We start from the raw sequence: 57,424 nt of genomic DNA, 5'->3' as shown, positions 1-57,424 counted from the left end.
CACGGACATCGGTCAGCGTCAGGGTCTGCGGCGCGCCGGAAAACGCCAGCAGTTGGTGTGCGGCAAGCTCCGCCGGGCTGGCCGGCATGCCGTGCGCGTCGATATAGGCCGGCGATGCCACCAGTACCATGTCCGATGCGGCGAGCACCCTGGCCATCAGGCTGCTGTCGGCCAATGGCGCCGCGCTGATGCGCAAGGCCACATCGAAACCGGCGCCCACCAGGTCGAAAAACTGGTCGTTGCACGACAGGTCGAGCCGGATATCGGGATACAGGGCGCGGAATGCGGGCAGCCAGTCCTGCAGTTCAAGTGTGCCGATGGCCAGCGGCACGGTCACGCGCAACGGGCCGGCAAGATGCTGGCCGTCGCCCGTCATCGCCTCGTTCATGGCATCGATGCGGGACAGGATATCGACACAGTACCCGTGGTACCGCTCGCCCGCGTCCGTCAGCGCCAGCCGCCGCGTGTTGCGATGAAGCAGCTGCACACCCATTTCGGACTCCAGTTGCTTCAACTGCCGCGATACCGTGGAGTGGGACACGCCGAGCCGCTCCGCCGCCGCCGAAAACCCGCCGGCGTCGACGATGGCGCGGAACACGCGCATGGCAAGCAACTGATCCATGAATCTCATCCATGAAAGCTCATCCAACAAGTACCGGTCCGCGAAAAGCAGAAACGCCCCAGCGGGGCGTTTCGACAATCTCAGCGTAGCGGCAGGCCCGTGATGGCGGTGGTCGTCATCACATCGCCGAAGGTATCCTCGATCTCCGCAAGCGCGGCTTCGTGCAGCGCGTCCTTGCCGATCGTGCGGCCATCGGCGCGCGTGATATCGCGCGTGGCCGAGGCGTCGGATGCTATCACAATGTGATAACCAAGCGGCACCGCGTCGCGCGCGGCACCGGCCACGCACGCGTGGGTCATCAGCCCCGCCACCACGATGGTCTTCACCCCCAGCGCCTTCAGCTGCTGGTCGAGGTCCGTACTGGCAAACACGCTGACGGTGTCCTTGCGCAGTACCACGTCGTGCGTGCGTGGAAGCATGCCCGGCTGGAACGCCACGGTGTCGCCATCGACGGCAAACACCGCCGCGCCGGCCGGTGCGACGTGCTGGATCTGGAAGACGGGCATGCGGTTGCTATCGGCAAATGCCAGCAACCGTTGTGCATTGGCCAGCGCGCGCTGGCCGTCGGGAATCGGCATCCGTCCGGAGAAATACTCCTTCTGGAAATCGACAATGATCAGCGCCGTGGTGCGCGGGTCGAGCTGATCGACAGGCTTGGCGCCGAGCATCGCGCGGATGCTGGGATGTGGATTCGCTTCCGCCGCGTGGGCGGCGCCGCTGGCCGATGCCGCAAGCGTGACGCTCATGGTGGCCAGACGGAAGTAGCGCAACAGGGACATGACAGGCTCCTCGATAAGTGAGGCGCCAGTCTAGGTTTGGCGATACCGCTGGTTCAACGCCATGCGCCGCACATCATCTGTGCGGCGCATGCACAGCCACGCTCAGGCGCCGTCGAGGAAACGGTTGCGCTGGCCCAGGCGGGAACCCAATGCATCGGGCGGCAGGCTCATGAAGGCGGGGTCGACCATGGCATTCGGGGGCGGCGGCGGAGCCATGCCCGGCGGCGGCGGCGCGTTCACGGCGCCCGGCGCGGGCGGTACGCCGCGCTGCACGGTGTCCATCGAACCCTGTGCATAGGGATTAGCGGCGGGTGCGGGTGCCGCGTATCCACCGGTCGCACCCGGCGCCACAGGGGCTGGCTGCACGGCGGCAGGCTGGGGGGCGGGCATCGGCTGGGCCTGCTGAACGGGGGCCATCTGCTGCGCGAGCAGCGGATACGACGCCACCAGGGCGCCAGCCATCAACAGGGATTTCGCCAGATGTTGCTTCATTCGTGTCCTCCTGAAAAAGCCTACAGACTTGGGAACGGTCACTGTAGCGTCGGGCCACCTGACAAAGTGTTCCGTTTTGCAACTGTCATTTACGAGGCTTGCGGCCCACATCCATGCACGGTATTTACGCGCGCGTGCGCCCTGGCACACACGACGGACCCGGGACCATGGCCCCGTTGCGCCTGGCGGGCCACGGTCTACGATGATGCTGACGACCCGGCGCCCGTGCCGGGCACGCGGAGACAGCCATGACCAGGACCGATGCAAGAGGACTCGCGGTGACCACGCCGCACGCGTGCTCGATCGAACTCTACGAGGCCGCACTGCACCTGTTGAACGGGTACTACGGCGATCCACTGGCCGCCATCGATGCCGCGCTCGACAGCGACCCCGGCTTTGCGATGGGCCACGCGCTCCGCGCCGCGCTGATGGTGACGTCCGGCGACGGCACGGCCGAGCCGCTGCTGCGCCAGAGCGTGGAAGCCGGTGAAGCGCTGCATGCGCAGTCCAACGACCGCGAGCGCCGCCATATCGCCGCCGCACGCGCGTGGCTGGACGGCCAGTTCGACCGCTCGGTGCGCATGTATGGCGACATCGTGATCGAATATCCGCGCGACCTGCTGGCGGTGCAAGTGGCCCATCTAGGCGACTTCCTGCTCGGGCAATCGTCGATGCTGCGCGACCGCCTGGCCCATGCCCTGCCCCACTGGGACGAGGGCATGGCCGGCTACGGCTACATGCTGGGCATGCAGGCGTTTGGGCTGGAGGAAACGCACATGTACGCGCGCGCCGAGGACACGGGCCGCCGCGCGGTGGCGCGCAATCCGCGCGATCCGTGGGCCGTGCACGCGGTGGCGCACGTCATGGAAATGCAGGGCCGCGTGTCAGACGGCATCGCGTGGCTGGACAGCCATCGTACCGACTGGGCCGAGGACAACATGCTCGCCGTCCACAACTGGTGGCACCTGGCGCTGTTTCATCTCGAAGCGGACCACGTGGATGATGTGCTCGCGCTCTACGATGGCCACGTGGCCCGCCCCGCGCCAGCCATCGCGCTCGATCTCGTGGATGCGTCCGCGCTGCTGTGGCGCCTGCACCTGCGCGGCACCGATATGGGCACGCGCTGGCAGCCAGTGGCCGACGACTGGCTCGGTCGCGGCGCGGCCGGCTACTACGCGTTCAACGACGTGCACGCGATCATGGCCTGCCTGGGCGCAGACCGCCCAGCCGCCGCGCAGGCCATGCGCGACGCGCTGCACCGTGCGGCACAGGGCAGCAACACCAACGCCATGATGTCCCGCGACGTCGGCCTGCCGGTGGCCGATGCGCTGATCGCGTTCGCGCAAGGCGACTACGCCACCGTGATCGATTTGCTGCTACCGGTGCGCCTGATCGCCCATCGCTTCGGCGGTAGCCACGCGCAACGCGACGTCATCGGCCTGACGCTGATCGAGGCCGCCTTGCGCGCGGGCCGCGCAAGCCTGGCCCAGGCGCTGACGAACGAGCGGGCCAGCCTGAAACCTGCCGAGACCAAGATGAACGCGGGCCTGCAGACGCTGGTGCGGCGTGCCCAGGCATGCCGCACCACGCACTAACCCGCCGTTCAAGGCATGGCTCAGGGCCGCAGCACGGTCACGCGCAGGAACGTGGCCGGTATCGACGTGCTGTCGCCCGTGCCGCTCTGGTTCTGCGCCGCGAACAGCGCTTCCAGCTCGCGCTGTAGATCGGCCTGCTTGCCGTTGGCCTCGGCAGCCGCGAACGCGTTCATAGTCGGGCCGTAGAAGTCGCGGAAGATCGCCAGGAAGTCCGACGGCTTGCCCGCAAACCGGAATACATAGGTTTCGCGCTTGAAATCGATGTTCTCGGGCGGCACGCCGGCCGCGTCGAAGCGCTCGGTCACTGCGGCCTCGTTGCCCCACAGCATGGGGCTGATAAAGCCTTCCGGCGGCGGTGGCGAATACGACATGCTGATCTTCAGCACCTGTGCCACCAGCGTCGGATCGTTCGGAATCCAGTTGCCCATCACGATGCGGCCGCCCGGCTTTGTCACGCGGACCATTTCCTTGGCCACGTCGCCGGGCTTGGGCGCGAACATGGCGCCAAACATGCTGATAACAAGGTCAAAGGACTTGTCGGGCAAGCCGGTCAAGGCGCACGCATCGCCTTCCTGGAAGCGCAGGTTCGACAGTTTTGCTTCCTGTGCGCGCCGGTTGCCGGCCGCCACGAGATTGCTGGCGATATCGACGCCCAGGACGTCAGCCCCACGTTTTGCCTCGGGCAATGCGGTGGTGCCGTCACCACAGCCCAGGTCCAGCACCTTCATCCCCGGGGTAATGCCCAGGCTTTCCACCAGCTGGTCGCCACTTTCGCGCATGGTCGCCGCCAGCCGCGTGAAGTCACCTTTTTCCCATAACGCCTTGTTCGGATTCGGATTCATGTGCAGTCCCCTGTTGTCTCGTCGTCGTTGTTGTCGATCTGAATACGCCCCCTCGGGTTCTCGATTTGTAGTGCATGGAGATACCGCGATCAATGGGACCGAAGCCCCGCGCGCCACCGTCATGCCGCCCCTAGCGCACTTGCAGGCCGGCGCGCTCGTAGATATCCACTAAGGCAGCCCTGCCCGCCCGATACGTTTGCAGCACCCAATCCGCATAGAGGGCGCTGGCGACACTCGCGCGTTCCGACCAGCGCAGCGCGGCGGCTGCCAGTCCGCCCGCGCGCGCGCCCGATTCCAGCGCGAATCGCAGCCCGTCTCCGGTGGCCGGATCGAGATAGCCAGCCGCGTCGCCGCACACGAAATACCCCGCCCCTGACGCGCACCGCAAATGGCGCCAATGCCGCTTTTCCAGCCAGATTCGCCCCGTTGGCTGCATGCCGGACGGCCAGTTCACCGCGCCGCCGCGCATGCTGGACAGCGCGGTCCAGATGCAGCCACTGGCCGTGGCACGCCGCCAGAGCCACCCATGTGAGGCGATGTTGAATGACGGATCGCCTTGCTCGGCGATGCGCGTACCGAAACCGCGCTGCAACCACCATGGCCGCGAATCGATGACCTCTTCCAGCCTGAGGTGGCGGCGCAGCCAGCCGTTCACGCCGCTGGCATCGATCACCCATCGGTCTTCCACGTCGAGCCCGCCGCCAGTCATGCCAACCACGCGGCCCGACACCATCGCTGGCCGCAGCCCGGCCGCTGCCATATGCCGATAGTCGACGCCGGCCCGCACCGCCGCCGCGCGCAGGCCGCCATCGAGCTGACCGCGATCGACGGCGCGCCCGGCCTGCGTCGGCGCGTCGAGCCAGATTTGCGGCTCGGTGGCCAATTCGGGCGCCAGCCAGTCGAGCAGCCCCAGCGCCGCCAATGAAGCGCACTCGGGCACCGGGCGCGCGCGGCCGCTGCCGACCATCGTCACCTCGCAACCGGCCCGCGCCGCCGCGATGGCCGCCGCACAGCCCGCCGGGCCATCGCCCACGACAAGCACGCCCCGCGTACGCATGGCAATGATCAGTACAGCGCCAGCGCGTCCGGCCCTGCCGCGCGGCGCTCGATCTCGCCGACAACGCCCGCTGGCGTGACATCGCAACGCACCGCTTCGCGATAGGCCACGCGCAGCCGCCCCGGCGCGTGCTGCCTTGGCACTGCCGCTGGATCGGGCACGACGAACAGGAAGCGATAGGCCACGTCGGCGTTGCCATGGGCCGCGTCGATCTGGCGCGCCGAAACCAGCCAGAGCTTGGTATGCGACGGCACCTCGCCCCCATCGCAGGCGGCCACGGCGTGGCGCAGCGCCGCGATGCGCCGGATCAGTTCGGCCGAGTCGACGTGCTCGAACGCGCCGTACAGCATCTGCCCTCGCAGGGCATTGGCCACGTAGTCGGAGCGGTGGATATCGGCATGGTCGACGTCGCCGGCCTCCGTCAGGAACGGGCCATACTCGCCATCCCAGCCGGGCCGCGTCGTGTTCGCGCCAGCCAGTGGGTGCGACGGGTGATAGCCAAGCTCATCGTCGAGCATTGGCAGCGCGGTGGGCGCGCTGGCGCGGTTGAACGTGCGCGACGCATCCGGGCTCAACGCCGGCCAGAAGCTGTTCGACGCCGCGCAGAGCTTGATGTCCTCCACGAACGGGCTACCCAGGCCGTGCGTCGCCAGGTAGATGCCGCCGATGCCGCCCGCATAGGTCACGTCCCAACCCGGCGCGAACACGCTCGACGAGGCATCGGACAGGAACGACACCATGCGCGGCACGTGGCCGCCATCGGTATCGACGGCTTCGCCGCGCGGCGCCAGGCTGAAGGACGCCGGCAGCGTGGTGTCGCCCGGCGCAAACGCGCGCGTTGCCGTGAACGGGTCCACATGCGCGGGATTGGCCGGCAGGCGTTCCGCGCTGAGCGACAGCGGCGAGCCACTGCGGAACTGCGACTTTGGATCGATCCGGTGTTCGCGGAACCAGCGCTGCAGCTCCGCCTGGTCGGCATAGGGGTAGAAATCCGGCGCGGCCACCACCGAATATGCCGCCAGCACGCGCTTGTCAGGCCATTGCGCGATGCGCACGCTGACCGCGCCTTCCGCGCAATGGTCCAGGAACAGTTGCGCGTGATAGCCGCCCTGCTTCACGTCAGCAAGGAACGCGTCGCGGTCCTCGGGCTCCGTGCACATGTCCCGATACGCGGCCGCGGCCTCGTGCCATCGGTGCCGGATATTGATGTACTCGGGCGCATTGCGCGGCTCCGGATAGCGCAGGAACGCCGGCATGAAATGCGGCACGTAGCGCTCGCGCAGCGCGTTGATGCCTTCGAGAAACAGCTTGAACAGGTCCGAGAAGATGCGCTGCGTGGTGTAGCGCCGGTTGACCACCGGCAGCACGCGCCATTGCGCCGATACCCGGAAGCCGCGCACCTTGAAGTTGTCGGTCGTCAGCGGTTCGATCAGCGGCAGCGCGCCCGGCATCAGCAGCACCGATGCCCCCGTCTCCACCAGCGCGATGGGCGGCGCGGTGGACGCCGGCACCGCTGGCGCCCCTGGGGCTGCCGGGGCTGCTGCCGGTGCTGCCGGTTCCGCCTCCGGGAAAAACCACGACTGCGAGTACGGTGGGTCGCCCACCACCGCCTTGGGCTCCGGTTTCACGCCCCAGCGCGCTTCCACGGCGCGCCGCAGCTTGTCGCCCACATGGCGATGGCCGAACCGGATCGTCAAGTCCGGCCCCGGCACGCAGCCGCTCGCGAACAGCTTGCGCACCGGCACCAGGAACTCGCGCGTGTCGTCGCCCTCGCGCCGGCCTTCGATCAGGCTCAGCACATGGGGACCGTACACCCGGCGCACCAGGAATGCGCCGTACCGCGCGGGCAGCACGCGCACATGCTCGACATGCCCATCCACCGTCGGCACATGGCTGCGTGAACGCGCGTCGTAGCTGGCTTCGGTATCGCCATTGCGCGCGATGCCGAGCCTGGAGAACACGATATCCGCATGCTTCTGGTGCCCGGTACGGCGGGCCGGCCGGTACTGGTAGGCCAGCACGGCCACATCGAGCGCCTGCCAGTCGGCGGGCAGCGGGGCACGCGCGTAGATGTAGTTTTCCAGCGCATCGAGGTCGGCCAGCGCCACGCCTGTATCTGTCGCCGGACATTCAGCCAGCGCCAGCATGTGGTACAGCAGGCTGCGCGCCGGGTCGCCCGGCTCCACCGCGCGCATGGTGGCACGGCTCAGTTCGGCCACGCGCGGATCGGTCCAGTCGATGGGTAGCGGGCTTTCCAGGATGGCCGCGGTTTTCGCCGGCGACCGCGCTGTGGAAAGGTCCAGGCCATGGCGCAGCAGCGCCTGTTTCCATGGGTCCGACAACCGCAGCACCCAGTCATGCATGGCTTCGACAGGCATGGCGTACCTCCCCCGGACAACTGGCGGCGCTGGCGCAAATGGCGGCAGCGCGCCCTATTCAACGGATTTCCATCCGTATTCAACGGCGTTTATTTCCGTGCGGCACGCGGGGCCTGCGCGGCCCCGCCCACCAATGCCGTTCTCGCGATAGCGGACGGCATTGACTAATATAGGTGATCGCTTGCGTACCGTTGCGTCCGGGGGCCATGTCATGCTGACTCGCAGAACCTTCCTGCTGGGCGGTGCCGCTGCGGGTGCGCTGGTGGTGGGATGGACATTGTTGCGCCCCGAGGACCGAATCGACGCCGACCTGCCGCCGCCGGCCACCACGGGCGACGCGCGGCTCAACGGCTGGGTCGTGATCGGCACCGACAACCACGTGTCCATCGTCATGAGCAAGGCCGAGATGGGCCAGGGCATCCATACGGGCGCCGCGATGCTGCTGGCCGAGGAGCTAGACGCGGACTGGTCGCAGGTGCGCGTGATCCCGTCGGGCATCGACCCGCTCTACATCAACCACGAGAACCTGCCGCGCAGCCTGGCGTTTCGTCCCGACGACGACGGCTTGCGCGCCCACATCAGCGAATACCTGGCCCGGCGCAGCGCCCGTTTTCTGGGGTCGATGGTGACCGGCGGCTCCACCAGCATCGTGGACCTGTGGCAACCGATGCGCGAGGCCGGCGCGGCGGCACGGGCCATGCTGTGCGGCGCGGCCGCCCGGCTCTGGGAGGTATCGGCCGGGCAATGCGTGGCCCGCTCCGGGCGCGTGTTCCACGAGTCGTCGGGCCGCTCGGCCAGCTTTGGCGAACTGGCCACACTGGCGCGCGACGAGCCACACCCCGCCCATCCCAAGCTCAAGGACCCGAAGGCATTCACGCTGATCGGCAAGCGCCTGGGCCGCATCGAGGCGCAGTCGAAGCTCGACGGGTCGGCGCGCTTCGGCATCGACGTGCTGCCTGATCGCCTGCTCTACGCCAGCATCGCGATGTGCCCCACGCTGGGCGGTACCGTGAAGAGCTTCGACGCCAACAAGGTACGCCACAAGATCGGCATCAAGGGCTTTCATGCCATCGACGGCTACCACGGCGGCACCGGCGGCGTGGCGGCCATCGCCGACAATCCGTTCATTGCCATGCGCGCGCTGTGCGAGCTGCCTGTGGTGTGGGATCACGGCCCAGCCGCCGGCCTGAGCAGCGACGGCGTGCACGCGGCGTTGGCCAAGGCACTGGATGGCGACGATGAAGGCCACGCCTTTTATCACGTTGGGGATGCCGCTGCGGCACTGAAACGCGCCAAGGCCGAGGGCAAGCTGCTGGAGATGCGTTACGAGGTGCCATACCTGGCGCACTCGGCGCTGGAACCGATCAACTGCACCGTACAGGTCGATGGCAAGACGGCGCAGGTCTGGGCATCCACGCAGGTGCCGATGGCCGCGCGCAAGGCCGTGGCCGACCTGCTCAACCTGCGCGATGACGATGTGGTCATCCACGAGCAGTTGCTGGGCGGGGCCTTTGGTCGCCGGCTCGAAATCGACTTCATCGTGCAGGCGGCCGCCATTGCTCGCCAAGCCTCGCCCAACCCCGTGCAAACGATCTGGACGCGGCCGCAGGACATGATGCACGACTTCTATCGCCCCGCCTGCCTGGCGGTGTGCCGGGGCGCGCTGGACGCGTCGGGCAAGCTGGTGACGTGGGAAAGCGTGTCGGCCAGCCAATCGATCGCGGAGCAGGCGCTGCCGCGCACGTTCGGCAAGCCGCGCTTCCTGACACGGCTGCTATCCGATGCCACGATGGCCGAAGGCGCGTTCGACCAGCCTTACCTGTGCGACAACCTGCTGGTGCGCCATCATCGCGTGGAACTGCCCGTGCCCGTGGGCTACTGGCGCGCGGTGGGCCATTCGCACCAGGCGTTCTTCGTCGAGTGCTTTCTCGACGAGATGGCCACCGCCGCCGGCAAGGACCCGTTCGCGTTCCGGCTCGCAATGCTCAGGCAACCCATGCACCGCCGCCATATCCGCGTACTGGAGACGCTGCGCGATCGCGCCGGCTGGCAGGAACCGCGCAAATGGAAGGACCGCGCCGGCACCGAGTTCGCACGCGGCATGGCATTGCACGAATCGTTTGGCAGCGTGGTGGGCCAGGTGGCCGAGGTAGCCCGAGCCGGCGACAGCTTCCGTGTGACGCGCGTGGTCTGCGTGATCGATTGCGGGCGCGCGATCAATCCGAACATGGTGGAGCAGCAGATGGAGGGCGGCATCGTGTTCGGGCTGTCGGCCGCCTTGCAGCAGGCCATCACGCTGCGCGACGGCCAGGTGCAGCAGCACTACCTGAACGATTTTCCGCTGGTGGACATGCGCACCTGCCCGGCCATCGAGACCTATGTGCTGGACAGCGACGACCCGCCGGAGGGCGTCGGAGAAACCGCCACGCCGCCGATTGCGCCGGCCGTGGCCAACGCCTTGTTCGCGCTGACCGGCCAGCGCCATCGCAAGCTGCCGCTGCAGGCGCCGCCTGCCATACCGGAGGGCAATGATCCATGGTGTCAGTCCGTCTCAACGGCAAGACCGTAGACCTGAAGTCCGCACCCGACACGCCGCTGCTCTGGGTACTGCGTTGCGAGCAGCGCCTGACCGGCACCAAATTCGGTTGCGGCATCGGCGTATGCGGCGCGTGCACGGTGCTGCTGGACAACCGCGCCGCGCAATCGTGCCAGCTGGTCCTCAAGGATCTGCGCGATGCCCGCATTACCACGATCGAGGGGCTGCAGGGCGCCACGGCACAGGCATTGCGCGCGGCCTGGATCGAATTCGACGTGGTGCAGTGCGGCTACTGCCAGAGCGCGCAACTGATTGCCGCCGCCGCGCTGCTGGCACGATGTCCGGCGCCCACGGATGCACAGATCGATGCGGCGATGGGCGACATCGCCTGCCGCTGCGGCACGTTCCCGCGCATCCGCAAGGCCATCCGCAAGGCCGCCAGCGTGGTGTGCCGGCGTGGCCCTTCCTGATGTCATGACGCGGCGGGTGGCGGCTGGGCAGCCCAGGCCGTCGCCAGCCGGTCGCCATCGCCTTCGATCCGCAGCCGGGGCAGGAATTGCGGATACTCGCGCTGCATGAAGTCGATCAGCGCCTCGCGCACCGCGCAGCGCAGGTCCCAGGCCAGGCCAGACGACGCGGCGGTACACAGCACGCGTAGCTGCATGGTCTTGTCGGTGGTATCGCTGACCACGAGGTTGAAGAACCGGCCATCCCATTCGGGCCGCTCCTTGACGATACGCGTCAGCGCTTCGCGCAGTGGTGCCAGCGGCATGCCGTAGTCCACGTGGAAGAAGACCGACCCCATGATCTGGGCGCTGTTGCGCGTCCAGTTCTGGAACGGCTTCTCGATGAAGTACTGCAGCGGAATGATCAACCGCCGCTCGTCCCAGATCTGCAGCACCACATAGGTGCTGTTGATTTCCTCCACGCGCCCCCACTCCCCTTCCACGATCAGCACGTCGTCCAGGCGCAGCGGCTGGGTCAGCGCCAGTTGCAGGCCCGCGATCATGTTGCTGAACACGGGCTTGGCGGCAAAGCCGGCGATCAGGCCGACCACCCCGGCCGACGCCAGCAGGCTGGCGCCCACCTGCCGCGCCCCCGGAAACGTCATCAGCAGCATGGCCGAGCCGATCACCACGACCAGCGTCATCGCAATGCGCGAGATCACGCGCGTCTGCGTGTGGATGCGCCGCGCACCGATGTTGTCCGCGACATTGACCGGATGCTGGTCGAGCACACCCTGCGCGAAGCCCGCGATGATGCGCACCAGCAGCCACGTCATCGCCACGATCATCAGCAGGCCGTTGAGATGCCGCATGCTGTTGATCCACGCCAGGTCGTCGGGCGCCGCCTGGAACGTGGTCTGCAACAGCAGCAGCGGCACCACGGCCTTGGCCGCGCCACGCGCCTTGACGACGATGGCATGCAGCACCGGCGCGGGCCGTGTCATCCGCAACAGGAGCAGGCCGCCCACCCGGTGGATGAGCAGGCCCAGCAGGACGGCGGCAACGGCGCCCATTGCCGTGCCGAACCAGGGGTGCCCCACTACGGGAGCGAGATTTGCCATGTCCATCAGTCCATTACCTTGCGAAGGGTGATCAAGAGAATATGGACATAGCGACGCCCGCGCGCCACAAAAGTTTCGCGGCGGGCGGGGCGATTCGTGGCAATCAGTGCTTCGTAGTACGCAGCAGCGTGGTGTCGTAGCCCAGCGAGGCTACCCGCCGCACCAGCCAATCGACGAGGTCCGCCGACGGATGCGCATCGCGCGTCAGTATCCACAGGAAGCGGCCCGACGGCTCGCCGACGATCGACCACGTGTAGTTGTCGCCGTGGTCCAGCACCCAGTAATCGCCAAAGAAGAACGGGCCGAAGAACGAGACTTCGAGCTTGGCGCCGCCGCTGCCCGGCACGATGCGGGCGCGACCTTCCGACGTCCGCGCCTCGCCGTCGGGGCAATCCTCGTGGCAGGTATTGCGCACGGAAACCAGCCCGTCGTCACGCATCGCATATTCGGCGGTCACCCCTTCGCAACCGCGCTCGAAGCCGTTCTCGTAACGCGCGTACTCATACCACTTGCCGAGGTAACGGTCGAGATCGACCGACTTGAACGGCTCCGGCACCGCCACATTGCCGCGCCTGCCCCCGGAAAACTTGCCATAGACCCTGGCCGCCAGCACGGCGCCCACCACGGCCACGCCGGCTGCCGCCAGCGGTGCGATCGAACGTTTCATCGGGCATCTCCATTCGTCCATTCGTGTACCCGATCGATTGTGAGCGGCGCCCTGCCCGCCGGGAATCGGACGGACGCCGACACGGACGTGGTCTCAGCCCGCCTTTAGGGCGTCCGGTAATCGCACATCTCGCTGTTGCAGGGCAGCAAATCGCCTTGTAGCCGATTCTTTAAAGATGTATCTTGAATGCATGTTTAGAAGAGATGAACCGGCCACGCGGCTCTACTGAACGGCAAACCTGAAACGTGAAACCGAACCCCTGAAACGCTCATCTTCGGAGCCCATCATGCAAGCCCCCACCCCCACCCCGGCAGACCTCGACGTCCATCACAACGTCTCCGGATTCTCTGACCGCATCGCGCTGGCCATCACGATGACGCTACGCTTCTTCGCCGACACGTTCTTCGCCAAGCGCTATGGCAATCGCGCCATCGTGCTGGAGACGGTGGCGGCAGTGCCGGGCATGGTCGGCGGCATGCTGGTGCATCTGCGCTGCCTGCGCTGGATGGTGGCCGACGAAGGATGGATCCGCACGCTGCTGGACGAAGCCGAGAACGAACGCATGCACCTGATGACGTTCATCGAAATCGCCCGGCCAAGCTGGTTCGAGCGCGTGGTGATCCTGGCAGTGCAGGCCGTCTTCTTCGTGGCGTACTTCGTGCTGTACCTGGTGTCGGCCCGCACCGCGCACCGCCTGGTCGGCTACTTCGAGGAACAGGCCGTGATCAGCTACACGCTCTACCTGGCCGAAATCGACGCCGGCCGCGTGGAAAACACTGCCGCCCCGGCCATCGCGATCGAATACTGGAATTTGCCCGCCGACGCACGGCTCCGTGACGTGGTGATCGCCGTGCGCGCCGACGAAGTGGGCCATCGCGACGTCAACCACCACTACGCCAACGCGCTGACGGGTGGGGAAACTGTGAGGCAGGTTGTTTGAACGCCATCAACTTGCGCGTCACCCCCCAGAACACCAGCGCCAGCAAACTGACAACCGCCCCGAGCCCACACACCGCCAGCCACCCCGGGCGTAGGCGACGGTGCCGCCCAACCCGCCCAAACCACTCCCCACCGCATAGAACAGCATGTAGAGGCCGATCAGCCGGCCCGGGGCGTCGGGGCGAGTCTTGACGATCATGCCCTGGCTGGTCACGTGCAGCGCCTGGGCGGCGGCGTCGAGCAGCACGATGCCGATGGCCAGCGCCCACAACGATTGATCGAGCCGCGACAGTGGCCACCATGCCGCCAGTAGAACCACGAGCGCGATCAGCGTCGTGCGCTGGCCTTGTCCGCGGTCCACTGCCGTGCCGGCCCGCGCAGCCACCAGCGCGCCGGCCACGCCCACCAGTCCGAAGGCGCCAATCGCCGCATGCGGCAACGATAACGGGGGCGCGCTCAGCGGCAGCACCAGCGCGCTCCAGAAGATGTTCAGCGCAGCAAACATCAGCAACGCGATCAGACCCCTGACCTGCAGCGTCCGTTCGCCGCGTAGCATCGCGAACATCGACCGCAGCAGTTGCGGATAGCCGATGCGCATCCGGGCGGGCGGCAGCGCCGGCAGCCGCCTCCAGAGCGCCAGCCCCACTGCGAGCATCAGCACGGCCGCCACGGCATAGACGCCGCGCCATCCCGCCAGGTCGCTGACTGCGCCGGCAAACACCCGGGCCGCCAACAGACCAACGAACACGCCGCTTTGCGCGGCGCCGACGATCCGGCCCTGCTCGTGCGCCGCGGCCGCACTGGCCGCATAGGCCAGCAGGCCCTGGGTCATCGCCGTGCCGAACAGCCCCACCGCGAGCATGCCCGCGAACAGCAGCGGCACGGCGTGCGCCGAGGCAACCATCGCCAGCGCGCCGACCAGCGCCGCCACCTGCAGGCGCATCAGCGCACGCCGGTCCAGCAAATCGCCAAGCGGCACCACGAACAGCAGCGCCAGCGCCGAGCCCACCTGCGTCATCGTCACCACGGCGCCCACGGACGCTTGCGCGATGCCGAACTCTCGGGCCAGTGCGTCGAGCAGCGGCTGCGCGTAGTACACGTTGGCCACGCTGAAACCGGCGGCGGCCGCAAATAGCAGCACCAGCCCCCGGGTCATGCCGGTGCCGGGCGGCGACGCCGGCGCATCTGCGGGTACGGATACGGATTGTGGCGGCTGTGGCGATTGACTCATCGGAGGTGCCTCCATGCACTCTAAACCGGTTGCAAAATAAAACCGGTTGAATGCTAGGCCAACCGGTTTTAAAATGCAACCACGTCCTCGATCACTCCCGCCTGCCCACCCATGACGCGCAACGCTCCACAAGCTGCTGAACCCTGTCCCGTCGCACGGTCGCTCGACGTCATCGGCGATCGCTGGTCGCTGCTGGTCATCCGGGATGCATTCGACGGGGTGCGCCGATTTGGCGATTTCCAGCGCGGGCTCGGCGTGGCACGGAACATCCTGGCGGATCGGCTGCACAAGCTGGTGGAGGCGGGCATTTTGGCAACGCAGCCGGCCTCGGATGGGTCGGCGTACCAGGAATATGTGCTGACGGCCGCCGGGGAACGGCTGTTCCCGCTGGTCATCGCGTTGCGCCAGTGGGGTGAACGCCATCTGTTCGCGGCAGGCGAGCGCCACTCCACGCTGGTCGACACGCGCACTGGCAAACCCATCCCCCCGATGCAGCCGACGGCAAAGGACGGTAGCGCCATCCACCCCGCTGACACGGAAGTCCGCAAGCTGGCATAGGACGATTGGCCCCTGGGCGTTTTTGATCGGCGTATGATCAACCGCGTGTCACCCCTGCCCGCCGGATTGCCCGTGATGACCCACCGCCCCCACCTGTCTCCCAAGCTCCACCTGACCGAGACGCACGGATTTGCGCTGCATGACAGCCGGCAGCCGTCATTCCGGCGCGAATGGCATACGCACGACTGCGGCATGCTGCTGTGGCCGCGCATGGGCCGGCTCAAGGCGGAGTGGGACGAAACGTCAGGCGACCCCGATGCACGCCATGCGGTGACGCTGGTGCGTGGCACGGCGGTGCTGCTGCCGGCATCCACGTCCCATCTGACGGCCTCTGAACACGCGCGGCAGCACCACGGCGAGCTTTACCTGCCGCCGGACCGCATGCCCGGCATCCACCGGATGGGTGCGATGCGCCTGGACGCGCCGACCATTGCGATGCTCGAAGCGCTGCTGGCGCCGACGGTCACGCCGTCGAGCGCGGCGTGGCTGGTGCGCGCCATCGTCGAGCAGATCGTGACGAGCCGGCCGCTGGCGACGCCTGAGGAACCGGCTTCCCTGGCGCATCGCATGATGCGGCGGTTCACGCAGGCGCTGGAGCGCGACCTGCCGCTGCCGTCGATCGATGCCGTGGCCGCCGAACTCGGCGCCTCGATCCGTCAACTTCAGCGCGCCTGCCAGATCGAATGCGGCGCCAGCCCCGTGGCCCTGCGGCGCCGCGTGCTGGCCGCGCACGCCCGCGCGCTGATGGCTGCTGGCCGGTCGGCGGCCAGCGTCAGCGTGCAGCTTGGCTTTGCATCGAGCGGCCACCTGCACCGGCTGCTGCGCGACACCACGGATCAGTCTTAGCCGCGCCTCCGCAGCGTTTCAGGCACGCGCCACGAGCGCGTCGATCTCGATTTCCGTCCACGCGCAATCGGGCAGGCTGGCCACGCCCAGCGCGCTGCGCGCCGGCAACGGCTGGTCCGGAAACGCCACGCGCAGCAGCGCCGACGCCGCGTCCAGCACCGCCGGATGCCGCGTGAACGTGGACGCCGCGCGGATGAAGCCACGCAGCCGCACCACCTGGATCACGCGCGACAGGTCGCCGTCGCACGCCAGCCGCAGCGCGGCCAGCGCATTGAGCATCGAGACTTCGGCGGCCTGGCGGGCCAGCGGCAGGTCGTCGTCGGTCCGGCATTCGCCCGCCATGGCCACGCCGTCGAGACGGCAGACCTGGCCCGAGATCGACACCCATTGGGCTTCGCCGGCCGGTATCGCACAGAAAGGCGCGTAATTGCCCCTCGGCGCCGAAACAGGCGGCAGTGCCAGGCCAACCGCCGCCAGCCGCGATTCCGGGGATTCCGTTAAAGCCACCGCCTGCCCGGTCATCGGGCGTCCCACACCGACGCACCGCTGAGCCAGCATCCCACCATGCCGCCCTGCGCATCGAGGCGCGGCGCCACCAGGATTTCCGAAGGGCTGCCCATCGCATCGCCCTGCCACACCGCGATGGGTGCGGCGGTGCCCTTGCCCAGCAGGCCCTCGCCGGCCAGGTAGCCCCAGAGCGCGGCGGCGGCGATGCCGGTGGCCGCGTCTTCGGGGTATCCCGACGATTTCGGGAACTGCCGCGCATGCACCACGCGCAGGCCGTCCTGTTGCGTGCCATTCCACGCATAGGGATAGAGGCCGGTGGAATCGATCGATGCGCACAGCGCTTCCATGGTCGCGAAATCGGGCCGCAGGGCATCGAGCTCGGCAACCGACGGCATCTCCATCAGGGTCTTCACACGGCTGGTGGCCGCGTTGGTGGCGGTCCAGGCGCCGGCGGGCAAGCCCATCTGCGCTGCCACGCGGTCGGCTTGCGGCTGTTCGAGCGACTGCGTGCGCACCGCCGGCTGCGAGATCCAGGCGCGCTGCACCGCGCAGTCCCAGTACGCCTCGACGATCCCGCTCAGCGTTTCGATACGCGCGGTGGGCGTGGTCCACAGCCCCCACTGGCGCAGCGCCCACAGCGTACCGACGGTGGCGTGGCCGCACATTTCCATTTCGTGCTGCGGCACGAAGAATCGAAAGCGCCAGTCGCAGCCTTCCGTACTAGGCAGCACGAAGGCCGACTCGTGGCCGTACTCGGCCGCCACGGCCTGCATGTCTTCCGCACTCATGCCTTGGGCATCGGCCACCAGCGGCACCGGGTTGCCGCCTTGTCCGTCCCGTACGAAGACCCGGACCATATCCACCTTGCTCACCTTACTCACCCGTCGCCCCCACCGATTTGGCAATCGCGCCCCAATAGGGGATGTCCTTCTGTACCGCCGCCTGCAGCGCCGCCGGCGTGCCGGGGCGTGCCGTCACGCCCTTGCCTGCCAGGTCGTCGGCCACGGCCTTGTCGCTTAGCACCTTGTTGAGCGCGGCGTTGAAGCGGTCGACGATGGGCGCCGGCGTGCCTTTCGGGAACGCGATGCCGTACCAGAGCTGCTGCTCGAAGCCGGGCACGCCCTGGCTGGCGAACGTCGGCACATCGGCCAGCAGCGGCGTGGGCGCCGTGGTGGCAATCGCCGTGATCTTGTGCGCCTTGATATACGGCGCCAGGCCCACCGGGTTGTCGAACATGATCTGCACCTGGCCGCCGATCAGGTCCGTGTAGGCCGGTGCGGCGCCGCGATACGGCACGTGCACCAGCGGTACGCCGGCCAGCTTCTGGAACTGCTCGCCCATCAGGTGCGATACCGTGCCCACGCCCACCGAGCCGAAGCTGTGCTGCGAGCGGTCAGCCTTGAGCCGGGCAATCAGCGCCTTGGTGTCGGGTACCTGCAGTGCGTTGTTGACGGCCAGCACATACGGCGACGTGCCAATGAAGCCGGCATAGCTGAAGTCCTTGGCCGGCTGGTAGGTCAGCTTCGGATAGAGGGCCACGCTGACCGCGTGCGTGCTGGTGGTCACCACGCCCGCCGTGTAGCCGTCGGCCGTGGCGCGTGCCACAAAGCCCGAGCCCAGCGTGCCGCCCGCCCCGCTGCGGTTGTCGATCACCACCGGCTGGCCAAGTTCGCGCTGCAGTTGCGGCTGGATCGAGCGCACCACCAGGTCGGTACCGCCGCCTGCCGGAAACGGCACGACGATGACGACGGGCCGGGTGGGCCAGGTTTCGGCGTGCGCACCGCCGATGCTCGCGCCAAGACTGGCGCCGAGGGTCAGGGCCAGCGCGGCATGGCGCACGGCTTTCGCCGGAAAGGACAGGATTGACACGGGCTTGCTCCTTGTAGATGTGCAAGGAGTCTAGGCACGCGCCGGCCGGCTTTCGAACCGGAATGCGACGCCGCGCGATCCGGAATGCGACATGGCCGGTCTGACCAGCCTGGCCCGGCTACGGCACCCACCAGTAGCGCGTCACATGGAAGAACACCGGCGCGGCAAACACCACCGAATCCAGCCGGTCGAGCATGCCGCCGTGCCCTTCGATCATATGGCCCCAGTCCTTGATGCCCCGGTCGCGCTTGATGGCGGACATCACGAGCCCGCCCAGGAATCCCATCAGCGCGATGACCAGCGCCACGGCGCCAGCCTTGATCGGCGAGCCGTAAGGCGTGATCCACCAGAGCGACGCGCCCAGCGCGGTGGCGCTGAGCACACCACCGGCAAACCCCTCCACGGTCTTCGACGGCGACAGCAGCGGCGCGATCTTGCGCTTGCCGATCAGCTTGCCCCACACGTACTGCAGCACGTCGCTGCCCTGCACGACGATGACCAGGAAAGCGATCAGCAGCAGGTTGCGCTCGTCGAAGCCGGGAATGTCCAGCGTCAGCAGCGCCGGCACGTGCGAGATGCAGAACACGCAGATCATCACGGCCCATTGCACGCCGGCGCAGCGTTCCAGAAAGCGCATGGTCTCCGACGACATCGCGGACAGGATCGGCAGAAACAGGAAGGCGTAGACCGGAATAAAGATCGAGAACAACCCGTACCAGCCGACGTAGACCAGGATGTACTGGCACGGCAGGAAGAAGAAAAACGCAGCCACGATGGCCCGATGGTCACCACGCCGCGTGGTGGTGATGGTCACGAACTCGCGCAGCGCGTAGAACGACAGCAGCGCGAACAGGATCACGATGGCGCCACGCCCCATCGCAAACACCACGCCAAGGATGCCGATCATCCACCACCACGCGTTGATACGCGAGGCCAGGTTGTCGATCACGCTGTGCGGCTGGCCGCGCGCCACACGCCAGCGCAGCAGTGCGGCAATGGTCGATGCCAGCAGCAGCACGCCGAACGCGCCGGCAAACAGCAGTTGGGTTTCGTGAATCATGTGCAGGTCAAGCATGCTGTCCTTCCGTTCAATCCAGTTGCGGGGCAATCGACAGCAAGCCGGCACGTGCGCGCGCCAGGAACGCTTCCTTGGGCTCTTCCGCCTCAAGCCTGAGCGGCGTGCCGAACGTCACGGTGCACAGCAGCGGCACGGGCACGATCTCGCCCTTGGGCATCACCCGGTTCAGGTTGTCGATCCACACCGGCACGAACTCCAGCTCGGCCTCGGCCGGACAACTGCGCGCCAGGTGATAGATGCCGCTCTTGAACGGCAGCAGCCGCTCGTCGGTGGTATTGCGCGTGCCTTCCGGAAAGATTATCAGCGACGAACCCGCCGCCAAGGCCGCCACCATCTGCGCCACCGGGTCGGGCGCGGTGCCGTCGCGGCCGCCAGTACGGTCGATCAGCAGCGCGTTGAACACGTCGCGGCCGATAAAGCGCCGTACGCCGGACTTGAGCCAGTAGTCCGCCCCCGCCACCGGGCGCGTGGCCGGACGCAGGTCCGGCGGCAGGCTGCCCCAGATCAGCACGAAATCGCCGTGGCTGCTGTGGTTGGCAAAGTACACGCGCTGCGTGGCCATTGGCATGCAGCCGTTCCAGCGCGCCTGCATGCCGGTGAGCAAACGCGCGAAGCCAATGATCGCGCGGGCGACGATTCTTGCCATCCAGTGCATGGGATTCGGTTACCTCAGGAAAAGGATCATCACGGCGACCAGCCACTGCAGCGCCATCAGCGCGCCAGCTATCGCCAGGAAACGGCCAGCGCCACGGGCGCGGTCCACCATCGCCCGCCCGGTGCGCGCCTGCGGCACCCAGCCCAGCGCCACCAGCGCGGCATCGAGCCCGGCCAGGTCACGCGCCGTACAGGCGCCGGACAATGCATCGAACAGCTTGCGGTCGATTTCCACACGCACCAGCAGCCATAGCTGCACCGCGCCGGCCAGCGCCGCACCAGCACCGGCCAACAGCCACGCACTGCCGTTGCGCGCCATGATGCCGGCCAGGCACGCGTTGACAAGCGCCAGCACCAGACCGGCCATGTTCAACCGTGCGGCGGCACGCAGCGATGCCGCCGTGGCGTGGGCCAGCCAGCCGTCGTCATGCGTGAGGTCGGCGTCGTTCATGCCTGGTCTCCTGCCATAAAGCGTTCAAGGGCGGCAACGCTGGCGGGCCCCAGCACCACCGGCCGCGCGGCGCGCAACTGCGCTAGCACCATCCCGGCATCGCGCTCGCCGCGATGCGTGGCCAGCCAGCAGGCCGCCACCAGCGCACTGCGCGAATAGCCCAGCGCGCAACACACCAGCACCGTCTTGCCGTTGGCGTGCCATGCCGAGATCTGCCCGACCGCCGCCCGCAATTGCGCCTGGCTGGGCACGGTCAGGTCGAGCACGGGAATGCAGCGGTAGTCCGCCACGCCGGGCCGAACCGGAAACTCCGCCGTGAGGTCCAGCAGCGCATCGGCGCCGGCCTGCTGCAATTCAGCGCGCCCCGGCAGCCGGCCGATCCACACGCCGTCGGCCACATGGCTCACCGCGTCATGGCGACGCGTCCACCAACGCGTGTTCAGGAAGGCCCCGCCAAGATATGGCGCCAGCATCCACCATGCCGCCATCGGCATCCGGCCGTCATCGGCCTTGCCAAACCGTTCGGGACGCCCCGAGCGATACACCAGCGCCACGCACAGCAGCGCCAGCGCCACCCACGTGATCAGCAGCCATGCGGTGACCGACCACGGCAGCACCGCAAGCGACAGCAGCCACGCCAGCCCGGCACCGGCGCCGTAGCGGCGGGCCAGCGTGCGCGTGCGCGGATCCGGCGAGGCTGCCGCCACGCCGACCGCAAGCTGCGCGTGCTCCGGCGCCGCCAGTGCAGCCGGCAGCGGAAACGCGAACACGCAAAGCCAGCCAACGAGCCAGCCCGTGGGAATATCGATCAGGTGATGCTGGTAGGTGGTCAGCACCGAGATGCCGATCAACGCGAACCACGCATGCAGCCCCCAGCGCCAGCGCCGCGACAGGTGCATGGCGTAGGCCACCCAGAGGATAACCAGCAGGCTGATGTGCAGCGACGGCGCCTGGTTGAACGGCTTGTCGAAGCCGCCCAGCAGCGTGAACAGGTGCCCCGGCCAGCCATCCGTGGCGGGGCGCTCGAACGCAAACCGCAGCGGAAACGCGATGAAGCAGGCCACCGATATCAGTTGCGCCGCCAGCAGGCGCTTGACGTGCGCAAGCAACCCCTCGCGCGTGCGCCACAGGAAGAACGAGATCGCGTACAGCAGGTCGATCGACCAGTACGGAATGATGGTCCACGGTATGAATGGAATCTGGCGCTCCCATTCGTAGTGGAAGAAAGGCACGTCGCTGCGCAGGCTGGCCAGCCAGTTGGCCAGCCCGTACGACCCGAAGAACAGCGCGCCCATGCCCGCCAGCAGCAGGCAGGCCAGCCCCCACGGCCGCGGCGCGGGCGCCATGCCGGTGCCGCCGGCGTTCATCGCGGGCACGGGTTCGGCTGGCATCATGCGGCGTCGGGCGCCCGACGCGCCAGGCTGACCGTGAAAATGCCCCACGGGTCGATGCGCTGCGCAATCTTCTCGAATCCGGCTTCGCGCACCAGTTGGTCCATCTCCGCCTGCGAACGGCGGCGCATCACCCAGGCGGAGCCCGCACGATGACTGGTCAGCGCCCGCGCGATGAATTCGAGCTGCGGATGCCACGGTTGGCCCGTGTAGACCAGATAGCCGCCCGGCGGCACCGCGCGCGCCAGGCCGCCCAGCGAGCGCGCGATCATCTCGTTGTCACCAAACAGCTCGTAGAGCCCCGAGACGATGGCCAGCGTCGGCGGTGGCGCCAGCGCGGCCAGGTCGTCGCCATCGAACGCATCGCCCTTCTCGAACCGCGCGATGCCGGACAGCCCCTTGGCCTCGATCAGCACGCGACCCTGTTCCACGTTGATGTCGCTGTAGTCGCGCAGCAGGATCGACGCCACCGCCGCGCCGTTCAGGCGCCCCTTCTGCGACGCCAGCGCCTCCAGCACATAGCGGCCGTGCCCGGCGGCGATATCGACAATGCGCACCGGTTCGCCAGCGGCATGCAGCCGGGCGATGGCCTCCCCGATCAGTTCCTCGGCATGCACCTTGCGCTGGCGGATGCCGCGCCAGCCAATCGCATCTAGGTAGTTGCGGTCCATCATGCCGCCGATGCCGAAACGACCCGTGGCCTCGTTCCGGTACACGTAGTCGAGCGTCGACCCCGAGTCGAACCCGGTGGCATGCCCCAGCCGCACGCCCTCCGACAGCTTGCCGCCGAAGCGCAGTCCGGCGCGGGTCAGCGCCCAGTACATCGCGGCGGGGCTGCCCGCAGGCAGCGGCCGCGCCAGGCGATCGGACTCATCCTTGAACGGGCCGGAACGGTCGGCATGGCGCAGCGAAACCGGTTCCGACGGTGTGTCGAACTCGCGCACGATGAAGCGGCGTGCCGCCGTCACGGCGCGGGCACGGTCCAGTTCGCCGAGCGTGTCGTGGTAGAAGCCGTCGAGCACGACTTTTTCCTTGACGCGTGCGCCCAGGCGTTCGAAGAACGTGTCCTGCGGCTGCCGATGGACGACCCAGTCGGCGCCCGAGATCAGCAGTTGCGTGGGCACCGTGATCGCCGCGGCATCGGCCACGATGCGGTCGGCGGTCTCGTAGAGGTCCAGCAGCACGTTGACCGCGATGGGCCGCGTGATCAGCGGATCGGTGTCATAGCTGGCGATCCGCTCGGGATCGTGCGTCAGGAACTTGGCCTTGACGTAGCTGTTGACGAAGAACTTGCCGCGCAGCCGGTGCATCAGCTTCAGGCCCGGCCGCGCGAACGGCACGTACAGCTTGACCTTGAACGCCGGTGACGCCGCGATCAGGCAGCGGATCGGCGGCGCGTAGTCATGGACCCAGGTGGTAGCCAGCACCGCCCCAACGCTCTGCGCCACTACGGCCATGTCCCGCACCGCAATGCCATGCGTGGCCGCGATATGGTCGACAAAGGTCTGGATGTCGCGCACCGACGTGGCCAGGCCGGGGCTGTAGCCGCGTTCGCCCGGCGACCGGCCGTGGCCGCGCGCATCCCAGGCAAAGAAGGCATGCCCGGGCAGGTCGAATTCGTCGACCAGATGCGCCACGCGCCCCGAATGCTCGTGCCCGCGATGAAACAGCAGCACGGCGCCACGCAGTGAGGAATCCGTGGATGTGGAAGCGGAAGTGGAAGTGGAAACGGCCGGCCAGTACCGGTAGAACAGCGTCTGGCCATCGTGCGTCTCGAACTGCGATTCAGAAGGAATACGTGCCACGTGGCGTCACTCCGTAGTTGGCTTCCGTTGGCCGCGCGCTGCTTGCCCGGCGGCATTGGCTTCCTGCACTCCGCGCCGCACGCGCTGCACGATCGTCGCGATCGACAGCAGGCACAGCACGCCCCAGATCCACCCGCCATACTGCCCCGGGCCGAAGCCCAGACCCAGCCACAGCCCCAGCGCGCCCAGCACCAGCGCGCGGTCGCTCTTGCCCAGCGGACCGTCGTAGCGGCGGCTGGCGCCGGCCAGCGGGCCGATCAGGCCCGCGCACTCGACCACCACGGCCAGCACCGCAAACGGCACCACGACCGTGCCGAACGGCAGTACGAAGGGAATCACCAGGGCGAGATCCGACACGATGTCGCCCAGTTCGTTGAGATAGGCGCCCAGCGCGCTCTGCTGGCCGTGCTCGCGCGCCAGCATTCCGTCGATGGCGTTCAGCGCCATCCGCACGAACAGCCAGAGCGGCATCAGCAGGAAGATGCCGGGCAGCCAGACCAGCGCGCCCACCAGGCCGCCCACCACGATCGACCCCAGCGCCGCCACCGTGGTCACCTGGTTGGCGGTCACGCCGCGCTCGGCCAGCCGTTGCACGAACGGCCGCAGCCACGCCTGGAATCTCGGTTTTATCTGATAGAGGGTCATCGATATGCGGGCAAACGGCCGGGCAAACGGCGCGCCTGATCGCGGCGGCACCGGGTGGAACTGCGGGATGACAACGACGGGATGACTACAGCGGGACAACAGGTGAATCTTAGGTCGCTTTCGGCGATGCGCAACGCTATCACGAAAGAATCGCCGCCGATATCGGGCACCCACCTGAAACGCGCGCGTCAACCCGTTGCCGTCAAACCCCAGCCATCACTCCCCAACCGCCTATTTGAAGCTCTTCCTTCATCAGCGCCGCGATGCTGCGCCGGCGGTCCTCCTCCATGCGCGACCGGATGGCCCCCACGCTCAGCGCCGCGTAGGTGCCCGGCGTGACCTGGAAGGCCATGCCGACGCCGCTAACGCCGGTGGCCACGAGGTTGTCGGTACAGGCATAGCCTTGCTGGCGGATCTGCGCGCTCTGCCGGCGCAGATGGGCCAGCGTGCTGCGCTCGGGCGGCAGTTCGCCGGCATGGCGGGCGTGGAAGGCTTCCAGCTCGGCGTCGCTCAGCGTCGACATCAACGCGGTGCCTGCCGATCCCACGCCCAGCAACCGCAGGCCGCCCACCTGCAGCACCAGCGCCTTGATCGGGAACGCGCCCTGCTCGTAGTGCACGCAGTGCGCATAGTCGCCGTTGCGCACCACCAGGTAGACGGTGTCCTCGGTGCGCCGGGCAATCCGGATCATCGTCGGGCGGCACCGCTCCATGATCGGAATGCGGCTCATGGTGGCCAGCCCCAGTTGCATCGACTCCAGGCCAAGCCGGTAGAGCTTGCCCTCGTCGCGCGCCACCATGCCGCTCTGCACCAGTGATCCCAGCAGCCGGTAGGCCGTGGCGCGGTCCAGCCCGGTGGCCGCCACCAGCGACGCCAGCGAGATGCCGCGCTCGTGGTTCAGGCCCACCAGCTTGAGCAGGTCGATGGCCCGCCCCACGGCCTGCGCGCCGCGTACGGCTGCCGGCCGGTCGCCCACCACGTCGCCACTATTCACAATGTGAACTCCATTAAAACCCCAGTTTGCGGTCTTCTTGTCGCGGTGCCGCGCCCTTGCATGATCGCGACGTTCACATTGTGAACGAATCGGCAATCGATGTTTTACCACGGCGCCGCTGGCTGGGGATACTGTGCCTGACACAGATAGCAGCACAAAACTACAGACATTCGTGGAGACAAGATGAAACGCGCACATTGCATCGTCGCCGCCTGCCTGGCGCTGCTGGCGCCGGCCAGCGGGTTCGCCCAGCCGGACGCCTATCCCTCCCGCCCGGTCAAGCTGCTGGTGGGCTACCCGCCCGGCGGCGCCTCCGACACCATCAGCCGCATCGTCGGGGCCGAACTGTCCAAGCTGAACGGCCAGTCGTTCGTGATCGAGAACCGGCCGGGCGTTGGCGGCATGCTGGCCATGGGCATGGTCGCCAAGGCGCCCGCCGACGGCTACACGCTGGGCCTCGCGGTCAGTGGCACGCTGACCACCGGCCCGCATCTGCAGAGCGCCAAGCTGTACGACCCGCTGAACGACTTCGAATCCGTCGGCATGGTGGCCAAGGCGCCGATGGTGCTGCTGGCCGGCCCCGCCGCCGGTTACGACAACGTCGACGCCGTGGTGCGCGATGCCAGGAAGCGCCCGGGGCAGCTGATGTTCGCGTCGGGCGCGCAGGCGTTCGAGCTGGCGCTGCAACTGTTCAAGACCAAGGCCGGCGTGGACATCACCACGGTGTCCTACCAGGGCGGCGCGCCCGCCTCCATCGACGTGATGTCGGGCCGCGCCCAGCTCATGGTCGACACCATCGGCGCGCAGCAGGAGAACATCAAGGCCGGCAAGCTCAAGGCGCTGGCCGTGCTGGACAGCACGCGCTCGCCCATCGCCCCCGATGTGCCGACCATGGCCGAGGCCGGCGTCAAGGGCTACGAGGCGCTGGGCTGGACCGCGCTGGTGGCGCCCAAGGGCACGCCGCCGGCCGTCGTCCAGAAGCTCAACACGCAGTTGCAGGAAGTGCTGAAGATGCCGCAGGTCAAGCAGAAGCTCGATGCGCTGGCGTTCGAACCGTGGCCCAGCACGCCGCAGTTCATGCAGAAGACCGTGGCCGCCGAGTACGCCAAATGGGGCGAGGTGGTGCGCGTGTCAGGCATGAAGGCCAAGTAAGTTCACAAGTAAGCCCCCTTTCCGCTTCCGATCCAGACAAACCTCCGGCGGCCGTACAGCGGCCAGCCGTGGGCCCCCTTTTGCCCGCAAAACCGACCAAGACCATGACTTCCACGCCCGACCTCGACTGGACCCGCCAACTTGACGCCGCGCTGCCCACCGCCAACGTGCCCACGCTGCTGATGGTGCTGCTGCATCTGACCGGCGACCGGCGCTGGCTGACGGATCGCTACCAGTGCACGCACATTCGCGGCATCGACGACCACGACTCGGGCGGGCTCACCGCCGAGGTCCAGCAGGAAGTGCGCGACGCCGCGCGCGACGCGCTGTTGGCCTGGAAGGCCGGGCAACCCGCTGCGCTGCCGGCGCCGGAGCTGGACGCACTGATCGAGATGATGCGGCGCAGCGTGGGCGAAGACGTGCCCGACTCCTATGGCCCGATGGTGGGTGCCTGGCTGGGGCTCGATCGCGAATTCCGCATCGACCAGCGCGGCGAATACCTCGTGCCGGGAAATTTCCACGTGGTGGTGATCGGCGCCGGCGTGGCGGGCCTGTGCGCGTCGATCCGGCTGGCCGGCGCCGGCATTCCGCATACGGTCATCGAGAAAAACGCCGAAGTCGGCGGCACGTGGTACGAGAACCGCTATCCCGGCGCGGGCGTCGACACACCGAACCACATCTATTCCTACTCGTTCGCCAAGACCGACTGGACGCGTTACTTCGCGCTGCGCGAAGAGATCCAGGCGTACTTCGTCGAGGTATCGCACCGCTTTGGCGTGCGGCCGCATATCCGCTTCGAGACCAAGGTCGATTCGGCGGTCTACAACGAGAAAGGGATGGACTGGACGGTCCGGGTGTCCGATGCCGACGGCAACCCCGACGTGCTGCGCGCCAACGTGGTGATCAGCGCGGTGGGGCTGCTGAACGTGCCCAAGATGCCCGACATCGCCGGGCTCGACACCTTCGAAGGGCCCTGCTTCCACAGCGCGCGCTGGCCCAAGGGCCTCGACGTGCGCGGCAAGCGCGTGGCCGTGATCGGCAATGGCGCCAGCGCCATGCAGATCGTGCCGGCCATCGCGCCGCAGGTGGCGCAGGTCACCGTGTTCCAGCGCTCCAAGCAATGGGCGGCGCCGTTCGAGCGCTTCCAGAAACCCGTGCCCGAGGCCGCGCGATTCCTGCTACGCGAGGTGCCGTACTACCAGCCGTGGTATCGCCAGCGCCTGGCGTGGATCTTCAACGACCGTATCCATGCGTCGCTGCAGATCGATCCGGAATGGCCGCACCCCGAGCGCTCGATCAACCGCCGCAACGACAAGCATCGCGAGTTCTTTGTCGACTACGTCAAGCAGGAGCTGGGCAACCGCCAGGAACTGCTGGCCGATGTGCTGCCCGACTATCCGCCGTTCGGCAAGCGCATGCTGATGGATAACGGCTGGTTCCGCACCGCCACGCGCGACAACGTGCGCATCGTCAACGACGGCATCGCCCGAGTCGACGGCAACGCTGTGGTCACCGCCGACGGCCAGCGCCACGAGGCCGACATCCTGGTGGTCTGCACCGGCTTCGACGCGGTGAACCTGCTCTCCTCGTTCCGCTTGCTGGGCCGTGGCGGCCGCAACGTGCGCGAGCACTGGGACGCCCAGGGCGCGCAAGCCTACCTGGGCGTGGCCACGCCGGGCTTTCCGAACTTCTTCATGCTGGCCGGCCCCAATACCGCGCTGGGCCACGGCGGCAGCGTGGTGGCGCTGCTGGAAACCCAGGTGCAGTACGTGATGTCGCTGCTCAAGGCGGCGATGAACACGCACCGCGACGGCTTCGAGATGGAAGTCCGCCAGGACGTGCACGACCGCTACAACGTCCGCGTGCAGGACGCCCACGCGCGCATGATCTGGACCCACAAGGGCATGTCCAACTGGTATCGCAACGGCAAGGGCCGCGTGGTGGCGCCCACGCCGTTCCGCAACGACGACTACTGGCACATGACCCGCAAGTCCGGGTTGGCCGACTACGTGGTGCGCAGCCCCGACACACAGGGAACGCAGGCCGCGCCGCGAGAACGCGTGGAAGGAGCCGCATGATGACCCCCGACGGCATCCAGCCGGGCCCGCATATGCTCAGCGGCCTGCGCATCCTGGACCTCGGCACGATGGTGGCCGGCCCCGTGGCGGCCACGCTGTTCGCGGACTTTGGCGCCGAAGTGATCAAGGTCGAGGTACCTCGGCGCGGCGACACCGTGCGCGACCTCGGGCCCTTTGTCGACGGCCAGTGCCTGTACTGGAGCGTGGAAAACCGCAACAAGAAGTCGGTCACACTGGACCTGCGCCGGCCCGAAGGTCGCGACCTGCTGCTGCAGCTTGTGGAGCATGCCGACGCGCTGGTCGAGAACTTCCGCCCCGGCACACTCGAAAAATGGCGCCTGGGCTGGGACACACTGAAGGCGCGCAACCCGAAGCTGATCATGCTGCGCATCTCGGGCTTTGGCCAGAGCGGCCCCTATCGCGAGCGCGCCGGCTACGACCGCATCGCGCTGGCCTTTGGCGGCCTGATGGGCATCACGGGCTTTCCGGATCGGCCGCCCGTGCGCATTGGCACGTCGATTGCCGACTACCAGTCGGCAATCCTGGGCGCGTTCTCGCTGATGATGGCCATCTACCACCGCGACATGCACGGCGGCGAAGGGCAGCAGATCGACCTGGCCATGTACGAATCGATCATCCGCTTCACCGAGGTGCTGGTGCCTGCTTACGACCGCCTGGGCACCGTGCGCGAACGCCGGGGCAACAAGCACTTCGCGGCGGCGCCGGGCGAGCACTTCCGCACGTCCGACGGGCGCTACATGATCCTGACCGTGTCCGCCGATGCCGGCTTCCAGCGCCTGGCGCAGGTGATGGGCCGTGCCGACTGGCTGGCCGATCCGCGCTTTGCCACGCACGAGCAGCGCTGGCAGCACGTGGACGAACTGAACGCGGCACTGGCCGCGTGGATCGAAGCCCAGCCCGTGGAACAGCTCTGCGCCAGCCTGGACGAAGCGCGTCTGGCCTATTCGTTCATCTACAGCATCGAGGACATCATGAACGATCCGCACTACCAGGCGCGCGGCACCATCGCGTCGGTGCCCGATCCGCATATCGGCCCGGTGAAGATGGCGGGCGTGATCCCGAAATTCCCCGACCGCGCCGAGAAGCCGATCGAACCCGCGCCCGACCTGGGCCAGCACAACGCCGCCATCTATGGCGACCTGCTGGGCATGTCCGAGCAGGACCTGGCCACGCTGGCCGAGGCGGGGGTCATATGAGCCGCGCCGTGGTGCTGGGCGGCGGCGGCGTGGCGGGCATCGCGTGGGCCACGGGCGTGGCCGCGGGCATGGCTCGCCAGGGGGTGGACATCGCGCAGGCCGATGCCATCGTCGGCACATCGGCCGGGTCCGTGGTGGGCGCGCAGATCGCGTCCGGCATCGGCCTGGAAATCCTGCAGGCCGGACAACTGGTGCCCGCTTCGCAGTCGCGCGAACTGGTGCGGCGCTACTCGCAGGCCGAGGCCGACGCACGCAACCGCGAGCTGATGCAGAAGGTGTTTGGCGATGTGGGTGCGGCCCGGCGGCGTATCGGCGCCTACGCATTGCGTAGCGAGACGGTGCCGCTGGAAACACGCCGCGAGATCATCGCGGCCCGCCTGCCACGCGCCGCCTGGCCCGATCGCGCGCTGCGCGTGGTGGCCGTCGACACCCAGACCGGCGAGCACGCGGTGTTTCACCAGCACAGCGGCGTGGAGCTTGTGGATGCGGTGGCCGCCAGTTGCGCCGTGCCCGGAAGCTGGCCAGCGGTGCCGCTCAACGGGCGTACGTACATGGACGGCGGCATCCGGTCGCTGACCAATGCCGATCTGGCGCCGCCGGCAAAAAGCGTGATCGTGATCGCGCCGCTTGGCTATGCGGACGGCAATCCGGTCAGCGGCCATCTGCGGGCCGAGATATCGACGCTGGAGTCGCGCGGCGCCAGGGTGGTCGTGATCGTCCCCGATGCGGAGTCGCTGGAAGCGATGACCGACAACGTGCTCGACCCTTCGCGCTGCGTGCCGAGCGCCAACGCCGGGCTGGCGCAGGGCTTGCGCATCGCCGGCACGGTCGCGCCGGTCTGGAACCGCTGACGAACGCTTCAGCGCTGCAGGTAGGCCGCCGCGCCCGCGCCGGCCACCCGGCCACTGGCAAAGCACGCGGTCAGCAGGTAACCGCCCGTGGGCGCTTCCCAGTCGAGCATTTCCCCGGCGCAGAACACGCCTGGCAGCGCATCGAGCATCAAATGGCCGTCCATCGCCTCGAAGCGCACGCCGCCGGCCGAGCTGATGACTTCGTCGATGGGCCGCGCGCGCACCAGCCGCAATGGCAGCGCCTTGATCGCCGCCGCCAGCGCCACGGGGTCGTGCATCGCGTCCTTCGACAGCGCCTCGCGCAGCAGCCGTGCCTTGACGCCGGTAATGCCGAGCCGGCTCTGCAGGTGGCTGGACACCGAGCGCGAGCCGCGCGGGCGACCCACCTCGGCGGCCACATCCTCGGCTGAGCGTCCCGGCGCCAGGTCCAGCGTGATCGTCGCAAACCCGTTGGCGTCGATCAGGTCGCGAATCGGCGCGGACAGCGCATAGACCAGGCTGCCTTCGATGCCCGTTTCGCTGATCACGAACTCGCCCTGGCGGTGCAGCGTCGTGCCATCGAGGGTGGTCACGCCGATGGCCACCGGCTTCACGGGGTCTCCCGCATGCTGGGACTGGAACAGCGCGCTCCATTCGATATCGAAGCCGCAGTTGGCGGGCCGCAGCGGCGCCACGTCGACGTCGCGCGCCGCCAGCACCGGCACCCACGCGCCATCAGAACCCAGGCGCGCCCAGCTACCGCCGCCCAGCGCCAGCACCACGGCGCGCGCCGCCACTTCCACCTCGCCGTCGCGGGTGGCGAAACGCAGGCCATGCCAGCCATCGGCCGATCCGGTAAAGCCAAGCCAGCGGTGCCGCACGTTGACGCGCACGCCCGACTCCCGCAGCCGGTGCAACCACGCACGCAGCAGCGGCGCGGCCTTCATGTCGGTGGGGAACACGCGCCCCGAACTGCCGACGAACGTGTCGATGCCCAGCGCATGCACCCAGGCGCGCAGCGTGCCGGCGTCGAACGTGTCGAGCAGCGGGCCGATCCGGTCAGCGCGCGCGCCATAGCGGCCCAGGAACGCGTCGGCCGCCTCGGCATGGGTGATATTCATGCCGCCCTTGCCGGCCATCAGGAACTTGCGTCCCACCGACGGCATGGCGTCGTAGACGTCGACCGGCACGCCCTGCGCGGCCAGCATCTCGGCCGCCATCAGGCCGGCCGGTCCCCCGCCAATCACGATGGCGCCGGGGTGGCGGATGGGGTCGACGGCAGGAACAGCAGGCATGGCGTGGTGGGGCTGGCAGATGGCCGGCGAATTATAAGGGGAGAGCCTTTGGAAAACGGCAGGCACCCCGGCCGACGCTTTTTCCTTTTCGCATAATTGTCTTTTGATAATTTGTGAATAATTAATCACACGATCCGTGTCGTTAATCCGTGCATCTCTTCCCCCTCTCTCACGGATGGATCAACGATGAGTTCTGTCTCCTCCCTCGGTACTGCCGCCGGTTTCGACCTGAACCAGATTCTTGCCTCCAAGGAACGCAGCGTCGCGGCCCGGCTCAACTTCTACGACCAGCAGGCCACGTCGTACAACGCCCGGCTGTCGGGCTATGCCAAGGTGCGTGGCAGCCTGGACAAGCTGGCCGACGCCGCCAGCGCCATCACCAAGCTCGGTAATTTCGACGCCCCCAAGAGCGGCGAACAGTCGTCCGCGGTCTCGGCGGTCAAGCAACTGGTGGATGCGTTCAACGCGGTACGCAGCGAGATCGGCGCCCAGGGCGCGGTCGGCACCGACAACACGGTGCGCGGCGCGCTGGTCGGCGACGCGTCGCTGCGCGCGATTTCCACGGCCCTGCAGGGTTCGCTCGACGGCGCGGACATGGCCAAGCTCGGCCTGTCCTTCGACAAGAACGGCAACCTGGCACTGGACAGCGCCAAGTTGGAAAAGGCCCTGAAAGACGACCCCGAGGCGGTTAAGACCCTGCTCCAGGGCAAAGACCGCGATGGCGGGATCGGCAAGGCGATCTCCGATGTGGTGGCGGCCGTGACCAAGCCCGGTGGCTACCTCGACAAGGCTGCAAGCCAGGTCAAGGGCGACCTGCGCAACCTCGCGGGCCGCCAGGCCGATGAGGCGACCCGTGCCGTGGCCTTGATGGAAACCTACCGCATCCAGTACACGCGGCTCGACATGCTGATCAACAACAGCAACTCGGCCAACGCGTTCTTTTCCGGCCAGGTGGCATTGCTGCGCGGACGCTGAGGCGGGCGCGTAGCGCTAGCGGCGCGCGATTGTTGCCATTCACTCGACACACTGGGCCAGGCAGGCGGCTTGTGTGCTGCGGCGCGGCAAAACTAACATCGCGCGTCGCCAATGTCGCAAGGGGTTGCTTCGGATGGACAAGTTCCGAGCCATGTCAGTCTTCAAAAGAATCGTCGAGGCCGGCAGTTTCAGCCGCGCCGCCGATTCGCTGGGCATGGCGCGGGGCTCCGCCACCCGGCTGATACAGGAACTGGAAGCCGCGCTGGACGTGCGGCTGATCCATCGGTCCACCCGCAGCCTGCGCCTGACGCCAAAGGGCGCGGTCTACTATGGCCACTGCGTCACCATCCTGGCCGCCGTCGACCAGGCCGAGGCGGGCTTTCGCAACGCCGAGCGCGGGCCGCAAGGCCGGCTGCGCATCGCCCTGCCGGACTCGCTCGGGCGACGCGTCATCATGCCGTCCCTGCCGTCGTTTCATGCGCAGCATCCCGATATCGAACTCTCGATGCACTTTGGCGAGCACCGGCCCGACATGGTGCAGGATGGCATCGACTGCGCGATCCGCATCGGCGAACTCGAAGACTCGTCGCTGACCGCACGCCGCATCGGACGCTATCCGTACGTGACGGCGGCCAACCCCGCCTACCTGGCGCGCTTCGGCACCCCATCGCACCCCGACAGCCTGCAGGCACATCACGCCGTGAACTATGCCGTTCCCGGCGCGTCCCCAGGGCTGACGTTCCTGGCGAACGGCAGGCCGAGGGTGGTGCGCGTGCCGTCACGGCTTTCCACGGACGACAGCGAGGCGCACCTGCAAAGCGGACTGCTCGGGCTCGGCCTGATTCAGGTGCCGCTGCTGCTGGCGATGCCGCATCTGGAGCGCGGCGAGCTTGCCGAAGTCCTGCCCGATTTCCGGCCGCCTGCGCCAGCGTTGTCGGCCATCTTCTCCCGCCCGAACCTGTCGCCGGCACTGCGCGTGTTCATCGACTGGGTGGACGACGTCTGCAAGGGGAACGGCGTCGTGGCCGATGCCGCCGAGCCATCGAATGGATGATGCGCTCCGGCTTCACACTCAGGTTTCCACCGTCGGCACGTCGAGCGCCTCCAGCAGCGCGCGCACCTTGGCCGGGACGAGCCTGCGCGCCGGCGTCAGCGCGTACACCTTGAGCGGCGACGACAACTGCTGGGGAAACAGCCGGACCAGGCTGCCACGCCGGAGTTGTTCCTCGACGTAGGCCGGCAGCAATCGCACCACCCCCAGGCCATCGGTGGCGGCCCGCACCCGGATCTCCACGTTGTAGGTGCGAATGGTCGGCGTCAACGCGATTCGCTCCACCTCCTGGCCGTCTTCGAGCAGATCCCAATAGTCGTCGTCCATGTCGACGATGGTCGGCCACGACGCGATGTCCTGGAGCTTGCGGGGCAGGCCGCGCCGGCTGATCATCTCCGGCGCCGCGAAGAACGCCCGCTCCATGGCCACCACGCGCTTGCTGACCAGCGAGCTGTCCGGCAGGCGTGCGTCGGTCTTCACGAATGCAACGTCGTAGCGCTGCTCCAGCAGGTTGGGAATCTTGCGCGTATCGTCGATCTCGACCTTCAGTTCCGGATGCGCCTTGAGCAGCTTGCCCAGCGCCGGGGCCAGGTGAAGCCATCCGGTTTCATAAGGCGCCGCCAGCCGCAGCGTTCCGGAGACTTTCTGCCGGTTCGACCTGGCATCGTTGTCCGCTTCCCGCAACTCGTTGAGCAGCGGCTGGATGCGGGCGTAGAGTGTCTCGCCAAAATCCGTCACGCGGATCTTGCGGGTCGTCCGGTCGAGCAACCGGTTGCCCAGCCGCGCTTCGAGCCGCGACAGCGAAAGACTGATCGATGATTTGGGAATTCCCGTCAGGTCGCTGGCACCGGTGAAACTCCCGGCCTCCACCACCCGGCAGAAGTTGTCCCAGTCGTTCCAGTAGGCGGGTTCATCGGATCTCTTGTGGAGCATGTTTCCATACGGCATCCCGGGCCGCCTCGTTCGTTGACATCGCCGAACTTCCTGCGAGCCGGCACCTGATCCATGGTACGAACGCATGGCCGCCTTCGCCCGAACATCCATCGCCCTGCCTGGCCAGTCTGTTCACGATTTGCGCCATCGCGCCGGATGCGCGGCAGGCAGCGGGGCGGCGGCGGACGCAATGGCCCGATGTATGTCGCTTTTGGCCAGATATCGTCTTTTTTTCCTGGCACTTACCACCTTCGTTTCACTACCATCTTCGTCATGGGAGCAACGTTCCGCCACACGCTCCCGCAAACAAGAAATCCGGTCCCACCCGTAGCAGGAGGAGTTTCAAGAATGAAAAAAGTCATTGCGGTGATTGCCACATCCGTCGCCGCCAATGCGGTCTGTGCGCAGACGAGCGTCACGCTGTACGGCATCGTCGACGCTGGCGTCGAGTACATCAACAACACAGGCGTGAACGGCAATAGTCTCGCCAGGGTCACTTCCGGCAACCAGTCCGGCTCGCGATGGGGGTTGCGCGGCGCCGAGGACCTGGGTAGCGGCATGCGGGCGATGTTCCAGCTGGAGAGCGGCTTCGATATCGACACCGGCAGTTCCGGGCAGAGCGGCCGGCTGTTTGGCCGCGATGCCTACGTTGGACTGGAAAGCCGGTTCGGCACGCTGCGCCTCGGGCGGCAGCAAACGTCGATTCGCGAGTTCGGCAGCACCTATGACCCGACCGTGATCGCCGACCGCTACGGCATGCTGGCCCAGGCGCCGGAGTTTGGCTCGCGCGCCGACAACACCATCAAGTACCTGGCCACGTTTGGCGGATTGAGCGCCCAGGCGTTCTACTCGTTCCAGTCCAATGGCGCGGAAGTCCCGGGCGCCAATGTGTTTGGCCGGGAGTTCGGCACCTTCATCAACTATGCGGCCGGCCCGTATGCGGTTGGCGTGGCCTACGACGACATCCATGTGGGAACGCCCGCCAACCAGGCGCCGGTCATCCGGCGCGTGTCGGTCGGGGGTACCTATTCGATTGGCGTCGCCAAGGTGTTTGCCGGCTACCGGCTGGCCAAGGCGTACGACGGCGCCAAGCTGACCGGTGCCCAGGCGCCGGACGCCGGGTCCAACTTCTACTGGCTCGGCATGACCTACAAGCTGACGCCGGCGCTGTCGCTGATGGGCGTTGCCTACTACCAGGACTTCCGCAAGACCGGGTCTGACCCGTGGCAGTTTGTCGTGACCGGCGACTACGCGCTGTCCAAGCGTACCGACGTCTACGTCTCGGCTTCCTACGCGCTGAACAAGGATAACTCCCAACTGGGGGTCAACGGCTTCAACAGCGGCACCGGCACCAGCGCGGTCTATAACGTGCAGCCGGGCAAGGACCAATTCGGCGCGGTCATGGGCGTCCGTCACCGGTTCTGACGGCATCTGTTTTATTTCGGTGGTCTGACACTTTCCTCCGATTGGCGTGGTGGCTCGTTTGGCACCACGCTTTTTTCTTTTGTTGGTCTGCTCCCCTCTCCCGCGATGGATTGCTCCCCTCTCCCGGAGGGTCCCGGAGGGAGAGGGGAGCAAAACCGAGGGGAGAGATAATCGACACGCTTGCATGCCAATAGATATTTCCAGAGAATCCGAAGCATTCCTTTCACCTGCAGAGAGAATCCGATGAACCTGTTCGAGTCGATGTCGCTCCTGGTGGCCGTGGTCGACGCGGGCAGTTTTTCGTCGGCGGCGCGCCGCCTGGCCATGCCGCTGCCAACCGTCAGCCGCAAGGTGGCGGATCTGGAAGCGCACCTCAAGACAAGATTGCTGCACCGCACGACGCGCAAGCTGTCGCTGACGGAGGCCGGGGTCGCGTACGTCGAGGCCAGCCGCCGCATTCTTGAACAGGTGGGCGAGGCCGAGCGCACCGCTGTCGGAGAGCACGTGTCGCCGCGTGGCGAGCTGGTGATAACCGCCCCGGTGAACTTCGGCAGATTGCATGTGGTGCCGGTTATCGCGGAATTCCTGGCCGAGTATCCCGAGATCAACATCAACCTGGCGCTCACGGATCGCGTGGTCCACCTCATGGACGAACATGCCGACGTCGCCATCCGGATCGGGGAGCTGCCCGACAGTACCTTGTTCGCCACCCGCGTGGGCAGTGTGCGCCGGGTGGTGTGCGGCAGCCCCGCCTATCTGGAAGCTCGTGGCGTACCCGCCACCCCGGACGACCTCGCCGCGCATCAATGCGTGACATTCGAGGTCATGGCATCGATGCGCGCCTGGGTGTTCGGCACCGGACGACGCGAAATCTCGGTGCCCGTACGGTCAAGGTTTTCTGTGAATACGGCGGAAGCCGCCATTGCGGCGGCAAAGCTTGGGGTGGGATTGATCCGGGTGCTGTCATACCAGGTCAACGACGCCGTGCGCGATGGCAGCCTGAATGTCGTGCTCGAATCCTTCGAGTCGGCGCCGCTGCCGGTCAACCTGGTGCACAAGGGCAAGGCACCGCTACCGCTCAAGCTGCGGGCCTTCCTCGATTTCGTGACGCCGCGCCTGCGGGAGCGTACCGCCACGGCGCTGGCCGCCACCGCGGGCCATGGCCCCGCGGCGGCTGTCGGCTAGAACATGTCCGCTGCGGCCTGCTTAGGCGCCCCGTCGTCGGTCGACGCCATATCCTCGCGCGATGGAATGTACGGTCCCGTGATCATGCCGCCGTAGCTCTGGCCCGGCCCCACCATCGGAAACACGTCGGCATCCTCGTCGATCATCACCTCCAGGAAGGCCGGCCCCTTGAATTCGACAAAAGCCCGCAGCGCGTCTTCCAGCATGGCGTTGTCTTCCACCCGGCGCGCGAACTCGAAGCCGTCGGCCTGTGCCGCCTGGACGAAGTCCTTGCGGTGCAACGCCTTGTCGCTGACCATCATGCGCCCGTCGAAGAACAGCCGCTGCCATTGCCGGATCATGCCGTCGCCGCGATTGTTCATCAGCAGCACCTTGACCGGCACCCCGTACGTCGTCGCGGTTTCCATCTCGCCAAGGTTCATGCGGATGCTGCCATCGCCATCGATATCGATGACCAGCGCATCGGGCCGCGCGATCTGCGCGCCGATTGCCGCAGGCAGGCCAAAGCCCATCGTGCCCATGCTGCCCGACGTCAGGAAGCTGCGTGCCTCGTTAAACGGAAAGTACTGCGCCGCCCACATCTGGTGCTGACCCACGCCGGTACTGATGATTGCCCGCCCGCCGGTGATCTCGCCAAGCAGTTCCACCACGAAATGGGGCTGGATCCGGGGATTGGCGCGGTCATAGTTCATGCGATACCGGTGCTTCAGCTCCCCGATGTGCTGCAACCACGGCCGGTGCACCGGCTCCGCCGGCTCGTGGTCGAGCAACGACACCAGCGCGCGCCGCGCATCGCCCACATGACTCCAGTGCGACCGCTTGACCTTGTTGATCTCCGCCGCGTCGATGTCGATATGCGCCACGTAACGTGCGTTGGGGGCGAATGCATGGGGCCGGCCGCCCGCCACGCGATCGTCGAAGCGCGCGCCCACGGCGATCAGGAAGTCGCAGTCCTCCACGGCATAGTTCGCACTCGCCGCACCGTGCATGCCCAGCATGCCCAGGTAAAGCGGGTGCTTCGGCGGCATCACGCCGAGCCCCATCAGCGTGGAGACCACCGGAATCTGGAAGCGCTCGCAGAACTGGCGCAGCTCGGCGGTTGCGCTGGCGGTGATGATGCCACCGCCGACGTACAGCAACGGACGCCGGCTTTGCCGCAGCAACTCGAAGAACTTGTCGCGCTTCTTCCCTTCGAGCCGGTCGCCATGCGCCACGCGCCGCAGTCGCTCGGAGTACCCACGAAACTGCAACGAGCCATGCCCGAGGTACGGGCCGATCCAGTTCTGCACATCCTTCGGCACATCCACGACCACCGGCCCCGGGCGCCCCGTACGTGCCACTTCAAAGGCCGTGCGCAGCGTCTGTTCGAGCTTGAGCGGATCGGTCACCAGGAACACCTGCTTCGCGCACGCCGACATGATGTTGAAGACCGGCGCCTCCTGGAACGCATCGCTGCCGATGGCAGCACGCGGCACCTGGCCGCATATCAGCACCACCGGCACCGAGTCGCCATTGCAGTCGGCAATCGGCGTCACCGCATTGGTGGCGCCGGGTCCGGACGTCACCATGAATACGCCCACCTTGCCGCTGGCGCGCGCATAGCCGGCGGCCATGAATCCGGCCGCCTGCTCGTTGGCGGGCACGACCAGGTTGATCTGGCGCTCCGGCGTGGCCGCGTGCATGGCGTTGAAGCGGAACACCGCGTCGTACGTCGGCAGGATTGCCCCGCCGCTGTAGCCGAATACGGTATCGACACCTTGCTCGCTGAGAACGCGCAGGATGATATCGGCGCCCGACATCATTTCGGGCGGTGTCGCCGGTTTGGCGGCAACGGGGGACAGGGCTTGTGCGGGCTGGCTCACGGGTGACAGGCAAGAAGAAAACGGTACGGGCCATTGTGGCAACGAACCCTCCCTTGCGCCGATCCGGCAGTGCGTCTTGCAGGCCAAAAACGAGCGATTTCTGGCCAACGGTATTGCACGCCACCCAAGGTTCAGGTCGATTGTTGAGAGCGCGGAACAACAGCCATTCGCCATGCTATGGCCATCAAGGACCGCGCGCATCGCTTGGCAAAATTCGCGCATAACTTGGCCCGATACCGACGTGTGCGGGCCGCAAGAAATACTTTCAATCTCGTACATTGAACGCACCAACGTAGCGCGGTGCGAAAGCCGGGATTTCCTCCTTCGATCGCCTCGCGCAGCCGACGTACAAGATCCAGGGAACCCCCGATGACCATCGCCCCAACTCCAGCACCGGCAGCCGATACGCCGCCGGTCGGGCCACCGCCCTCCCACCCTGCGGCGCCGGCGCAGCCACCTGCCGCGCAGCCCGGCTCGGCAACGCTTTCGCTGCGCGTCGCCATCGGCCTTGTCGGCGTACTGCTGGCATCGCTGCTGGCCATTCTCAACGAGCAGGTCACGGCGCTGGCACTGGCCGACGTGCAGGGCGTGTTCTCGGTCGGGCGTGACGACGGCACCTGGATCACCGCGCTCTTCGAGGCGGCCAACGTGGCAACGATGGTTTTCGCCCCGTGGTTCGGCATCACCTTCACGCTCAAGCGCTTCACCATCGGCGCGATCCTGGCGACGATGCTGCTGGGCGTGCTCTGCCCGCTCGCGCCCAGCCTCGATGCGCTGTATACGCTGCGCATTCTCCAGGGCATCGCCGGTGGCTGCCTGCCACCGATGCTGATCATCGTGGCGCTGCGCTACCTGCCGCCCAAGGTCAAGCTGTACGGGCTGGCCGGCTATGCCATGACCGCGACGTTCGGCCCCGCGCTCGGCACGCCGCTGGCCGCGCTGTGGACCGAGTATGTCGGCTGGCAGATGGTCTTCTGGCAAATCGTGCCGTTGGGCGTGGTGAGCTGCCTCGCGGTGCGCTGGGGCCTGCCTGACGACCCGCTCAAGCTGGAAAGGCTTGCCGCATTCAACTGGACGGGCTTCCTTACCGGCTTTCCCGCCGTGGCCATGCTCGTCATCGGACTGATGCAGGGCGACCGGCTGGACTGGCTGCACTCGCATCTGATCCGCGTGATGCTCGGTGGCGGCACGCTGCTGATGGTGGTCTTCCTCTTCAACGAGTGGTTCCACCCGCTGCCGTTCTTCAAGCTGCAACTGCTCGCACGCCGCAACTTCGCGCATGGGCTCTTGACGCTTGCGGGCGCCGTGATCCTGCTGGTCGGCGTGGCCGCCATCCCCGGGCAGCATCTGGCCCGGCTGCACGCCTACCGTCCGTTGCAGACCGCGCCGCTGTCGCTGCTGGTGGCCCTGCCGTTGCTGCTGACGCTGCCATTGACGGCCGCATTCCTCAATATCCGCCGGGTTGACCACCGATGGGTCATGGCGGTGGGCCTGTCGCTGATGGCTACCACCTGCCTGCTGGGTAGCTACGTCACGTCCGAATGGATTCGCGACAACTTCTTCTGGCTGCAATCGCTGCAGATCGTGGCGCAGCCGATGCTGATCTTGGCCATTCTGATGGGCGTCACCACGGGCCTGCCCCCCACCGAAGGGCCGTTCGCGTCGGCCATGTTCAACTCGCTCAAGACGTTTTCGGCGGCCGTGGCCACGGCGCTGATCGAAGGCATCGGTACCGGGCGTGAACGCTTTCATTCGAACGTGCTGGTCGACCAGATCGGCAACAGCGCCGGCACGGCCGGCCGCAGTGTCGACACGGCGCAGCACCTCGGACAACTTGCGCATCGCATACACGAGCAGGCGCTGGTGCTGACATCGGCGGACCTGTACCGCCTGATGGGCTGCCTCGCCATTGCGCTGCTCTGCGTCATCCCGCTGCTGCCGGTGCGCATCTACCCGCCCTGGTTCACCAAACCGTCTTCCACAAACTGAGCAAAGGTCAATCATGTCTTCCGAAACCAAACGCCCTCCTCTCAAGCACGTCCGCCTTGCCGCTGCCATCGTTGCTGTTGGCGTCGCGGTCTGGGCCTGCACGGGCCTGATGTTCCGTTCCAGCAACGAATCCACCAACGACGCCTATGTCATGGCGGACTTCACACTGGTTGCCGCCCGCGTCGCGGGACAGATCTCCGAGGTACTCGTCGACGACAACCAGTCGGTCAAGGCCGGTCAGCTTCTGGTGCGCCTTGATGATCGCGATTTCCGCGCCGCGCTGCAGAGCGCCCAGGCCGACGTCGTGGCCGCCAAGGCACTGGTGGCCAACTTCGATGCGGAGATCGCGCGGCATCCGTCGCTGGTGCTGCAGGCCAAGGCCAAGCTCCAGTCCGACGATGCATCGATCGCGTTCGCACGCGCCAACGCGTCGCGCTACCAGAATCTGTCGGAAGCCGGCGCCGGCACCGCGCAGGAACAGCAGCGCTCGTCCAGTGCGCTGGCCGAGCAGCTTGCCCAACAAGCCCATGATCGTGCGGGCCTGAGCGCCGCCGAGCAGAACCTCGATGTGCTGCGTACCCAGCGCGACAAGGCGCTTGGTGCCCAGGCACGCGCCGAGGCGGCACTGGAGCAGGCCAAGCTGAACCTCTCCTATACCGAGATCCACGCCCCGGTGGACGGCAAGATCGGCCGGCGCTCCGCACGGGTGGGCGCCTACGTGACCACCGCCGCGCCGGTCCTGGCCATCGTGCCCATCGCCGACGCATACGTGGTGGCGAACTTCCAGGAAAACCAGATCACCCACATGCGCCCGGGACAAAGCGCCCGTATCCGCGTGGACAGCCTGCCTGGCGTCGAGATCCGGGGCCATATCGACAGCCTCGCGCCGGCCACCGGCGTCAGCTTCGCGGCCATCGCCCCGGACAACGCCACCGGCAACTTCACCAAGATCGTGCAGCGCGTGCCGGTCAAGATCACCATCGACCATGGACAGAAGGTTGCAGCCGAACTCGGCGTGGGCCTCTCGGTGGTCGCGGATGTCGATGTCAGCCAGGGCAGCGATGCGCCGGCCCATGGAGGTAACCCGAAATGAAAACCGAAGCCTTCTCGTTCCGAGCCACCACGCTCACATTGCTGGCATCGCTCGCGCTGGCGGGCTGCGCCGTCGGGCCCGACTTCAAGCGGCCGGAATCATCCACGCCCGACATCTTCCAGCGCCTGCAGTCGGCGCAGTCCGACAGCCGCGCCGTCGACACCGAATTCCATGACGACTGGTGGACGCTGCTCAACGACCCGATGCTGAACGAGCTTCAGGCCCGGCTGGCAGAGTCGAACCTCGACGTGGCGGCGGCAGCGACGCGCCTGGGACAAAGCCGCGCCACCCAGCAGATCGTGAGTGCCGCCCAGTTGCCGAAGTTCGACGGTGCCGCGTCCTACTACCGCGAGCGCGGCAGCCCCACCGGAATTCTGTCGTTGCTGGGCGTGGCGCCCAACGCCACCCAGACGCAATCGGCGTCGGGCGGCTCGCCCACCGGCGTCGCACCGATGCCGGGATCGAGCGGATCTCCGCCTTATGATGTCTGGCAGATGGGCATCGACGCCTCGTGGGAAATCGACATCTGGGGCCGGGTGCGCCGCAGCGTCGAGGCGGTCGGTGCCTTGACCGATGCGTCCTTCGAGGACCGCAACGCGGTATTGCTGTCGGTGCGCGCCGAACTGGCACGCGACTATGTGGAACTGCGCGACATCCAGTCGCTGCTGGAGATCGCGCAGCAGAACCTGGAAATCGCCCGCGATGCAGCCAGGCTCACGCAGGTGCGGGCTCGCGAAGGCGTGACGACGGATCTCGACGTGGCCAATGCCACCGCCCAGGTGGCATCGATCGAAAGTCTGATCCCGACGCTCGAAGCGCGTCACGATGCCACCATCAATGCCATCGGCCTGTTGCTGGCCCAGGAACCCGGCGCGTTGAAGCAGCAACTGGCCGAGCCGCGCGCGATGCCGGCACTGCCGGCCCGTGTGCCGGTGGGCCTGCCCTCCGAGATCGTGCAGCGGCGGCCCGATATCCGGCGCGCCGAGGCGCAACTGCATGCGGCGACGGCGTCGATCGGCATGGCAAAGGCCGATTTTTATCCGCGCATCATGCTGAACGGCAGCGCGGGCTTTCAAAGCCTGCAGCTCTCCAGCCTGGCTGACTGGGCATCACGGCAGTTCGTGGTCGGCCCGTCTATCTCGATACCGATCTTCGAGGGCGGACGCCTGAAGGGGACGCTGCGTCTGCGCGAGGCACAGCAGCAGGAAGCGGCCATCGATTATCGGCACACGGTGCTCAAGGCATGGCGCGAGGTTGACGATGCGCTGGTAGCCTACGACGCCGAGCAACGGCGCCGCGACAAGCTCGTGACCGTGGTCAGCGAGAATCAGCGCGCCCTGTCGATTGCGCAGCAACGCTACAAGGCCGGGGCCGTCGACTATCTGGACGTCCTGAACGTGCAGCGGCAGTTGCTGCAGGCCCAGCGCAACCTTGAGGAAAGCCGCGCGGCGGCGGCCACGAACCTCATCGTGCTCTGCAAGGTACTGGGTGGCGGCTGGGAATCGACCTACGGCAATGGCGGCACCGCCAGCGTCGCCAGCACCGCTGGCAGCGCCAACACGGCGCACTGACCTCGGCGCCTCCTCCCCTACTCCTCTTCTCTACAAGCGGCACCTTCCGGCGTAATGCCCGAAGGTGCCGCGTCGCATTCCGGTCCCGTCTTACTCACGTGCCAGGGCGACTTCGGGCATCCAGACGTGCGCCAGCCCGCCCACCGCGCAATGGTCGCCGCCCCATTGGCGCAGCGCGGCCAGCACGGTCTGCAAACGTACGCCCTTGTCAGTCAGGACGTAGTCATGCCAGTCCGCGCGCTGCGTGCTGGCACGGGCCTCCATGACGCCATGGTCCATCAGCGCGCGCAGCCGCGCGGCGAGAATGCTGGGGCCAACGCCCAACTGGCGCTGGAACTGCGAGAAGCGGGTCGTGCCCGCCAGCGCCTCGCGGACGATCAGCAGCGTCCAGGCATCGCCCACGACTTCGAGAGTGCGCGCGATCAGTGCCAAATCTTCCGGCGGATCTTGGGGCTCATCTTGCGATGGCGAGGGATTCGTACTGGGTGACATGTTCATCTTCCGGTTGGTCGATCGAGAACGGAGAAAGAAAATCGGCGCCACTGGCGCCGACTCCTTTGCTGGTCAAGGTTGAAAGGCAGGCACTAGTCCTGGGCCACGCCGATGGCTGCGCGCAGGAAGCTCTCCACGCGCGCGGTGTGCATCGCCGCATAGCCCGGCGCGGTGGACGCGGCGGCCTCGGGGCCGACATAGCGCAGCATTCCCGGTGCCTTGACGATATCGAGCATGCGTTCCATCACAAACGTCCAGGCGCCCTGGTTCTTCGATTCCTCCTGGCACCAGATCACCTGCTTCAGGTTCGGATAGCGTGCCAGCTCATTGGCGATCTCCAGGTCCGGGAACGGATACAGCTGTTCCACGCGCAGCAGCGCGATGTTGTCCTTGCCAGTCTTGCGGCGGCGTGCGAGCAGTTCGAAGTAGACCTTGCCCGAGGACAGGATCAGCGTGTCGATCCGGCTGGCATCGGCCTGCGTCCGCGCTTCGGCCAGCACCGGCTCGAACGCGCCATTGGCGAGTTCGTCAAGACTGCTGACCGCTTCGGGATGACGCAGCAGCGACTTCGGCGTCATGACGATCAATGGCACGTGATCTGGCCCCAGGGCCTGCTCGCGCAGTAGGTGAAAGATCTGTGCCGGCGTGGTCGGCTGCACCACGCGCATGTTTCCCTGCGCGCAGAGCTGCAGATAGCGCTCCAGCCGCGCAGAGGCATGCTCCGGACCTTGCCCTTCCTGGCCATGCGGCAGCAGCAGCGTGATGCCGCTGCGCTGTCCCCACTTGGCCTCTCCGGCGGACAGGAAGTTGTCGATCACCACCTGCGCACCGTTCGCGAAGTCGCCGAACTGCGCTTCCCACAGCACCAGCGATGCCGGCCGGGCCAGCGTGTAGCCGTATTCGAAGCCCAGCACACCGGCTTCCGACAGCGTGGAGTTGGCGATGGCAAACGTGCCCTGGCCATCCGCAACGTTTTCGAGCGGCGTATAGAACCCCTGGTCGCGCGAGGTGCGCTTCTGATCGTGCAGCACAGCATGCCGGTGGCTGAAGGTGCCGCGTTCGCTATCCTGGCCGCTCAACCTCACGTTCACGCCATCGGCCACCAACGAGGCATAGGCCAGGTGCTCGGCCATGCCCCAGTCCAGCGCGCGCGTACCGGCCGCCATCTCGCGACGGGCGCCGATCACCTTGTCGACCAGCGGATGCAGCGAGTAGGTATCCGGGACTTGCGTGATGCGCTGCGCGAGATCCTTGAGCTTTGCGGCGGGCACCGTGCGATAGGGTGCGGACAGTGTGGGCGGTTCCTGCGGGAACCAGCGGCCGTGCCGGGCCTCGTCGGTCTCATATCCCGCCTTGGCCTGCTGGGCCGCATCCAGCTGGTCGCGGTACGCGGCGACAAGCTGATCAACCGCCTCGGCCGTGACAACCTGCTCATCGAGCAGCCGCGACGCGTAGAGCGACCGCACGCCGGGATGCCCCGCGATCGAGCGGTACATCAGTGGTTGCGTGATGCTCGGGGTATCTTGCTCCTGGTGGCCATGGCGGCGGAAGCAGACCAGCTCGATCACGACACTGCGGTTGAACGTGGCGCGGAAATCGATGGCCATGCGCGTGGCGGCCACCACGGCCTCCGGGTCGTCGCCGTTCACATGCAGCACCGGTGCCTCGATCATCTTGGCGATGTCGGTGCAGTAGAACGACGACCGCGCATCCTGCGGGCGCGACGTGGTAAAGCCAACCTGGTTGTTCACCACGATGTGGATCGTGCCGCCCGTGCCGTATCCACGGGTGTTCGACAGGTTCATTGTCTCCATGACGATGCCCTGCCCCGACACCGATGCGTCGCCGTGAATCTCGATGGGCAGGACGGCAGCGGACCCCAGCCCCAGCGCCTCGGCGCGCGCGCGGGCCATGCCCTGCACCACGGGATTGACGATCTCCAGATGCGACGGGTTGAAGGCTACCGTCACCTCCGCCGAACCAGCCTCCGTGGCGATCTCGCCCGTGAACCCCTTGTGATACTTGACGTCGCCCGCGATTAGGTCGTGGGCCGTCTTTCCATCGAATTCGTCGAACAGTGCCGCGGCCGGCTTGCCGGCGATGTTGACCAGCACATTGAGGCGTCCCCGGTGCGCCATGCCCAGGATGGAATGACGGATGCCTTGCGTAGCGCCGTAGGCGACCAGTTCGTCCAGCAACACGATCAGCGATTCGCCGCCTTCCAGCGAGAACCGCTTCTGGCCGACGTAGCGCGCATGCAAGTACTTTTCCAGCCCTTCGGCCGCCGTCAGCTTTTCCAGGACGTGGCGCTTCTCACGCGCGGTCAGGCGAGCCTTCGACCGCGTGGATTCCAGGCGCATCTGCCACCAGTTGCGCTGTGCGGGATCGGTCAGGTACATGAATTCCGCGCCGAGCGTGCCGCAGTAGGTCTCGGCCAGTGCCTCGACCATCGCTTCCAGCGTCATGTCGTCGTCGGAGAAGTTGGTGTCCGACGGATCTAACTTCGTCTTCATGTCCGACTGCGACAGGCCGTAGTAGCTGGGAATCAGGTCTGGCACGGGCACAGGCTCCATCCAGCGCAGCGGGTCAAGGTTCGCGTGGCGCGTGCCGACCATCCGGTAGGCCAGGATCAGCGCCTGCACCGCCAACTGCTTGCGGACAAAGCCCGGTCGCGTCTGCGCCAGCGGCTCGCCCGAATGCGAGCCTTTGGCCAGTTCGACAAAGCGGGAAACGACGCGGCTATGCGCCACATCGCCATGGTCCGACCCATCTGTCGCCGGCAAGGTCTGCAGTGCGTCAAAGTAGCCGCGCCACTCGTCGGACACCCTGGAGCGGTCGGCCAGATACGCCTCGTACTGTTCTTCGACGTAGGGCGCATTGCCTCCAAACAGGAAGGAGGAGTTTCGATTTTCGATCATCATGATGACTAAACCTGTCGCAAGACTGGGCAATTGCCCGTTACCTGAAGTCTAGAAACCGGGCGATACCGCCGGCGGACTGGATAGGGTTGTTTGAGGACATCCGATGCTGGTTTCCGGCCATGCTCGGAAAGAGGCTTGTCTCGGCAAACGGCCCCCGACGCCAGGGCGGCGCCGGGGGCCGTTGAGGACGAAGCGCAGGATGGTTCAGACGCTCATCGGATTGGGCCTGGACGGATCGAATCCATACTTCGCCAGCGCGTCGGCCACGACGCTCGCTGCGATGGTGCCTTCGTCGGCCAGGCTCTTGAGTGCCGTGACGGTGATCCAGTAGCGATCGATCTCGAAGAAGTCGCGCAGCTTCTCGCGCGTGTCGGAGCGTCCGAATCCATCCGTGCCAAGCGCGACGAAGCGTTGCGGGATGAACTCCCTCAGTTGCTCGGTCAGCGTGCGCACGTAGTCCGTCGACGCGATGACCGGCCCTGACGCGCCGCCCAGCAGGCGCTCCACGTGCGAGACGCGCTGCACTTCAGTGGGGTGCAGCAGGTTCCAGCGCCGCACTTCGCGGCCCTCGCGCGCCAGTTCCGTGATGCCAGGGGCGCTCCACAAGTCCGCCGCGACCGACCAGTCGGTCTCCAACAACGCGGCGGCGGCGATGACTTCGTTGAAGATGGTGCCGGCGCCCATCAGCTGCACGCGGGGCATGGCGCTATCGGCCGCCGATTTTCTGAACAGGTAGAGGCCCCGGATGATGTCGTTGGCCACGCCGTCGCGCTCGGGCATCGCCGGATGCTCGTAGTTCTCGTTCATCACGGTGACGTAGTAGAAGACATCCTCCTGCTCGGTCACCATGCGCCGCAAGCCGTCCTGCATGATCACGGCAAGCTCGTAGCTGAAGGTGGGGTCGTAGCTGATGCAGTTCGGCACGCTCGACGCCCACAGCAGCGAATGGCCGTCCTGATGCTGCAGCCCTTCGCCATTGAGCGTGGTGCGACCAGCCGTGCCGCCCAGCAGGAAGCCGCGCGAGCGCATGTCGCCTGCCGCCCACACCAGGTCACCGACGCGCTGGAATCCGAACATCGAATAGAACACGAAGAACGGAATCATGATTTCGGCGTGCGTGGAGTACGACGTGGCCGCGGCGATCCAGTCCGACATGCCGCCCGCCTCGTTGATCCCTTCCTGCAGGATCTGGCCCGTCTCCGACTCGCGGTAGAACATGAGCTGACCGGAATCCTCGGGCTCGTAGCGCTGTCCGTCCTGGTTCCAGATACCGATCTGGCGGAACAGGCCTTCCATGCCGAACGTGCGCGACTCGTCGGGCACGATGGGCACCACACGCTTGCCGAGTGCCTTGTCCTTGAGCAGCACCCCCAGGAAGCGAACGAACGCCATCGTCGTCGACATCTTCCGCCCTTCGCCCGTGCCCTTGAGCAAGGCATCGAAGGCGCCCAGTTCGGGCGTCGGCAGCGATGCGGCGGTCTGACGCCGTGCCGGCACATAGCCGCCCAACTCCTGGCGGCGCGCGTGCAGGTACTGGAATTCCGGCGAGCCTTCGTCGAACTTCAGGTAGGGCACGTCCACGATGGCGTCGTCGGAAATCGGCAACTTGAACTGATCGCGAAACGCCTTGAGCTGCTCCACCTGCATTTTCTTCTGCTGGTGCGTGTTGTTCATGGCCTGCCCCGCCTCGCCCATGCCATATCCCTTGATGGTCTTGGCCAGGATCACGGTGGGCCGGCCGTTCGATGCGGCGGCCTGCGCGTAGGCGGCGTAGATCTTGTGCGGATCGTGGCCGCCACGGTTCAGCGCCCAGATGTCGTCGTCGGTCCAGTCGGCCACCAGGGCCTTCAGCTCCGGCGTGTTGAAGAACTTCTCGCGCACATACGCACCCGACTTCGACTTGTAGGTCTGGTACTCGCCGTCGACCACTTCCATCATGCGGCGCATCAGCGCACCGTTACGGTCGCGCGCCAGCAGCGCGTCCCAGCGACTGCCCCAGATCACCTTGATGACATTCCATCCGGCGCCGCTGAACAGTCTCTCCAGTTCCTGGATGATCTTGCCGTTGCCACGCACCGGGCCGTCCAGCCGCTGGAGATTGGCGTTGACCACGAAGATCAGGTTGTCCAGCCGCTCGCGCGCGGCCATGCCGATGGCGCCCAGAGATTCGGGCTCGTCCATCTCGCCATCGCCCAGGAATGCCCACACCTTGCGGCCTTGCGTGGTCACCACTCCCCGGGCCTCGATGTACTTCATGAAGCGGGCCTGGTAGATCGCCATGAGCGGCCCGAGCCCCATCGAGACGGTGGGAAACTGCCAGAAATCGCGCATCAGCCACGGGTGTGGATACGACGGCATGCCGTGGCCGCCGGTCTCCTGGCGGAAGCTGTCGAGCTGTGCGTCGCTCAGGCGGCCTTCCAGGAACGCACGCGAATAGATGCCCGGCGAGGAATGCCCCTGGAAGAACACAAGATCGCCACCATGGTTGGCGGACGCGCCGTGCCAGAAGTGGTTGAAGCCCACGTCATAGAGCGTTGCGGCGGATGCGAACGACGCGATATGGCCGCCCACATTCGTTTCGCGGCCAGCACGCAGCACCATCGCAATCGCGTTCCAGCGCATGTACGAACGGATGGTGTGCTCCATGGCCTGGTCGCCAGGAATGGCCGGTTGCCGGGTAGGCGGAATCGTATTGACGTACGGCGTGTCCGTTGCAAATGGGGTGGACTCGCCGTTCACGCGCACGAACTCGATCTGGCGCTCGATCAGGAAGTGGGCGCGATCCATGCCGACATGGGACACGACACCATCGAGCGCATCGATCCACTCGGCGGTTTCCTGGGGATCATCGTCATTGCGCGGGTTCACCCCGTCATTGGGAACTGCAGCCATTTGGGCACCTCCTGAGGAATGCACGGTTGGCGCACGGATTCGCGTTGAAGCGTGGCGCCGATGAAGGCCATTCTAGGTAGCCGTCAACATGGTGACGGCGTCGTGGCGGACAAGCGCTACAACTTGGCCTGAATCCGCAACGTCCGGCGATGTCACCGGGGTGCGGCTGTCTCTATAGTCATGGGGACGGCTTAGCGCCCCATGACGAACCGGTACTGCGGATACGACAATGACGGCCCCCAACCCCACCTCAACACCCGACACGGCACTCGCGGCCACTGGCACGTTGCAGGACCTGATCGTGCCTGGCTTGTCGGGTGTGTTCTGCGGCTTGAATCCCGGCTTGCGGGCCGCCGCGTCCGGGCACCATTTCGAAGGGCGCGGCAACCGGTTCTGGCGGGCGATCCATCTGGCTGGCTTTACCACGCAAGAACTGAAGCCAGCCGAATGCGCGCGGCTGCTCGATGACGGATTTGGGCTGGCAACGGTGGTGTGCCGGCCAACCGCCAGCGCGGGCGAGCTTTCGCGGCAAGAGTATGTGGATGCATCGGCGGGATTGCTGGAACGGATCGATCGCTTTCGGCCCAAGTACATCGCTTTCCTGGGAAAGGATGCGTACGCAGCCATGAGCGACCGGAAGGATCTTGGTTGGGGACTGCAGCCGCAACGGCTGGGCGCATCGAAGGTCTGGTTGCTGCCCAACCCGAGCGGGCGCAATCGCAGCTTCAGCCTCGCCGACCTGGTCGACGCCTATCGGGCGTTTCGCCTGGCGGCGGCGGGCTGAATACCAATGTTGACGATGCCGCTAGTGCGCCGCAACAGCGGCAGCGTGATACTGCGGCGCCTCCCGCCGCGCTGGGGTCGGGAACACGAACAGCTGTGCGCCGGCGTGGGCTTCCGGAACCGTTACCGCTTGCGACCCGCCCTCGGTTTCCTGGAAGCGCAGACGGTATTCCTTCGGCGTGATATCGAGGCGTCGCGAGAAGATCATGCGCATATGCGTCGAGCTATGAAATCCGCTGCGGAACGCGATGGTCTTGAGCGGCACGTCGGTCTCTTCCAGCAGCTTGCGCGCAAAGTCCACCCGCACCTGCTCGACGAAGACCGACGGCGACACCTTGGCACGCTTGGCAAACGTGCGGCTGAACGTGCGACGGCTGACGCCCACCGCATCGGCCAGTTCCTCGATGGAGAACGCCTCGGCGATATGGTCGTTGATGTAGCGCAGCGACCGGTTGACGATGGAGTCTTCTTCCGGCCCCACGGCCAGGTAGGGGCTGTACTGCGACTGCCCGCCATCGCGCCGGATATACACGATCAGTCGCTTGGCGACCTTGACCGCGATGTCATGCCCGAAATCCTCGGCCACCAGCGACAGGCAGAGATCGATACCGGCCGTCACGCCACCACTGGTGAACAGGTTGCCGTCGCGCACGAAGATCTTGTCCGGCCGCACGAAGGCACGCGGGAATTGCTCCTGCAGCCGCTTCGTATCGGACCAATGGGCGGTGACTTCGCGGCCATCGAGCAGCCCGGCATGCGCCAGCAGGAACACGCCATTGCAAACTGCCCCGAACCGCTGCGCGGTCAGCGCGGTGTCGTGCAGCCAGGCCAGAAAATCCGGATCGGGTTCCATGCCAGAGGCACGCGGGCCGCCAGCGATCAGCAGCAGATCGCATTGGTCGCGGTAGTTGCGGAAGTCGACATCCACGCCAAGCTGCATGCCATTCGAACACGTCACGCCATGCGGCCTGACGCCGACCAGGGTGACTTCGTACCGCTCGTGGTGTGGCAGCAGCGCATTGGCTTCCGCGAACACATCCATCGGGCCGGCCACGTCCAGCGATTGCACACCATCGAACACAACAAGAGCTACTTTCATCTGCCTTTGCGCTGTCTAGGCGCCCGTCTGCCGGGGCGATTCGCCCGTTGACAGCGATGGTAGGTGTTTTCGCAGTGAGAGATTAGAGGCCGAATCCGAGAATCATTCTTCCGGGATTCGAGAGGAAGCGGCGAAGCGCGCCCGGCGTGGAGCGCTTTTATCCTCTCGAAACATGAAAGGGAGATTCCCGGTTTGACGGCATTCTCCCGGCAGGCGCAAGCGCGTAGTCTCCAGACCAGATACGGACCAGCAGTCGGTCCTTGCCGAAACATCCCTGGAGAGTTCCATGAGCGCCCTGCCCGACAACCCAGCCGCCGCGAATGCGCCACCCGTGGCGTCCCGCGCCAAGATCGTCATGATGGCGATCATTGCCGGTGCCGTCATCACCAACATCTATTCCACCCAGCCGATCCTGCCGCTGATCGCATCGGGCATGCAGGTCAACCTGACAACGGTGGATCTGGTGGCCGGCGCGGCGCTGCTCGGATTCTCCACCGGACTGGCATTGCTGCTGCCGCTTGGCGACCGTTTCGACCGCCGCAAGCTGGTGCTCATCCAGATCGCGCTCGCGTTCTGCTTCGCGCTGGGCGCGGCGCTCGCACCAAGCATCTGGCCGCTGATCCTGGCGTCGTTCGCCCTAGGCGTGGTGAGCTGCGTGCCCCAGCAACTGGTGCCTTTTGCAGCGGTCATGTCGTTGCCGAGCGAGCGCGGGCGATCGGTGGGGACCGTGGTCAGCGGCATCATGGTGGGCATTTTGCTGGGCCGCACCATCAGCGGTCTGGTCGGGGCCGCCTACGGCTGGCGCGCGGTGTACGGCCTGGCGGCCGCTTTCATGATCCCGGTGTGGATTGCCGCCGCAATGCTGCTGCCGCGCGGCCGGCCCAGCACCAACCTTTCGTACAAGCAATTGCTCGCCTCGCTCTGGCCGCTGGCCCGTGACAACGCACCGATTCGCCAGTCGATGATCATTCAGGCGCTGCTGTGGGCCTGTTTCAACGCCTTCTGGGTCAACCTGGCCGCGCTGCTCGCCGATGGCCCACTGCATCTGGGCAGCGCCTGGGCCGGTGGATTCGGCATCATCGGCGCAGCGGGCGCGCTGGCGGCTTCGCTCGGCGGCCGCGCCACGGACCGCATGGGCCCGCGCGCCGTCATCGCCGCGAGCATCGGTTTCGTGACGGTGTCGTACCTGCTGCTGGCGGGCGCACCAACCTCGCTGACGCTTCTCGTGATTGGCGTGATCGTGCTGGACATCGGCGTGCAGGCCGGACTGGTGTCGAACCAGACCCGTGCGTTCGCGGTGGACCCCAAGGCGCAAGGCCGCATCAACAGCCTGTACATGACGGCCACCTTTCTTGGCGGCGCCATCGGCGTGATGATCAGCGGCTGGCTGATGACGCGGTTTGGCTGGAGCGGCATCGTCGTCTTCGGCATCGCCCTCAGCGTGCTGGCCGGCGTCATTCACTGGATGGGCGCGCCCCGGCGCGTCCTGACTTCTGCTTGAACCCGTCGGCCTGATTCAGATCGACGCCTCCAAAAACTGCATCAACGCCTGCACGCGCGCCGTACGGCCGCGCCGTGTAGGCACCAGCAGCGTCACCGGCGCGCTGTCGCATTCCCAGTCGGCCAGCACCCGCACCAGCCGGCCGCTGGCGACGGCCTCCGCCGTATCCCATTCCGAACGCAGCACCAGCCCCAGGCCCTGCTCGGCCCACTGGCGCGCAATGCTGCCGTCGTTGGTCGTGTAGGCGGGCACCACGCGCACGGTCTCGCGTGCCGAGGCGCGCCGCCCGGCATTTTCGGGCGGCCGAAAGCGCCACAGCGTCACGTCCTCGTCGTTCTCGCGGATGCAGATGCACGCGTGCGCCAGCAGGTCGCGCGGCTCGGCCGGCGTGCCGTGCCAGCGCAGGTACGCGGGGCTGGCACACAGCCAGCGCGCATTGGGCGCGAGCGTGCGGGCGATCCATGACGAATCGCGCACGGTGCCGATATGGATCACGGCGTCGGAATCGTGCCGGTCTGGCCACGGGGTCTCGCGCAGGTCCAGTTGCAGGTGCAGACCCGGGTGAGCCTGCGCAAAGCGCGCCAGCAGCGGCGCGATGTGCAGGCGGCCGTAGCCGAACGGCGCGGCGATGCGCAGCGTGCCCGTGAGCTGGCTGTCATCGCGCCGGAACGACTCGGGCAGTGCATTGAGCTGGGCCAGCAGCGCCGCGGCCTCGCGCGCAAAGCGTTCACCTTCGGGCGTCAGGCTCAGGCGCCGGGCGGTGCGGGTGGCCAGCGCCAGTCCCAGCGTCGATTCGAGCTTGCGCAGCCGCGCGGACAACGCCGGCGGCGTCACATTGAGCGCGCGTGCCGCCGCGCTGAGCGATGGCGACTGCGCCAGCGCCTCGACCAGCCGCAGGTCCTCGATCTGGATCATTCACTTCAGCTTAACGATTGATGTCCGGAAATTTAACCACAAGCCGCCCTATCATTCCTACAGTGTGGACTTCAGATCTCCGAATCCCGCCTGTCGCTCCCGGAACACCTCATGGATAATCTCGCCCCCGCCTGGCCGCACATCGACACCCCCGCCGCCGTCATCGATACCGCGCGCATGCAGCGCAACATCCACCGCATGCAGGCGCGCATGGACGCGCTGGGCGTGCGCTTTCGTCCGCATGCCAAGACCAGCAAATGCGCCCCGGTGGTGCGCGCGCAGATCGCGGCGGGTGCCAGTGGCATCACCGTATCCACGCTGAGGGAGGCCGCGTACTTCTTCGACGACGGCGTCACGGACATCCTCTACGGCGTGGGCATGGTGGCTAACAAGCTGCCTCAGGCACTGGCGCTGCGACGCCGGGGCTGCGACCTCAAGATCGTGACCGACAGCGTGGAGTCCGCGCGGGCCATCGTCGACTTCGGCAAGGCGAACGCCGAGGCATTCGAGGTCTGGATCGAGATCGATACCGACGGCCATCGCTCCGGCATCCGCCCGGACGAACCCGCGCTGCTGGAAGTGGCGACCGTATTGCATGAAGGCGGCGCACGACTTGGCGGCGTGATGACGCACGCGGGTTCCAGCTATGACCTGGACACCCCCGAGGCCCTGGCCGCGATGGCCGAGCAGGAACGCGCGGGCTGCGTGCATTCCGCCGAGCGCCTGCGCGCGGCCGGCTTGCCGTGCCCGGTGGTCAGCGTGGGCTCGACACCCACGGCGTTGTCCGCCAGCAACCTGGCCGGCGTGACCGAAGTGCGCGCCGGCGTCTATGTGTTCTTCGATCTCGTGATGCACAACGTGGGCGTCTGTGCCACCGACGACATCGCGCTGAGCGTGCTGACCACCGTGATCGGGCACCAGCCCGACAAGGGCTGGGCCATCGTCGACGCCGGCTGGATGGCCATGAGCCGCGACCGTGGCACGCAGAAGCAGAAGCACGACTTCGGCTATGGCCAGGTGTGCGCACTCGATGGCACGGCAATCCCCGGCTACATCCTCAGTGGCGCCAACCAGGAACACGGCATCCTGTCGCACGACGGCGCCCCGGATACCGACATCGCCAAACACTTTCCGATTGGCACCCAGTTGCGCATCCTGCCCAACCACGCGTGCGCCACCGGTGCGCAGTTCCCCGCATACCAGGCGGTGACCGAGGATGGCGACGCCGCCGAATGGAGCCGCCTGCACGGCTGGTAAGCAAAAACGCCCCCTGGCCGGCAGGCCAGGGGGCGTTCAGTGCTGCGCGATCAGGCCGGGAGAACCCGGCCGTGAATCCAGCCGGAATACTCAGGCCGTCGCGACGGTCAGTGCAACGTCGATGTTGCCTCGCGTAGCCTTCGAGTACGGGCAGATCTGATCGGCCAGGTGTGCCACGGCCTCGGCGGCCTGCTGGTCCACGCCGGGCATCGTCACGTGGATGCGGCCCTGCAGGAAGTAGGCGTCGCCGGTCATGCCCAGGTCCACTTCGATGTCCACGGCCAGGCTGGCCGGCACATCCACCTTCAGTTCCTTGCCGGCCAGGCCGATGGCGGCGATGTAGCACGCCGACCATGCGCCCGCGAACAGTTGCTCGGCGGTGGGATGCGATTGCACGGCCTCGAAGGCGTACTCGGGTGCGGTACGGTTACCCGGCGTGGTCAGCTTGAGGTTCAGGCTGTGAGCCTTGCCGCTTTCCGTGGTGTGGGTCTTGCCGGTGAACAGTACTTTCTCGATCTTGGTCATGATTGGGTTTCCTTTGGTAGCCAATGTATGGAGCGTGCTTTCTGTATGCATCGCATGCGATTCGTTCGCATGCGATGCATGATGGTTTACGGACCGGGGCAAGTCAAGGAATATTTGTCGGCTGCGATGAAATCGCATACGATGTGTTTTGTGCGCCGCGCCGCGGCAAGCGATCTGGCAAGAAAAGGGACGACGTCATGACATTGACCACACAGAAAGACCCCGACCCCACCGAAGTGAAGCTGGCTGACTATCTGTGCTTTGCGGTGTATTCGGCCAATCTGGCCTTCGGCAAGCTCTATCGCCCCATCCTGGACGAACTGGGCCTCACCTACACCCAGTACGTGACCCTGGTGGCCATGGGCGAGGAAGACGGGCAGACGGTCAGCGGCCTGGGCGAGAAGCTGTTCCTCGAATCCAACACCCTGACACCCATCCTCAAGAAGCTGGAGGCCATGGGCTTTGTCGAGCGCAAGCGCGATCCGGAGAACGAACGCCAGGTGCGCGTGACGCTGACCAAGGCCGGCCGCCGCCAGCGCGAGCGTGCGTCCAGCGTCGACCTGAAGGACGCCTGCGGCCTGACCTCGCAGGGTTTTGCCAAGCTGCAGAAGGAAATCGTGGCGTTGCGCGACAACCTCGTGCAAACCGTCCGCAACGACGACTGACGCGTCTCGCCGCCAGCTTGCCCATAGGGAAACTCCGTAGCGCGCATCCGCCACATCCGGCCCCCTCCCCACTCCTCAGTGTACGTATCGGGGACATGGGTAACGGGTGTTCGGATACATAGGTAACACGTGATCTACGCGCATCAGGGTGCGCGTAGATCGATTTCTCCGATCTCGAAGCGGCTGAACCAGACCGCGAAGCAGCCATCCTCGGC

General features: G+C 66.7%; 48 protein-coding genes and 1 pseudogene (1 of these 49 cut by a window edge). 21 read left to right on the top strand and 28 right to left on the bottom strand.

The features are described from left to right. From MFF62_RS29595 to MFF62_RS29585, 3 genes are all read right to left on the bottom strand, one after another. Positions 1-622: the 5' portion of a LysR family transcriptional regulator gene (locus MFF62_RS29595; RefSeq protein WP_238267477.1), read on the bottom strand. It extends 275 nt beyond the left edge of the window; the window shows 622 of its 897 coding nt (coding positions 1-622); it begins with the start codon at positions 620-622; its stop codon lies beyond the left edge, outside the window. Positions 623-702: 80 nt separating this feature from the next. After that, a complete protein-coding gene (locus tag MFF62_RS29590; protein WP_404990856.1) occupies positions 703-1,401 on the bottom strand; it encodes a cysteine hydrolase family protein in 699 nt (232 codons plus the stop codon). 102 nt (positions 1,402-1,503) lie between these two features. Next, complete coding sequence (locus tag MFF62_RS29585) at positions 1,504-1,893, bottom strand: hypothetical protein (RefSeq protein WP_238267475.1); 390 nt, start codon at positions 1,891-1,893, stop codon at positions 1,504-1,506. A gap of 248 nt (positions 1,894-2,141) precedes the next feature. Here MFF62_RS29585 and MFF62_RS29580 point away from each other — a divergent pair, with 248 nt between their 5' ends. Beyond that, entirely contained in the window at positions 2,142-3,488 is a 1,347-nt protein-coding gene (locus MFF62_RS29580) for a tetratricopeptide repeat protein (RefSeq protein ID WP_238267471.1), read from the top strand. 20 nt (positions 3,489-3,508) lie between these two features. Here MFF62_RS29580 and MFF62_RS29575 read toward each other — a convergent pair whose 3' ends face one another. From MFF62_RS29575 to MFF62_RS29565, 3 genes are all read right to left on the bottom strand, one after another. Continuing rightward, a complete protein-coding gene (locus tag MFF62_RS29575) occupies positions 3,509-4,330 on the bottom strand; it encodes a class I SAM-dependent methyltransferase (protein ID WP_238267470.1) in 822 nt (273 codons plus the stop codon). A 130-nt stretch (positions 4,331-4,460) separates the two neighbouring features. Further along, positions 4,461-5,387, bottom strand: a complete 927-nt coding sequence (locus tag MFF62_RS29570) for an NAD(P)/FAD-dependent oxidoreductase (RefSeq protein WP_238267469.1) — start codon at positions 5,385-5,387, stop codon at positions 4,461-4,463. 8 nt (positions 5,388-5,395) lie between these two features. Beyond that, positions 5,396-7,765, bottom strand: a complete 2,370-nt coding sequence (locus MFF62_RS29565; RefSeq protein ID WP_238267468.1) for a hypothetical protein — start codon at positions 7,763-7,765, stop codon at positions 5,396-5,398. 211 nt (positions 7,766-7,976) lie between these two features. Between MFF62_RS29565 and MFF62_RS29560 the strand changes: the two genes are divergently transcribed. Together MFF62_RS29560 and MFF62_RS29555 are read left to right on the top strand one after the other, a co-directional pair. Then, on the top strand, positions 7,977-10,334 hold the full coding sequence (locus MFF62_RS29560) for a xanthine dehydrogenase family protein molybdopterin-binding subunit (protein ID WP_238267467.1): 2,358 nt from the start codon (positions 7,977-7,979) through the stop codon (positions 10,332-10,334). After that, positions 10,301-10,771, top strand: coding sequence for a (2Fe-2S)-binding protein (locus MFF62_RS29555; protein WP_238267465.1), 471 nt, complete (start codon positions 10,301-10,303; stop codon positions 10,769-10,771). Before MFF62_RS29560 ends, MFF62_RS29555 begins: the two co-directional genes overlap by 34 nt. 2 nt (positions 10,772-10,773) lie before the next feature. On the opposite strand, the gene MFF62_RS29550 is transcribed toward MFF62_RS29555, so the two are convergent. Further along, positions 10,774-11,868: a mechanosensitive ion channel family protein gene (locus MFF62_RS29550; protein WP_238267462.1), complete on the bottom strand. Its 1,095-nt coding sequence runs from the start codon at positions 11,866-11,868 to the stop codon at positions 10,774-10,776. A gap of 103 nt (positions 11,869-11,971) precedes the next feature. Beyond that, positions 11,972-12,535 (bottom strand): lipocalin family protein, encoded by a 564-nt coding sequence (locus MFF62_RS29545; protein ID WP_238267461.1) that lies wholly within the window; start codon positions 12,533-12,535, stop codon positions 11,972-11,974. 286 nt (positions 12,536-12,821) lie between these two features. Here MFF62_RS29545 and MFF62_RS29540 point away from each other — a divergent pair, with 286 nt between their 5' ends. Continuing rightward, entirely contained in the window at positions 12,822-13,475 is a 654-nt protein-coding gene (locus MFF62_RS29540) for an alternative oxidase (protein ID WP_238267459.1), read from the top strand. Here the strand turns inward: MFF62_RS29540 and MFF62_RS29535 are convergent. Continuing rightward, positions 13,417-14,630: pseudogene (locus MFF62_RS29535) on the bottom strand (MFS transporter). The gene MFF62_RS29540 and the pseudogene MFF62_RS29535 overlap by 59 nt on opposite strands. A 186-nt stretch (positions 14,631-14,816) precedes the next feature. On the opposite strand from MFF62_RS29535, the gene MFF62_RS29530 reads away from it, so the two are divergent. Further along, positions 14,817-15,263: a winged helix-turn-helix transcriptional regulator gene (locus MFF62_RS29530; RefSeq protein WP_238267457.1), complete on the top strand. Its 447-nt coding sequence runs from the start codon at positions 14,817-14,819 to the stop codon at positions 15,261-15,263. Between the two features lie 75 nt (positions 15,264-15,338). Beyond that, positions 15,339-16,109, top strand: a complete 771-nt coding sequence (locus tag MFF62_RS29525; protein WP_238267455.1) for a helix-turn-helix domain-containing protein — start codon at positions 15,339-15,341, stop codon at positions 16,107-16,109. 18 nt (positions 16,110-16,127) lie between these two features. On the opposite strand, the gene MFF62_RS29520 is transcribed toward MFF62_RS29525, so the two are convergent. From MFF62_RS29520 to MFF62_RS29475, 10 genes are all read right to left on the bottom strand, one after another. Next, complete coding sequence (locus tag MFF62_RS29520) at positions 16,128-16,631, bottom strand: RidA family protein (RefSeq protein ID WP_238267453.1); 504 nt, start codon at positions 16,629-16,631, stop codon at positions 16,128-16,130. Continuing rightward, on the bottom strand, positions 16,628-17,473 hold the full coding sequence (locus MFF62_RS29515) for a PhzF family phenazine biosynthesis protein (RefSeq protein ID WP_404990857.1): 846 nt from the start codon (positions 17,471-17,473) through the stop codon (positions 16,628-16,630). The genes MFF62_RS29520 and MFF62_RS29515 overlap by 4 nt, the downstream gene beginning before the upstream one ends. Positions 17,474-17,489: 16 nt before the next feature. Continuing rightward, on the bottom strand, positions 17,490-18,485 hold the full coding sequence (locus MFF62_RS29510; RefSeq protein WP_404990855.1) for a Bug family tripartite tricarboxylate transporter substrate binding protein: 996 nt from the start codon (positions 18,483-18,485) through the stop codon (positions 17,490-17,492). 118 nt (positions 18,486-18,603) lie between these two features. After that, a complete protein-coding gene (locus MFF62_RS29505) occupies positions 18,604-19,560 on the bottom strand; it encodes a phosphatidate cytidylyltransferase (protein WP_238267449.1) in 957 nt (318 codons plus the stop codon). Between the two features lie 13 nt (positions 19,561-19,573). Next, positions 19,574-20,218, bottom strand: a complete 645-nt coding sequence (locus tag MFF62_RS29500; RefSeq protein WP_238267447.1) for a lysophospholipid acyltransferase family protein — start codon at positions 20,216-20,218, stop codon at positions 19,574-19,576. A 9-nt stretch (positions 20,219-20,227) separates the two neighbouring features. After that, positions 20,228-20,668: a hypothetical protein gene (locus MFF62_RS29495; RefSeq protein WP_238267445.1), complete on the bottom strand. Its 441-nt coding sequence runs from the start codon at positions 20,666-20,668 to the stop codon at positions 20,228-20,230. Beyond that, the gene (locus MFF62_RS29490) at positions 20,665-22,059 is read right to left on the bottom strand and encodes a phosphatase PAP2/dual specificity phosphatase family protein (RefSeq protein ID WP_238267503.1); all 1,395 of its coding nucleotides are present in this window, start codon (positions 22,057-22,059) and stop codon (positions 20,665-20,667) included. Before MFF62_RS29490 ends, MFF62_RS29495 begins: the two co-directional genes overlap by 4 nt. Next, entirely contained in the window at positions 22,059-23,864 is a 1,806-nt protein-coding gene (locus MFF62_RS29485) for a bifunctional alpha/beta hydrolase/class I SAM-dependent methyltransferase (RefSeq protein WP_238267443.1), read from the bottom strand. The genes MFF62_RS29490 and MFF62_RS29485 overlap by 1 nt, the downstream gene beginning before the upstream one ends. Positions 23,865-23,870: 6 nt before the next feature. Next, entirely contained in the window at positions 23,871-24,509 is a 639-nt protein-coding gene (locus MFF62_RS29480) for a CDP-alcohol phosphatidyltransferase family protein (RefSeq protein ID WP_238267441.1), read from the bottom strand. Between the two features lie 202 nt (positions 24,510-24,711). Then, on the bottom strand, positions 24,712-25,503 hold the full coding sequence (locus MFF62_RS29475; protein WP_238267439.1) for an IclR family transcriptional regulator: 792 nt from the start codon (positions 25,501-25,503) through the stop codon (positions 24,712-24,714). Between the two features lie 183 nt (positions 25,504-25,686). Between MFF62_RS29475 and MFF62_RS29470 the strand changes: the two genes are divergently transcribed. From MFF62_RS29470 to MFF62_RS29455, 4 genes are all read left to right on the top strand, one after another. Next, complete coding sequence (locus tag MFF62_RS29470) at positions 25,687-26,655, top strand: Bug family tripartite tricarboxylate transporter substrate binding protein (protein ID WP_238267437.1); 969 nt, start codon at positions 25,687-25,689, stop codon at positions 26,653-26,655. 104 nt (positions 26,656-26,759) lie between these two features. Beyond that, positions 26,760-28,733: a flavin-containing monooxygenase gene (locus MFF62_RS29465; RefSeq protein WP_238267435.1), complete on the top strand. Its 1,974-nt coding sequence runs from the start codon at positions 26,760-26,762 to the stop codon at positions 28,731-28,733. After that, positions 28,730-29,950, top strand: coding sequence for a CaiB/BaiF CoA transferase family protein (locus tag MFF62_RS29460; RefSeq protein ID WP_238267433.1), 1,221 nt, complete (start codon positions 28,730-28,732; stop codon positions 29,948-29,950). The genes MFF62_RS29465 and MFF62_RS29460 overlap by 4 nt, the downstream gene beginning before the upstream one ends. Further along, positions 29,947-30,801: a patatin-like phospholipase family protein gene (locus MFF62_RS29455; RefSeq protein WP_238267432.1), complete on the top strand. Its 855-nt coding sequence runs from the start codon at positions 29,947-29,949 to the stop codon at positions 30,799-30,801. The genes MFF62_RS29460 and MFF62_RS29455 overlap by 4 nt, the downstream gene beginning before the upstream one ends. Positions 30,802-30,809: 8 nt before the next feature. On the opposite strand, the gene MFF62_RS29450 is transcribed toward MFF62_RS29455, so the two are convergent. After that, a complete protein-coding gene (locus tag MFF62_RS29450; RefSeq protein WP_238267421.1) occupies positions 30,810-32,075 on the bottom strand; it encodes a TIGR03862 family flavoprotein in 1,266 nt (421 codons plus the stop codon). Between the two features lie 186 nt (positions 32,076-32,261). Here MFF62_RS29450 and fliD point away from each other — a divergent pair, with 186 nt between their 5' ends. Together fliD and MFF62_RS29440 are read left to right on the top strand one after the other, a co-directional pair. Beyond that, positions 32,262-33,050 carry a flagellar filament capping protein FliD gene (gene fliD, locus MFF62_RS29445; protein WP_238267418.1) on the top strand — a complete coding sequence of 263 codons (789 nt, stop codon included), beginning with the start codon at positions 32,262-32,264 and terminating at the stop codon, positions 33,048-33,050. A gap of 151 nt (positions 33,051-33,201) precedes the next feature. Beyond that, positions 33,202-34,104, top strand: a complete 903-nt coding sequence (locus tag MFF62_RS29440; RefSeq protein ID WP_238267409.1) for a LysR family transcriptional regulator — start codon at positions 33,202-33,204, stop codon at positions 34,102-34,104. A gap of 18 nt (positions 34,105-34,122) precedes the next feature. On the opposite strand, the gene MFF62_RS29435 is transcribed toward MFF62_RS29440, so the two are convergent. Next, positions 34,123-35,034 carry a LysR family transcriptional regulator gene (locus tag MFF62_RS29435; RefSeq protein WP_238267407.1) on the bottom strand — a complete coding sequence of 304 codons (912 nt, stop codon included), beginning with the start codon at positions 35,032-35,034 and terminating at the stop codon, positions 34,123-34,125. Positions 35,035-35,382: 348 nt separating this feature from the next. Here MFF62_RS29435 and MFF62_RS29430 point away from each other — a divergent pair, with 348 nt between their 5' ends. Both MFF62_RS29430 and MFF62_RS29425 read left to right on the top strand, forming a co-directional pair. Beyond that, positions 35,383-36,459 carry a porin gene (locus MFF62_RS29430; protein ID WP_238267405.1) on the top strand — a complete coding sequence of 359 codons (1,077 nt, stop codon included), beginning with the start codon at positions 35,383-35,385 and terminating at the stop codon, positions 36,457-36,459. 243 nt (positions 36,460-36,702) lie between these two features. After that, positions 36,703-37,644 (top strand): LysR family transcriptional regulator, encoded by a 942-nt coding sequence (locus MFF62_RS29425; protein ID WP_238267403.1) that lies wholly within the window; start codon positions 36,703-36,705, stop codon positions 37,642-37,644. Here MFF62_RS29425 and ilvB read toward each other — a convergent pair. After that, complete coding sequence (gene ilvB, locus MFF62_RS29420; protein WP_238267502.1) at positions 37,641-39,443, bottom strand: biosynthetic-type acetolactate synthase large subunit; 1,803 nt, start codon at positions 39,441-39,443, stop codon at positions 37,641-37,643. The two genes, MFF62_RS29425 and ilvB, sit on opposite strands and share 4 nt — an antisense overlap. 432 nt (positions 39,444-39,875) lie before the next feature. Here ilvB and MFF62_RS29415 point away from each other — a divergent pair, with 432 nt between their 5' ends. From MFF62_RS29415 to MFF62_RS29405, 3 genes are read left to right on the top strand one after another with little or no spacing between them, the layout of a single operon-like run. Further along, complete coding sequence (locus tag MFF62_RS29415) at positions 39,876-41,495, top strand: MFS transporter (RefSeq protein WP_238267401.1); 1,620 nt, start codon at positions 39,876-39,878, stop codon at positions 41,493-41,495. A 13-nt stretch (positions 41,496-41,508) separates the two neighbouring features. Beyond that, positions 41,509-42,588 (top strand): HlyD family secretion protein, encoded by a 1,080-nt coding sequence (locus MFF62_RS29410; RefSeq protein WP_238267397.1) that lies wholly within the window; start codon positions 41,509-41,511, stop codon positions 42,586-42,588. Continuing rightward, on the top strand, positions 42,585-44,159 hold the full coding sequence (locus MFF62_RS29405) for an efflux transporter outer membrane subunit (protein ID WP_238267392.1): 1,575 nt from the start codon (positions 42,585-42,587) through the stop codon (positions 44,157-44,159). Before MFF62_RS29410 ends, MFF62_RS29405 begins: the two co-directional genes overlap by 4 nt. 90 nt (positions 44,160-44,249) lie before the next feature. Here MFF62_RS29405 and MFF62_RS29400 read toward each other — a convergent pair whose 3' ends face one another. The 3 genes from MFF62_RS29400 to aceE all read right to left on the bottom strand — a co-directional run bounded on the left by MFF62_RS29400 (position 44,250) and on the right by aceE (position 50,464). Continuing rightward, positions 44,250-44,651, bottom strand: coding sequence for a winged helix-turn-helix transcriptional regulator (locus MFF62_RS29400; RefSeq protein WP_238267391.1), 402 nt, complete (start codon positions 44,649-44,651; stop codon positions 44,250-44,252). Between the two features lie 92 nt (positions 44,652-44,743). Further along, positions 44,744-47,569, bottom strand: coding sequence for a 2-oxoglutarate dehydrogenase E1 component (locus tag MFF62_RS29395; RefSeq protein ID WP_473700888.1), 2,826 nt, complete (start codon positions 47,567-47,569; stop codon positions 44,744-44,746). Positions 47,570-47,776: 207 nt separating this feature from the next. After that, the gene (aceE, locus tag MFF62_RS29390) at positions 47,777-50,464 is read right to left on the bottom strand and encodes a pyruvate dehydrogenase (acetyl-transferring), homodimeric type (RefSeq protein ID WP_238267387.1); all 2,688 of its coding nucleotides are present in this window, start codon (positions 50,462-50,464) and stop codon (positions 47,777-47,779) included. A 229-nt stretch (positions 50,465-50,693) separates the two neighbouring features. Between aceE and mug the strand changes: the two genes are divergently transcribed. Further along, positions 50,694-51,248: a G/U mismatch-specific DNA glycosylase gene (gene mug, locus MFF62_RS29385; protein WP_238267382.1), complete on the top strand. Its 555-nt coding sequence runs from the start codon at positions 50,694-50,696 to the stop codon at positions 51,246-51,248. Positions 51,249-51,269: 21 nt separating this feature from the next. Here the strand turns inward: mug and MFF62_RS29380 are convergent, their stop codons facing one another. Further along, positions 51,270-52,346 carry a GlxA family transcriptional regulator gene (locus tag MFF62_RS29380; RefSeq protein ID WP_238267378.1) on the bottom strand — a complete coding sequence of 359 codons (1,077 nt, stop codon included), beginning with the start codon at positions 52,344-52,346 and terminating at the stop codon, positions 51,270-51,272. Between the two features lie 286 nt (positions 52,347-52,632). On the opposite strand from MFF62_RS29380, the gene MFF62_RS29375 reads away from it, so the two are divergent. Beyond that, complete coding sequence (locus tag MFF62_RS29375) at positions 52,633-53,847, top strand: MFS transporter (protein ID WP_238267373.1); 1,215 nt, start codon at positions 52,633-52,635, stop codon at positions 53,845-53,847. Positions 53,848-53,862: 15 nt separating this feature from the next. Here the strand turns inward: MFF62_RS29375 and MFF62_RS29370 are convergent, their stop codons facing one another. Further along, on the bottom strand, positions 53,863-54,762 hold the full coding sequence (locus MFF62_RS29370) for a LysR family transcriptional regulator (protein ID WP_238267365.1): 900 nt from the start codon (positions 54,760-54,762) through the stop codon (positions 53,863-53,865). A gap of 111 nt (positions 54,763-54,873) precedes the next feature. On the opposite strand from MFF62_RS29370, the gene MFF62_RS29365 reads away from it, so the two are divergent. After that, on the top strand, positions 54,874-56,019 hold the full coding sequence (locus MFF62_RS29365) for a DSD1 family PLP-dependent enzyme (RefSeq protein ID WP_238267364.1): 1,146 nt from the start codon (positions 54,874-54,876) through the stop codon (positions 56,017-56,019). 90 nt (positions 56,020-56,109) lie between these two features. On the opposite strand, the gene MFF62_RS29360 is transcribed toward MFF62_RS29365, so the two are convergent. Beyond that, positions 56,110-56,544 (bottom strand): Ohr family peroxiredoxin, encoded by a 435-nt coding sequence (locus MFF62_RS29360; protein ID WP_238267363.1) that lies wholly within the window; start codon positions 56,542-56,544, stop codon positions 56,110-56,112. Positions 56,545-56,741: 197 nt separating this feature from the next. Here MFF62_RS29360 and MFF62_RS29355 point away from each other — a divergent pair, with 197 nt between their 5' ends. Next, positions 56,742-57,209: a MarR family winged helix-turn-helix transcriptional regulator gene (locus MFF62_RS29355; protein ID WP_238267358.1), complete on the top strand. Its 468-nt coding sequence runs from the start codon at positions 56,742-56,744 to the stop codon at positions 57,207-57,209. Positions 57,210-57,424 lie beyond the last annotated feature (215 nt).

The sequence above is a fragment of the Cupriavidus pauculus genome (genome assembly GCF_022179805.1).
GTDB classification, from domain to species: domain Bacteria; phylum Pseudomonadota; class Gammaproteobacteria; order Burkholderiales; family Burkholderiaceae; genus Cupriavidus; species Cupriavidus pauculus_E.
This window is presented reverse-complemented; position numbering and strand designations above follow the sequence as displayed.

Bases quoted from the DNA above. Each gene is read 5' to 3' on its own strand.
- MFF62_RS29590 (WP_404990856.1), bottom strand. From the start codon at position 1,401: ATGTCCCTGTTGCGCTACTTCCGTCTGGCCACCATGAGCGTCACGCTT.
- MFF62_RS29585 (WP_238267475.1), bottom strand. From the start codon at position 1,893: ATGAAGCAACATCTGGCGAAATCCCTGTTGATGGCTGGCGCCCTGGTG.
- MFF62_RS29580 (WP_238267471.1), top strand. From the start codon at position 2,142: ATGACCAGGACCGATGCAAGAGGACTCGCGGTGACCACGCCGCACGCG.
- MFF62_RS29575 (WP_238267470.1), bottom strand. From the start codon at position 4,330: ATGAATCCGAATCCGAACAAGGCGTTATGGGAAAAAGGTGACTTCACG.
- MFF62_RS29570 (WP_238267469.1), bottom strand. From the start codon at position 5,387: ATGCGTACGCGGGGCGTGCTTGTCGTGGGCGATGGCCCGGCGGGCTGT.
- MFF62_RS29565 (WP_238267468.1), bottom strand. From the start codon at position 7,765: ATGCCTGTCGAAGCCATGCATGACTGGGTGCTGCGGTTGTCGGACCCA.
- MFF62_RS29560 (WP_238267467.1), top strand. From the start codon at position 7,977: ATGCTGACTCGCAGAACCTTCCTGCTGGGCGGTGCCGCTGCGGGTGCG.
- MFF62_RS29555 (WP_238267465.1), top strand. From the start codon at position 10,301: ATGGTGTCAGTCCGTCTCAACGGCAAGACCGTAGACCTGAAGTCCGCA.
- MFF62_RS29550 (WP_238267462.1), bottom strand. From the start codon at position 11,868: ATGGCAAATCTCGCTCCCGTAGTGGGGCACCCCTGGTTCGGCACGGCA.
- MFF62_RS29545 (WP_238267461.1), bottom strand. From the start codon at position 12,535: ATGAAACGTTCGATCGCACCGCTGGCGGCAGCCGGCGTGGCCGTGGTG.
- MFF62_RS29540 (WP_238267459.1), top strand. From the start codon at position 12,822: ATGCAAGCCCCCACCCCCACCCCGGCAGACCTCGACGTCCATCACAAC.
- MFF62_RS29530 (WP_238267457.1), top strand. From the start codon at position 14,817: ATGACGCGCAACGCTCCACAAGCTGCTGAACCCTGTCCCGTCGCACGG.
- MFF62_RS29525 (WP_238267455.1), top strand. From the start codon at position 15,339: ATGACCCACCGCCCCCACCTGTCTCCCAAGCTCCACCTGACCGAGACG.
- MFF62_RS29520 (WP_238267453.1), bottom strand. From the start codon at position 16,631: ATGACCGGGCAGGCGGTGGCTTTAACGGAATCCCCGGAATCGCGGCTG.
- MFF62_RS29515 (WP_404990857.1), bottom strand. From the start codon at position 17,473: ATGGTCCGGGTCTTCGTACGGGACGGACAAGGCGGCAACCCGGTGCCG.
- MFF62_RS29505 (WP_238267449.1), bottom strand. From the start codon at position 19,560: ATGCTTGACCTGCACATGATTCACGAAACCCAACTGCTGTTTGCCGGC.
- MFF62_RS29500 (WP_238267447.1), bottom strand. From the start codon at position 20,218: ATGCACTGGATGGCAAGAATCGTCGCCCGCGCGATCATTGGCTTCGCG.
- MFF62_RS29495 (WP_238267445.1), bottom strand. From the start codon at position 20,668: ATGAACGACGCCGACCTCACGCATGACGACGGCTGGCTGGCCCACGCC.
- MFF62_RS29490 (WP_238267503.1), bottom strand. From the start codon at position 22,059: ATGCCAGCCGAACCCGTGCCCGCGATGAACGCCGGCGGCACCGGCATG.
- MFF62_RS29480 (WP_238267441.1), bottom strand. From the start codon at position 24,509: ATGACCCTCTATCAGATAAAACCGAGATTCCAGGCGTGGCTGCGGCCG.
- MFF62_RS29470 (WP_238267437.1), top strand. From the start codon at position 25,687: ATGAAACGCGCACATTGCATCGTCGCCGCCTGCCTGGCGCTGCTGGCG.
- MFF62_RS29465 (WP_238267435.1), top strand. From the start codon at position 26,760: ATGACTTCCACGCCCGACCTCGACTGGACCCGCCAACTTGACGCCGCG.
- MFF62_RS29460 (WP_238267433.1), top strand. From the start codon at position 28,730: ATGATGACCCCCGACGGCATCCAGCCGGGCCCGCATATGCTCAGCGGC.
- MFF62_RS29455 (WP_238267432.1), top strand. From the start codon at position 29,947: ATGAGCCGCGCCGTGGTGCTGGGCGGCGGCGGCGTGGCGGGCATCGCG.
- MFF62_RS29450 (WP_238267421.1), bottom strand. From the start codon at position 32,075: ATGCCTGCTGTTCCTGCCGTCGACCCCATCCGCCACCCCGGCGCCATC.
- fliD (WP_238267418.1), top strand. From the start codon at position 32,262: ATGAGTTCTGTCTCCTCCCTCGGTACTGCCGCCGGTTTCGACCTGAAC.
- MFF62_RS29440 (WP_238267409.1), top strand. From the start codon at position 33,202: ATGTCAGTCTTCAAAAGAATCGTCGAGGCCGGCAGTTTCAGCCGCGCC.
- MFF62_RS29435 (WP_238267407.1), bottom strand. From the start codon at position 35,034: ATGCTCCACAAGAGATCCGATGAACCCGCCTACTGGAACGACTGGGAC.
- MFF62_RS29430 (WP_238267405.1), top strand. From the start codon at position 35,383: ATGAAAAAAGTCATTGCGGTGATTGCCACATCCGTCGCCGCCAATGCG.
- MFF62_RS29425 (WP_238267403.1), top strand. From the start codon at position 36,703: ATGAACCTGTTCGAGTCGATGTCGCTCCTGGTGGCCGTGGTCGACGCG.
- ilvB (WP_238267502.1), bottom strand. From the start codon at position 39,443: ATGTCGGGCGCCGATATCATCCTGCGCGTTCTCAGCGAGCAAGGTGTC.
- MFF62_RS29415 (WP_238267401.1), top strand. From the start codon at position 39,876: ATGACCATCGCCCCAACTCCAGCACCGGCAGCCGATACGCCGCCGGTC.
- MFF62_RS29410 (WP_238267397.1), top strand. From the start codon at position 41,509: ATGTCTTCCGAAACCAAACGCCCTCCTCTCAAGCACGTCCGCCTTGCC.
- MFF62_RS29405 (WP_238267392.1), top strand. From the start codon at position 42,585: ATGAAAACCGAAGCCTTCTCGTTCCGAGCCACCACGCTCACATTGCTG.
- MFF62_RS29400 (WP_238267391.1), bottom strand. From the start codon at position 44,651: ATGTCACCCAGTACGAATCCCTCGCCATCGCAAGATGAGCCCCAAGAT.
- MFF62_RS29395 (WP_473700888.1), bottom strand. From the start codon at position 47,569: ATGATCGAAAATCGAAACTCCTCCTTCCTGTTTGGAGGCAATGCGCCC.
- aceE (WP_238267387.1), bottom strand. From the start codon at position 50,464: ATGGCTGCAGTTCCCAATGACGGGGTGAACCCGCGCAATGACGATGAT.
- mug (WP_238267382.1), top strand. From the start codon at position 50,694: ATGACGGCCCCCAACCCCACCTCAACACCCGACACGGCACTCGCGGCC.
- MFF62_RS29380 (WP_238267378.1), bottom strand. From the start codon at position 52,346: ATGAAAGTAGCTCTTGTTGTGTTCGATGGTGTGCAATCGCTGGACGTG.
- MFF62_RS29375 (WP_238267373.1), top strand. From the start codon at position 52,633: ATGAGCGCCCTGCCCGACAACCCAGCCGCCGCGAATGCGCCACCCGTG.
- MFF62_RS29370 (WP_238267365.1), bottom strand. From the start codon at position 54,762: ATGATCCAGATCGAGGACCTGCGGCTGGTCGAGGCGCTGGCGCAGTCG.
- MFF62_RS29365 (WP_238267364.1), top strand. From the start codon at position 54,874: ATGGATAATCTCGCCCCCGCCTGGCCGCACATCGACACCCCCGCCGCC.
- MFF62_RS29360 (WP_238267363.1), bottom strand. From the start codon at position 56,544: ATGACCAAGATCGAGAAAGTACTGTTCACCGGCAAGACCCACACCACG.
- MFF62_RS29355 (WP_238267358.1), top strand. From the start codon at position 56,742: ATGACATTGACCACACAGAAAGACCCCGACCCCACCGAAGTGAAGCTG.